The organism is Marinobacter sp. DSM 26671 (genome assembly GCF_900112835.1).
GTDB lineage: Bacteria > Pseudomonadota > Gammaproteobacteria > Pseudomonadales > Oleiphilaceae > Marinobacter > Marinobacter flavimaris.
This window is the reverse complement of the sequence record NZ_FONF01000018.1, coordinates 1-57,671: the sequence shown is the minus strand read 5'-3', so window position 1 is coordinate 57,671 and position 57,671 is coordinate 1. Positions and strand designations below refer to the sequence as shown.

Genomic DNA, 57,671 nt, shown 5'->3' with positions numbered 1-57,671 from the left:
CCATGGCCCGGTGGCGCTGAACCCGGGCAAGGCCATGGCGGGCAATCAGCGCGTCCATGTTATGCCGCCGGAATTCCGGATACAGCCGCCGGGAAAGCTTTACCGTACACAACACCTTCGCTGAGAACAGGCGCCCCAGTCTGCGGAATTCGGATTTGATAAAACCGTAATCAAAGCGGGCATTGTGAGCGACAAACACCTTGCCCTTGAGTTGCTCCTCCAGCTCATCCGCCACCTCTTCAAACAACGGGGCATCGGCGACCATTTCATTGGAAATGCCGGTAAAGTTCTCGATAAACGGGGATATCCGCGTTTCCGGATTCAGCAGCGTCTGCCACTCACCCACCACCTCGCCGGCCTGCCAGAACCGGATACCAATCTCGGTAATCCGGTCCCGGGCTGAATTACCGCCGGTGGTTTCAATATCAAGAAACGCGAACGTGGCTGACTCAATAACTGTACTTTCGGACGTCATGGAACAACTTTACGCCTCATTGGCAACTGCAGATGTCTGTATATGAACGAAAAGCTGTTATAGACATTCGTCTAATTTCTGCATGAATTTATTTAAATTGTCACGAATTCGTAACTACCTTGTTTTTGGGTCCAACAACAAAAATGTGTAGAGACAACAACGATGCAAAGCAACAAACTGAGATTGACAAATCGACGAAGAAATTTCTAACGGCGGTCGCGCCGGTAACTTTGCCAAAATCACAAAAGGCGACGCTGACACAGCCGACGGCCATTTTGGCATGGACGCAAATACCAGCCGTGTCGGTCTTTCTGTGGTTAATCCGGAAGGGGTCAAAGTTGTTGTCGAATTCGACTTCAGCAATAGCGCCAGCCTTGATCCGCGCCTGCGCCACGCTTATGGCGAATACAACAATGTCAGAATTGGTCGGTACTGGTCCAACTGTAACTCCTGGGTCGGCAACACTGCTAACGTGGACTTCGATGGCGTTCCGGGTACTGCTGGTGCACAAGACCGTACCGAGCAAATCACCTACATGAACGGCCCGCTCTCCGTTTCACTGGAGAATGCTATCGACTACGGCGGAGTAGTAGGCGTAGCTCCGGTTCTTACACTTCAACCCGACGGAACGCAACAGCTAGAGCCAACACCGGGCCAAGATAGAGGCACCGTCGCCAGCTCTCCTGCACTGACTGCAAAGTTTGAAGATTCACAGGGTGGATTTTCTTACGCAGCAGCCGTCATGGCCAAGCAAACAGCTTACGACACAGGTTCGGCCGATGATTCAGCCATCGGTTTTGCCGGTTTCCTGGCTGGTAAAATTGCCATTACCGATATGATCTCAATCCAGGGTGCGATCAACTATGCAGATGGCGCCAATGCGTATGTATATCGCGCGGGTAGCAACTTTGCCGGAGCAGACGCAGCAACCACGACTGAGCAGAACACGTCCATGTATATCAACTATATGTGGAGCCCGGTTGATAAGGTTAGCATGGGCGTACAGTTCGAGAATCTGGAAACTGAAAGCCAAGGCGGAGCCGACGGCGACGCAAATCGTCTCATGTACGTAGCACAATACAGCTTCTAATCCTTCCGTTAGAAGTTAGTTAACTCAGCAGAAACCCCGGCTCCGGCCGGGGTTTTTGTTTGTGCGAAAAAGCGATCAGGAAAGAGCCAGAACGACAAAGGCCGGTGCGGCTTTTCAGAACTGTAGAGGGCCAGGGATGGCCCGAAACAAGCGCACAGGGATGTGCTTGTAGCGTGTTCTGAAAAGCCGCACCGGCCTTTGTCGCGCCACCCAACCCTCAGGCTGGGTGACAACTAGCTTGATATCACAACAGAAGGGTACGAATGTCCCCAAGAAGCTGACTGAGCACCGTGGTAAACCGGGCTGCATCGGCCCCATTCACCGCGCGGTGATCATAAGACAGAGACAACGGCAGCATCAGGCGGGGCTGGAACTCCTTGCCATCCCAAACCGGCTTCATCGCCGCCTTGGACACCCCAAGAATCGCCACCTCAGGCGTATTCACAATCGGCGTAAACGCGGTACCGCCAATACCACCCAGACTGGTGATGGTAAAACAGGCACCCTGCATCTCTGCCGGCTTCAACTGCTTGTCCCGGGCTTTCTGGGCAAGCTCGGCGCTCTCGGCAGCAAGCTCCCACAAGCCCTTCTTGTCCACATCCTTGATAACCGGCACCATCAGCCCGTTGGGCGTATCCACCGCAATCCCGATGTGAATGTACTTCTTGCGAACCACCTCCTTGCGCTCCATGTCCAGAGACACGTTGAACTGGGGCAGTTCTGCCAGCGCCGTGGCACAGGCCTTCAGCAGGAACGGAAGCGGCGTCATCTTAACGCCCTTCTTCTCGCCGGCTGCCTTCTGGGCCTTGCGGAAATCCTCCATATCGGTGATGTCCGCATCCTCGAACTGGGTGACGTGAGGCACGTTAAGCCAGCTGCGCTGCATGTTGTTGGCCGTGGCGAACATCATCCGCGACATGGCCTCACGCTTCACTTCACCAAACTGGCTGAAGTCTGGCAGCTTGACCCCGGGGATACCGGAGCCGGTGGCAACACCGCTACCCTGCTGAGCCTGCTTTAACTGGCTCTTCACATAGGCGTGGACATCGTCCTTGATAATCCGGCTCTTCGGGCCAGAGCCCTTGATGCGGGCCAGATCGGCACCCAGCTCACGGGCCAGCTTGCGAACAGCAGGGCCAGCATGGACCTTCGCGCCAGGCGTGGGCGGCTCATAGGTTGCACCCTGAGGTTCAGGGGCAGACTCTACTTGCTGCTTTGGCTTCTCTTCGGACTCGGGCTCCGACTTCGCTTCCTTCGCCGGTTCTTCAGACGCCGGCTCGGAGTCGTCTTCCGATTCGCCGCCCTCTTCCTGAACGGTCATCTCCAGCAGCTCATGGCCCTCGGAGAGCTTGTCACCCTCGGACACCAGGATCTTGCCCACCTTGCCCGAGTACGGCGAGGGAATCTCCATGGTGGCCTTGTCTGATTCCACGGTAACCAGCGGATCGTCAGCCTCGATGGTATCGCCTTCGGCAACATTGATTTCGATCACCGGAACATTATCGAAGCCATCCAGCGCAGGAACCTTCACGGTCTCCTTGCGTGAGCCCCCGGAAGCCTTCTTCGGCGCCGGCTTGCTCTCTTCGGATTTCTCCTGCTTCTCGGCTTCGCTCTTTTCCTCGGCTTTTCCTTCCGGCTCTTCCTCGGAATCGTCAGAGCCACCACCATCGGCACTGGCTTCCATCATCCCCACGACGTCGCCTTCCTTGACCTTGTCGCCCACCTTAACGGTGATCTTGGTGATCTTGCCGGCACCGGGCGACGGCAGCTCCACCGAGGCTTTGTCTGACTCTACGGTCAGAATCGGATCTTCTGCTTCAACCGAATCCCCTGCGCTGACGGTGATTTCGATAACCTCGACCTCATCCGCACCGCCGAGATCCGGAACCTTGATTTCCTGTTCACTCATGGCGGTCTCCTTAGCTCAGCACCGGGTTCGTTTTGTTGCGATCGATTCCGTACTTGCGCATGGCTTCGAGAACCACATCGTTCTTCACCTCACCGTCCTTGGCCAGAGCTGACAGCGCCGTGACTGTTACGTAGTAACGGTCGACTTCAAAGAAGCTGCGCAGCTTTTCCCGGGTGTCGCTGCGGCCAAAGCCGTCTGTGCCCAGGGTCAGGTAGGTTTTCGGGATGAACGCCCGGAGCTGCTCGGAGTGCAGCTTGATGTAATCGGTGGAAGAAACCACTGGCCCGGTCTGCTTCTCCAGGCACTGGGTAACATACGCCTTTTTCGGCTTGTCATCCGGGTGCAGGCGGTTCCAGCGCTCTACGTGCAAGCCTTCACGGGCGAGCTCGTTGAAGCTGGTAACACTCCACACATCGGAGGCAACACCCCAGTCGTCTTTCAGCATCTGGGCGGCAGCACGCACCTCGTTGAGGATAGCGCCCGCACCAAGCAACTGAACCCGAGGCGTCTTCTTGTTGCCCTTGGTTTCAACAGACTCGAACTTGTACATGCCCTTGATAATGCCGTCTTCGCAATCCTTGGGCATGGCAGGCTGTTCGTAGTTCTCGTTTTCGATGGTCAGGTAGTAGAAGACGTTCTGGTTATCCTCGAACATCTCCTTCATACCCTTGCGGAGCACGACCGCCATTTCATAACCATAAGCCGGATCGTAGGCTTTACAGTTCGGAATGGTGTTGGCCAGCACGTGGCTGTGGCCGTCCTGGTGCTGCAGGCCTTCGCCGTTCAGGGTGGTCCGGCCGGCGGTACCGCCGATCAGGAAACCACGGGCCTGGATGTCACCGGATGCCCACGCCAGATCGCCAACTCGCTGGAAACCGAACATGGAATAGAAGATGTAGAACGGAATCAACGGGAAGTTGTTGGTGCTGTAGGAGGTCGCTGCCGCCATCCACGCTGCCATCGAGCCGTCTTCGTTGATGCCTTCCTCGAGAATCTGGCCCTTCTTGTCTTCCCGGTAGTACATGATCTGATCACGGTCTTCCGGAACGTACTTCTGCCCCTCGGCGGTGTAGATACCGAGCTGACGGAACATACCTTCCATACCAAAGGTACGGGCTTCGTCGGGCACAATGGGTACCACGCGCTTGCCGATACGCTTGTCCTTGGTCAGGGCTGTCAGGATACGGACGAAGGCCATCGTGGTGGAGATCTTCCGGTCGCCGGAGCCTTCCAGTACCGCTTTGAAGATATCCAGATCAGGGATCTGCAGCGGCTGGCAATCCTTGCGGCGCTTGGGATAGAAACCACCCAATTCCTGCCGGCGCTTCTTCATGTAGACGATTTCCGGGCTATCCGGCGCTGGCCGGTAGTAGGGAACGTCCTTGAGCTCCTCATCCTTCAGCGGCACTGCAAAGCGGTCGCGGAACGATTTGAGCTGCTCGATATCGAGCTTCTTCAGAGAGTGGGCGGTATTCTGCGCCTCGCCGGCCTCACCAAAGCCATAGCCTTTGATGGTATGAGCCAGTATGACGGTCGGACGCCCACCGTTCTTATTGATGGCATGATGGAAGGCTGCATAGATCTTGTAAGGATCATGGCCACCCCGGTTGAGCTTGTTGATCTCCTCATCCGACAGGTCCTCAACGAGCTTGGCTGTTTCGGGGTACTTGCCGAAGAAATTCTTACGGGTATAGGCCGGGCCATTACTCTTGAAGTTCTGAAGGTCGCCGTCACAGACCTCGTCCATGACGCGCTGCATCTTCCCTTCTTTGTCCCTCTCGAACAGGGGATCCCAGTGGCGACCCCAAACGACCTTCAACACGTTCCAGCCGGCACCGCGGAAGACACCCTCAAGTTCCTGGATAATCTTGCCATTACCACGGACTGGGCCGTCCAGACGCTGAAGGTTGCAGTTAACCACAAAGATCAGGTTGCTGAGGTTTTCCCGGCCGGCCATGGAGATAGACCCCAGGGTTTCCGGCTCGTCACACTCGCCGTCACCGACAAAGCACCAGACCTTGCGATCGCCCATCTCGATGAGCTCCCGGCTGTCCAGGTACTTCATTACGTGGGCCTGATAAATGGCCTGAATCGGGCCCAGACCCATGGAAACCGTGGGGAACTGCCAGTAATCCGGCATCAACCAGGGGTGCGGGTAAGACGAAAGGCCGGTGCCATCTACCTCTTCGCGGTACTTGTCGAGATCTTTTTCATCGAACCGGCCTTCAAGATAGGAACGTGCATAGATGCCCGGAGATGAGTGCCCCTGGAAATAAACCAGATCGGATTCGCGCTTTTCGTCGCCACCATGGAAGAAGTAGTTAAAGCCAACATCGTAGAGGGTCGCAGCCGACGAGAACGAGGAGACATGGCCGCCAAGATCTCCGGGACGCTGGTTGGCGCGCATAACCATGGCCATGGCATTCCAGCGGATCAGGGAGCGAATACGGCGCTCCATGAAGAGGTCGCCGGGCATCGGCGCCTGCTGGGACACAGGAATACTGTTCCGGAATGGCGTGGTAATGGAATATGGCAGTTCGGTTCCGTCACGGCTCGCCCGTTCAGAGAGCCTCTCAAGAATGTATTTGGCCCGGTCTACGCCTTCGTTCTCGATCAGAGATTCCAGCGCGTCCAGCCATTCACTGGTTTCAATGGGATCATCGTCCTGGTACATCAAACCCTCCCCTTGGCATCAAAAAGTGCAGCGCCGCCACGATCAGCAGCCGGGCGCGTTGCGGTGTCGATAAGCTGCGATGAAATGCAGTGTTTTGTTGTGGGTATGTCAGCCTGACAGGTGTACCGGCTCCCAGTACACAGAACCTGTACAAAGCATAGAACAGCTTTCACACTTTTCCTGCCCGATCGCACCCGATTTACGGGCTTTTGGCCCCACGAATGATCGGTATGCCGATGAAGCGCGCGGATCAGCCAACCCATTTTGTCGTCTTTTTACTACATTTTTAACGCTAAATTCAATTTACACCCTATCCAAATCCATTTCAGGGGCGCTCTTTGCGGTTACTTACGGAAGAATGACCGTTTTTGGACCATCAGACAACCAGACTGCGACCAATGTCGTAGCATTCTTATCAACCGGAAAATTGATTACCACGCTAAACGATATCCTCGCCGCAATTCGCTACACATTCGCCGCCGTTAGCGATTTTTGTTGAATATTCTGAGCCTTCAACTCTTCTACCCATCTAATTTACCGGAACTTTTTAATTAGACCTGAAAATAATCCCCCGTTTATGTATACTCGCCTGCCTGATTTTTAACCACCGAAAAGTGGTCGGACCACTTTTTCCGTCATTGGCACCAACAGAGGGCGATCTATGAACTCCATCGTCACCTTTCCGAACCGGATTCCCACTACCGAGTTCGAGGAACGGCGTTTCAAGGTCTACACAGACCGCCAGCTCGACAAGATTGAAGTTATTCAGAATCTCCCTGAGGAGACGCTGTTTGAAATGAAGGTGGTAGCCAGCGTGCTACCGTTCCGGGTCAACGAATATGTGATCAATGAACTGATCAACTGGGACAAGGTTCCCAACGACCCGATCTATCAGCTTGTCTTCCCCCAGAAAGGCATGTTGAAAGAAGAGCATTACGAGCGCATGGCAACAATGCACCGGGAAGGTGCCGACAAAAAAGAGATCCAGGCGGTTGCCAAGGAAATCCGGGATGAACTGAACCCGCACCCGGCAGGCCAGATGGAAATGAACATGCCGGAGCTCGACGGTGAGGTGCTGGACGGCGTTCAGCACAAGTACCGCGAAACAGTGCTGTTTTTCCCGGCCCAGGGTCAGACCTGCCACTCTTACTGCACCTTCTGTTTCCGCTGGGCACAGTTTGTCGGTGACAAGGACCTGAAAATGGCCAGCACCGAAGCCGAGAAGCTCCACGGCTACCTGCAGGAGCACACCGAGGTAACCGACCTGTTGGTGACCGGTGGTGATCCAATGGTCATGAAAACCAAGAACCTGGTGCAGTATCTCGAGCCACTGCTGCAGCCCGAGTTCGACCACATCCAGACCATCCGCATCGGCACCAAGGCCCTCACCTTCTGGCCCTACCGCTTTGTGACCGACAAGGATGCGGATGAGCTGATCGATCTGTTCGCTCGTCTCGTGGACGCCGGCAAGCACGTGGCCATCATGGCCCACTACAACCACTGGCAGGAAATCACCACCGAGATCGCCGAAGAGGCCATCCGACGTATCCGCGCCACCGGCGCCGAGATCCGAGCCCAGGGCCCGCTGATCAAGCACGTCAACGACGATGCCGACGCCTGGGCAAAACTGTGGAAGAAGGAAGTGCAGCTGGGCATCATCCCCTACTACATGTTTGTAGAGCGGGACACCGGTGCCAAAAACTACTTTGAAGTACCTCTCGCCGAAGCCTTCCACATCTATCGGGAAGCCATGAAAAAGGTCAGCGGCCTGGCCCGGACCGCCCGCGGCCCCTCCATGAGCGCCGGCCCCGGCAAGGTGGAGATTCAGGGTATAACTGAAATCAACGGCGAGAAGGTGTTCGTCCTGCGCTTCCTGCAGGGTCGTAATCCGGACTGGGTTCAGCGCCCGTTCTTCGCCAAGTACAGCGAGACGGCCACCTGGCTACACGAGCTGGAACCGGCCTTTGGCGAAGAGAAGTTCTTCTTTGAAGATGAGTATGAAGCCATGAAGAGGGGCAACGGCTAAAGGCCGGCCCTGGCGTGATAAAAAGCGGCCCCAGTGACGGGGCCGCTTTGCTTTTCAGCGATTGGAACGACGCGCTTTCCAGTTGGGAATAACCCAAAAGACCAGGGCTCCGAACACAGCCCCGATAATGCCAATCAACGCTACCTGCAGACCACCATTACCCAGAACCCCATCCTGGACGTTCTCCATCGCCAGCAAGCCGGCAATGAGGATCCATGGAGTGAGAAGAATAAGGGCGCTCAAAGCCAGAAATCGCTGAATTCGACGATCATCTTTTCGACTACGCATAATGACCTCTCCCAATAAATGAGCCTATGAATACTGCATCTATTAGTCATTGGATCAGGTTCGTTATTTTTGCCTCACAAACTTGGGCACAAACCCCTCTGGCTTGTCCCTGAGCCACTCAACAAACGTCCGCAACTCCTCCAGCTGCAGCAGCTTTTCCCGGGTGTTGAAGTACAGACCCAGTTCGTATTCCGAGCGAGCTTTATGAATGGCGTTATGACACGGCCTGCACACCCACAGGGTTCGGGTGATCAGATCTTCTTTGGTGAACAGTTTCTGGAAGCGCTTCTTCCGATGCAGGTGCTTGGGGATAAGGTGGTGCCGGGTGAGCCTGGCAACCGGGCGTTCGCAGAGTTCGCAATTGTCTGGCTGGGGTGGGAGCTTGAGCATTGTGTTTGCTTGAACGAGGGCCGGATGAAGACATTCACCCGGCCCCGGATTCAACCTCGGGTTCTGATCTCCCCGAGCAACCTAATCAGTGCATCAGGGTATAGAGCTTTCGCCGATAGGTCCGCACATCCGGGTTATTGTTACCCAGCTTGTCGAACAGCTCGATCAGCGTTGTCTTGGCCACTTCGTCCTTGTATTTACTGTCCACCTGCATCAAACGGATCAGAAGATCCATGGCCTCGGCGTTGTTCTCCTGTAATACGTGGTGGAGCGCCAACTGATGCAGAGCGTTCGGGTCTTTGGGATCCTGCTCCAGCGCCATTTCGAGATCCTTGATCGGTGGCAGCTCGGCAGACTGCCGGAGAAACTTCAGGCGGGCCGCCAACTGCTTTGCCTGGTGCTGCATCTTCTCCTCCGGCGGAAGGCTTTCCAGTACCTGTTCAGCCGTCTCAAGATCACCCATCTCCGCTTTCAGCTGGGCAAGATCAATCAGTACCTTCAGGTTCTCGGGATCCTCCTGGTTCATCTGCGACAGGATGGCCAGCGCTCCCTCAACATCGCCCTCTTCCCAGATCCGATGGGCCTTGTCATACGGATCCTCCTTTGGCGCTTCAACATGCTTGTCCAGAACCTTGCGGATTTCGTTTTCCGGCAGCGCACCGTTAAATCCATCCACCGCCTGGCCATTCTTGACCAGAATGACCGTTGGCAGACTGCGCACACCAAGGCTGGAGGTAAGCTGCTCTTGCTCGTCCGCGTTCACCTTGGCGAGCATGAACGCGCCCTGGTAATCCTCAGCGAGCTTTTCCAGCAAGGGCATCAACTGCTTGCACGGAGCGCACCACTCAGCCCAGACATCGACCAGAACGGGTGTGCTGGCAGAGGCTTCCATCACCTTCTGCTGAAAGTTTTCCATGGTAGCGTCAAAAATATACGGAGAGTTGCTCATGCAAGGCACCTGAAAAGTCGTATGAATCATCGGAAACTGCCAGAGACATGGGGCCAACTCCCGGAAATTCAAGCGCCAACAGCGCCAACCCAACTCCTTGAAATCACCGTATCTGCCGTTACATAGCTAATAAGCAACGCCCCGGGGCAACGACGCAGCAGCCCGTCCCGGGCAGATTCACAACCTTTCCGGATGGATACTCGCGGCATGAATGATGAGACGCAAAACGATTCACTAGAGGAATTCGAAGAGGACGTGACCGAATATATCGGCAAGGACGAGCACAGCAAGAGCCTTGCCCTGCCCCAGCAGATGATGCCCCGGCGCATGTACGTGCTGCCGGTTTCGAACCGTCCGTTTTTCCCGGCCCAGGTGCAGCCTGTGGTGGTCAACCAGAATCCGTGGCAGGAAACCCTGAAGCGGGTCGGCGAAACCGACCACAAGGTCATGGGTATCTGTTTTGTGGAAGAAGAGGATGCGGAGGCAGGCGTTCCTGCCAGCGAACAGCTGGAGACCGTCGGCTGCGCCGTGCGCGTACATCATGCCCAGAATGAAAGCGGCAAGGTTCAATTCATCGCCCAGGGGCTTCAACGCTTTCGGATTGTCCAGTGGTTGCGCCGCAAACCGCCTTACCTGGTTGAAGTGGAATATCCGGCAGAACCGGAAGAAGAGGCAGACGAACTCAAGGCCTACACCCTGGCCATTATCAGCGCGATCAAGGAGCTGCTGCGCACCAATCCGCTGTACGGCGAGGAGGTAAAACAGTACCTGTCCCGGTTCGGGCCGGATGACAGTTCTCCGCTTGCCGACTTTGGCGCCTCGATGACCAGCGCTCCGGGTAACGAATTGCAGGATGTGCTGGACACCGTTCCCCTGCTCCGCCGCATGGAAAAGGTCCTGCTCCTGATGCGCAAGGAACATGAAGTCGCTCGGCTGCAGTCGGAAATCAGCGAGGAGGTTAACGCCAAGGTGCAGAAGCACCAGCGCGAGTTCTTCCTGAAGGAACAACTCAAGGTCATCCAGCGTGAGCTGGGCATGGCCAAGGACGACAAGACCGCAGACGTGGAGCGTTTCGAGCAGCGCATGGCAGAGCTGCAACCGCCCGAGGCTGTGCAGGAGCGTTTCCGGGATGAACTCGAAAAACTGCAGGTGCTGGAACAGGGCTCCCCGGAATATGGCGTTACCCGTAACTATCTGGACTGGCTGACCCAGGTTCCCTGGGGCGTTCACTCGGAAGATCACTTCGATCTGGCCGAAGCAAGGCGAATACTCGACCGCGATCACGACGGCCTCGACGATGTGAAAGACCGAATCATCGAATTTCTGGCGGAAGGAACGATCAAGGGCGAGGTCAGCGGTTCGATCCTCTTGCTGGTAGGCCCACCGGGCGTTGGCAAGACATCGATCGGCCATTCCGTGGCGGATGCACTGGGGCGGAAGTTCTATCGCTTCAGCGTTGGCGGCATGCGGGACGAAGCTGAAATCAAAGGCCATCGCCGCACTTATATCGGCGCCATGCCAGGCAAGTTTGTCCAGGCACTGAAAGATTCAAAAGTGGCGAACCCGGTCATCATGTTGGATGAAATCGACAAGATCGGTGCGTCCTTCCAGGGCGACCCGGCCTCTGCCCTGCTGGAGACACTGGACCCTGAACAGAACCGCGACTTCCTGGACCACTATCTGGATGTCCGCATGGACCTCTCAAAGGTTCTGTTCATCTGCACCGCGAACCAGCTGGACACGATTCCGCGGCCGCTGCTGGACCGCATGGATGTCATTCGTCTGTCCGGCTATATCGCGGAAGAGAAACTGGCCATCGCCAAGCACTTCCTGCTTCCCAGACTGCTGAAGCGGGCTGGGCTGCTGAAAAAGCAGCTCAACATCACGGACGCAGCGATCAAGCAGGTTATTGAGGGCTATGCGCGAGAGGCCGGCGTGCGGAGCCTGGAAAAACTCCTGCACAAGATACTCCGCAAGGGGATCGTGAAGCTGCTGGAAAACCCGGACCAGCCGGTCAAGGTGGGCGTGTCGGATCTGCAGAGTTATCTGGGGCGGCCTTCGTTCAAGAAAGAGAAATCCCTGAAAGGCACCGGCGTTGTCACTGGCCTGGCCTGGACCGCCATGGGCGGAGCCACCCTGAGCATCGAGGCCTCCAGGATTCACAGCGCACAACGCGGCTTTAAACTGACGGGCCAGCTGGGTGATGTCATGAAAGAGTCCGCAGAAATCGCCTACAGCTATGTGTCCTCAAACCTCAAGCGCTTCAAAGGCGACCCGACGTTCTTCGACAAGTCCTTCGTGCACTTGCACGTGCCCGAAGGCGCCACGCCGAAGGATGGCCCCAGCGCCGGTGTCACGATGGCCACCGCCCTGCTGTCGATCGCACGCGGAGAGGCGCCACAACAAAACATCGCCATGACCGGAGAGCTCACCCTGACCGGACAGGTGCTGCCGGTAGGCGGCATTCGAGAGAAGGTCATTGCGGCGCGTCGGCAGAAAATCAGTAACCTGATCCTGCCGGAAGCCAATCGGGGGGATTATGAGGAGCTGCCGCAGTACCTGAAGGAAGGCCTGGCGGTGAACTTTGCCAAGCATTACAGCGATGTTTTCCAGGTGTGCTTCGCCAATAAGCCGAGGAAAGGGTCTTCGGTGCACTAATGGCAGGAGAAAGCCTGGCTCATTGAGGTCAGGCTTTCTCCTTCCACCCGTCATCCTTCAGAACCGACCCAACGGTTAGCACCGGTGATGCATCAATATCATCGGCATCCATCATGTTGGCCACCCGCTGAAGCGAGGCCAGAATCATGGTTTGCTCCCACTCCGCCAGGCTCTGGAATTTCTGAATGAAATCCTCTTGCAACGGATTGGGCGCCCGGGCCAGAAGATCTGCACCTTCCTCGGTCAGGTGCGCGTGAACCTTACGTTTGTCCTGGGTGCTGCGTACCCGATAAACCAGTTTCCGATGCTCGAGGCGATCCAGGATGGTGGTTACCGTCGCCTGGCTGAGACTGACCTTTTCCGCAATGGTGCCGATAGTCACCTCGCCCAGATCCCGAATCGTTCTCATGATCAGCAGCTGGGGCCCCGTGAGCCCGGCATGCTTGCTGAGACGCTTCGAATGAAGGTCCGTCGCCCGGATAACCCGCCTGAGAGCTACCAGTACATCTTCATAACTGTTCACAGCAATACTCCGATTCGGTCATGGGAATTTCTTTATACCCCTAACTATTAGAGGTCTTTGCACCCATGATTGCAAGTCAGGGAGATTCCCGGCATTTCTTCGGCCTTCCACTATGCTAAGGTTTCCCACTTGTTCCACTTACGACAGACGGACGGAATGCGCCCGATGATCAAGTATTTCCTGCCTTTTCTTTTGATGACGACGTTCGCCGGTACCCTCTTCGCCCAGGATAAACTGGGGCCAGAGGGAGAACTCACCTCAGAAGACCTGAGAGAGAGCATCAAGACGCTGGAAAAGCCGATGTATACCCCTTTCATCGAGCTTTACCTGTTAGAAGAGAGCAAAGCGTTGCGCAAAGAAATGCAGAACACCCGCGCAGAACTGATCGAAAAGGTGGTAGACAAGGAACTGTCCGTTGCCGACAAAACCATGTCCTATGCCACCGATACCGTTACCTACTTCTTTTACTTGATCGCCGGCGCCACCTCCATTCTCGTGGTGATCGGCTGGAACTCCATCCGGGACATGCGCAATCAGCTGACCAGTCTGGCCGAAAAACGGGTCAACGAGCTGGTGATCGAGTATGAGCAACGGCTCGAGTTCATCGAGGACCAGCTCAAGCAGAAATCCGACATCATTCACCAGAACCAGGCCGAGATCGAGCGCACCAACGAAGTGCATTCCCTGTGGCTGAAAGCCAGCCAGGAAACCTCACAGCAGAACAAGATTTCCGCCTACGACCAGATTCTGGATCTTCGCCCGGATGATGTGGAAGCTCTGAGTTACAAGGCCGACGCTGTCCTGGAAATGCAGGAACCGTTGTGGGCCATCAGTCTCTGCCAACGCGCGCTGAAGCTTGCACCGGATAATGGCCACGCGCACTATCAGCTGGCATGCGCCTATGCGGAAATCGGCCGCTGGGAGGACGCAGTAAGCACCTTGAAGAAAGCTATTGAAATTTCCGAGGCATACCGCGACGATGCTTCCGTAGACGTTAGTTTTGATCAGCTGCGCGAACATGAGAGCTTCCGCGAGCTGGTCTACCAGGATGAAGAAAACAGCACGGATGCGTGACACCGCTCAGAGCGGCACGGGATTTGCCTCTGCAGACAGGCCCGTGTTCCGGACCAAACCCCAGACTCATCCAGTTGACAAGCAGCGGGGTGTGGTGCTTGTTTAACTCTCTGAGAACACAAGAATAACCCTGAAATAAAACAGGACAGACTCAATGAGAACTTCAGTAAAAAAACTCGTAACTGCTGTTAGCACTTCCGTAGCCCTGATGGGCGCCGGCCATGCCGCTGCTGAAATCCAGATCGGTATCGCCGGACCCATGACTGGCCCCGTTGCCCAGTATGGTGACATGCAATTCTCCGGTGCCCGCATGGCGATCGAACAGATCAACGCCAATGGCGGTGTCATGGGTGAAGAACTTGTTGCCGTCGAGTACGACGACGTGTGTGACCCGAAGCAGGCGGTAACCGTTGCCAACAGCCTGGTCAACGATGGCGTACGCTTCGTTATCGGTCACCTGTGTTCCAGCTCCACCCAGCCCGCTTCTGACATCTACGAAGACGAAGGCATCCTGATGGTGACCCCGGCTTCTACCAGCCCGGAAATCACCGAGCGTGGCTATGAACTGGTGTTCCGTACCATCGGCCTCGACAGCATGCAGGGCCCGGTTGCAGCCAACTACATTGCTTCCCAGAATCCCGAGCGCGTCGCTATTGTTCACGACAAGCAGCAGTACGGTGAAGGCATTGCGACTGCGGTTCGTGACACCCTGAAAGACGCCGGCGTTGAAATTGCCATGTTTGAAGGCATCACGGCCGGCGACAAGGACTTCTCATCGCTGGTAACCAAACTCAAACAGGCTGATGTGGACTACGTCTACTACGGCGGTTACCACCCGGAACTGGGTCTGATCCTGCGCCAGGCTGACTCCGCTGGCCTGGACGCCCGCTTCATGGGCCCCGAGGGCGTGGGTAACAAGGACATCAACACCATCGCCGGCGAAGCCGCTGAAGGCCTGCTGGTAACCCTGCCACCGGCATTCGACCAGAAAGCCGAAAACCAGGCGCTGGTTGAAGCGTTCGAAGAGAAAGGTGAGGATCCCTCCGGTCCGTTCGTTCTGACCTCCTACACCGCTGTCCAGCTGGTTGCCGAAGGCATTGAAGCCGCCGGCTCCACCGATCCGTTCGACGTTGCTGCCGCCCTGCGCGAAGGCACCTTCCAGACTCCGATCGGCACCGTTGAGTACGACAAGTCCGGCGACATGAAGTCGTTCGAGTTTGTTGTGTACGAATGGCATTCAGATGGAAGCAAAACTCCGGTAAACTGAGCCAAAATCGTTAACAAACGGTAATCATGAGAGCACCTTCTCACCGCGATCCGGGAGAAGGTGTTTTTCTAGGCTCCTGTTGATCCTCCCCACCTCCTGCCCGGATATCCCGGGCACGGGGTGTGGTCGTGGAGGGGGCAGGCTTTCGGAGTCCCATAACAATGCAAGACCTCCTGTATTTTTCTCAGCAGCTCATTAACGGGCTGACGATCGGGAGCACCTATGCCCTGATCGCCATCGGCTACACGATGGTTTACGGCATCATTGGCATGATCAACTTTGCCCATGGTGAAATCTACATGATCGGTGCCTACACGGCGCTGATTGCCATTACCGGCCTCACCGCCCTCGGCCTTGCCTGGCTGCCGCTGATACTGATCGTCGCCCTGCTGTGTGCCATGATCGTTTCCAGCTCCATGGGCTGGGCAGTGGAACGGGTGGCTTACCGGCCAGTGCGGGGGCGTCACCGCCTGATCCCGCTGATCTCCGCCATCGGCATGTCCATCTTCCTGCAGAACTACGTTCACCTGGCACAGGGATCCCGCAACATTGGTTTCCCGGCCCTGATTGACGGTGGTTTCAACTTCGGTTCCGGTGACGGTTTCCAGATGTCCCTGTCCTATATGCAGATCACCATCTTCATCACCACACTGATCTGTATGACAGCCCTGTCCCTGTTTATTTCCCGTTCACGGACTGGCCGCGCCTGCCGGGCCGTGTCACAGGACCTGGGTATGGCCAACCTGCTGGGCATCGACACCAACCGGATCATCTCGGCAACCTTTGTGATCGGTGCGGCACTGGCAGCCGTTGCCGGCCTGCTTCTGGGCATGTACTACGGTTCGGTTGATCCTCTGTTCGGCTTCATTGCCGGCTTGAAAGCCTTTACCGCAGCGGTACTTGGCGGCATTGGCAGCATACCCGGCGCGATGCTGGGAGGACTGATATTGGGCGTGGCAGAGAGCATGACCTCCGGCTACCTCAGCGGTGAGTACAAGGATGTGATCTCATTCAGCCTGCTGATTCTGATTCTGCTGTTCAAACCCACCGGCCTGCTCGGCAAACCGGAGGTTGAGAAGATCTGATGGCTGCTAACAATTTCAGACACGCACTTTTCTGCGCGTTCATTACACTGATCATTTCCTACCCGATCATTGGGTTCAATCTTGAGGCCCAGGGCATCAACGTGACCCTGACCGGCGCCGATGCCACCACCATCGTGATGGTATTGCTCGCGGCAGTGATCGTATTCCTGTTCCAGATGTTCCGGGAACAGATCATGGGAGGCCTGAAGAGCATTCCCCATCCTCTGCCCCAATCCAACAAAGAGCCGATGGCGGAAAACCGTCGGGCAAAGATTGAGTCCTGGGTACTGACCGGCATCGTGGTTCTTGCACTATTCTGGCCCTTCTTCGTGTCCCGCGGTTCCGTGGATCTGGCCACACTGGTGCTGATCTATGTGATGCTGGCCCTTGGCCTGAACGTCGTGGTCGGTCTGGCCGGACTTCTGGATCTTGGCTACGTGGCATTCTACGCCGTGGGCGCCTACACCTTTGCCCTGCTCTCCCAGTACACCGGCATTTCGTTCTGGCTGGCACTGCCTATCGGTGCTCTGCTTGCCGCCCTGTTCGGTCTGGTGCTGGGCTTTCCGGTACTCCGGTTGCGGGGGGATTATCTGGCCATCGTAACCCTCGGGTTTGGCGAGATCATCCGGATACTCCTGAACAACTGGACGACGCTGACTGGCGGCCCCAACGGCATTGGTGGCATCCCCGATCCAACCCTGTTCGGCATGGAATTCGGGCGCCGGGTGAAGGAAGAGGGCAACACCTCGTTCCACGAAACCTTCGGCATCGCCTACAGCGGTGAGCACAAGGTTATCTTCCTGTACCTCATTGCCCTGGTTCTGGCGGTATTCACCGCGCTCGTAATCCGTCGATTCATGCGGATGCCCGTGGGCCGGGCCTGGGAAGCACTGCGGGAAGACGAGATCGCTGCCCGCTCCCTGGGTCTCAGCCGCACCGCAGTGAAGCTGTCCGCCTTTACCATTGGCGCCTTCTTTGCCGGTTTTGCCGGCACTGTGTTCGCCTCCAAGCAGGGCTTCATCAGCCCGGAATCGTTTGTTTTCCTGGAGTCTGCCATCATCCTGGCGATCGTGGTTCTCGGCGGCATGGGTTCCCAGATCGGTGTGGTACTGGCGGCAATCGCTGTCACCATCCTGCCGGAACTGGCCCGTGAGTTCTCCGAATACCGCATGCTGATCTTCGGTGCCGCTATGGTGCTGATGATGGTCTGGCGTCCGCAGGGCCTGATGCCCATGCGCCGCATTCATATTGAACTCAAAAGGCAGGAGTGACAGACGATGCTTGAAGTACAGAATCTGTCCATGCGCTTTGGCGGCCTGCTGGCGGTAGACGAAGTGTCTCTGGACGTTCAGGAACACGAGATTGTGTCCATCATCGGCCCCAACGGGGCTGGAAAAACCACTGTATTCAACTGCATGAGCGGTTTTTACAAGCCCACGGGCGGCAAGATCCTGTTCGAGGGCAAGGAAGTACAGGGTAAACCCGACTACAAGATCTCCCGACTGGGTATGGTGCGCACTTTCCAGCATGTGCGGCTGTTCAGCCAGATGACGGTGGTGGAAAACCTGCTGGTGGCTCAACACCGCCACCTGAACACCAACCTGATTTCGGGCCTGATCAAAACCCCCAGTTACCGGACCAAAGAGCAGAAATCCCTGGATCGGGCCGCCTACTGGCTGGATCGGGTTGGCCTGCTGGATCTGGCCAACCGGGAAGCCGGCAACCTCGCCTACGGTCAGCAACGGCGTCTGGAGATTGCCCGCTGCATGGTCACCGAGCCCAAGCTGTTAATGCTCGACGAGCCGGCAGCCGGCCTCAACCCGGCGGAAACCAAGGAACTCAACCAGCTGATCATCAGCCTGAAAGAGGACTACAACGTTTCCGTAGTGCTGATTGAGCACGACATGAGCCTGGTAATGGATATTTCCGACCGCATCAACGTCATCAACCAGGGCCGCCCCCTGGCCAGTGGCACACCGGAAGAAATCCGCCAGAACGACGACGTGATCAAAGCCTATCTGGGCGAGGCCTGAGGTAAACACATGTTAGTACTAGAAGATGTCCATACCCACTACGGCAAGATCGAGGCCTTGCACGGGGTGTCTGTCGAAGTCAAAAAGGGTGAGATCGTCTCGCTGATCGGCGCCAACGGCGCCGGCAAGACCACGCTGCTGATGACCGTCTGCGGTAACCCCCGGGCCAGTTCAGGACGCATTTTCCTGGAGGGCCGGGAAATCACCAACGAATCCACGGCGCAGATCATGCGCTCCGGCATCGCCATTGTTCCGGAGGGGCGTCGGGTGTTCTCGGGCCTGACCGTGGAGGAAAACCTCCACATGGGTGGTTTCTTCAACACCAAGGCCGAAATCCGCAAGAGCCAGGAGCACGTCTACGAGCTCTTCCCGCGCCTCAAGGAACGTGAACATCAGCGTGCCGGCACCATGTCCGGCGGCGAGCAGCAAATGCTGGCTATCGGGCGGGCCCTGATGAGCAGGCCAGAGATGATCATCCTTGATGAACCATCACTGGGCCTGGCACCGCTGATTATCAAGCAGATCTTCGAGATCATCGGCCAGCTTCGCGAGGAAGGCATTACGGTTTTCCTCGTCGAGCAGAACGCCCACCAGGCCCTCAACCTGGCAGACCGGGGTTACGTGCTGGAAACCGGAAAGATTCGCCTGCACGACACGGGCAAGAATCTGCTCAACAACCCGGATGTCCAGAACGCCTATCTGGGCGGCTGATCCTGGATCCTTGCCTCGAAGCATAAAACCGGAGCATGCACGCTGCTCCGGTTTTTTTTTGGGCTAAATCAAATACTCACCAATCTTTAAACTTGCGTTGGCTGGATTTCAACTATACTCAGATCAACGGTCAACCTGTCTCCACAAGACCAGTCAGGGCCGTTTTCGCAATGCTGCTCCACGTCAGGAGCAGCATTGTGTATTGCGACGACAGCTTTAAACCACAGGAAGGAGTGGATAATGAAAAAACTGATCGCAGGTGCAATTCTTCTTGGTGCCTCTTCCATGGCCTTTGCCCAACCGGGCTGTGGCGTCGGTGCCATGATCTGGAAAGGACAATCCGGCATTGCCCCCCACGTACTCGCTGCAACCACCAACGGTACCTTTGGTAACCAGACGTTTGGTATGACCACAGGTACCCTTGGCTGCCAGACCAACCAGTCTGTTCAGTCCATGGCCATGTACATGGACAGCAACATCGACAAGGTGGCCCGGGACATGTCCCGCGGTTCCGGCGAGAACCTGGACACCCTGGCAGTACTTCTGGGTGTTGACGAAGCGGATCGCGATGCGTTCCGCAAGGTGCTGCAGGACAACTTTGCCACCATTTTCCCGGACTCTGACACCACCTCCGGCGAAGCCGTGGACGCCATCGTCGCGCTCCTGGAGCAAAACGAGTCACTCAGCAAATACGTAGCAGCCTGATCCAGGCTCCTTGAAGGGACTCTCATGCGCCAGGGACGGCGCATCGTTCCATTCTCTACCCTGTTCAACCCCGGATGCAGCACCAACCCATGGGCAACATGCTTCGCATTGGGCCAGCCCTGATCTGGCTTGCAGTCAGCCTGCCGACCCAGGCCAATTCGCCTGAACACGCAACCGAGCTCCATCTCGACCCTGCCTGGCTCACACTCATTCATTATCAACCCGACAGGTTTGGTAGCGGATATACCAGCCAGGCCGATGATCCGGCCTTTTTCCTGAGCGAAAATGGCAAGCACTCCCCCCGGGCAGAGCTCAAAGCCACCCTGGATGCTATCCAGATAGACGGGGAAGGCGACGACCACGCCCTCTGCCGCTTCCCGGCACGGGCGACCTGGCTCAGTCAGCAACTCGATCTGTCGCTACCGGAAATCGAGTGTCCCGGCTTCCAGGAATGGTCGGAAACATTGAACACCGAGACGGTGACCCTGGTGTTTGCCGCCTCTTACCTCAACAGCCCGTCTTCCATGTTCGGCCACACGTTTCTGCGCCTGGACCCACCCCAGGATGACGACGAAACCAACCTGCTGCTGGCCAACACAATCTCCTATGCCGCTGATGCCGCCGCCCACGACAGTGAACTGCTGTTCGCGTACAAGGGCATTTTCGGCGGCTATCCCGGCATCACTACGGTCCAGCCGTACTACGAGAAAATTCGGCTTTACTCCGACATCGAACATCGTGACCTGTGGGAGTACAAACTGAACCTTACCCAGGATGAAGTGGACCTGATGATTGCCCACGCCTGGGAAATACGGGATCGGAATTTTGATTATTACTTCTTCGATGAAAACTGCGCCTATCGCCTGTTGGCGCTGATAGACATTGCCCGCCCGGGCACGGACCTTTTGGGGGAAGTAAGCACTCACGCCATTCCGTCGGACACGGTTCGCTGGGTGGTCGACAAGGATCTGGTCAGCGAAGTCTACTACCGCCCCTCGGCTGCCACGTCGGTGGCCTACAGTCTCTCTAGCCTGCCCGACGATCAACAGACCCTTGCGGCAGCCGTCGCCAACGGATATGTAGCCGCTGATGGTAGCGAAGTGAAGTCACTGCCAGCCGAGCAAAGAGCACATGTTCTGGACGCCACCTACGATTATGTTCGATACAAGAGCGAGGCCGACGGCTGGCCCCGTGAAATCGCCGCACCACTCTCCCATGACCTGTTGAGAGAGCGCAGCCAGATCAGCGACGTCGCACCGCCCGAGGAACCACCCGAACCGGTAGTTCGGGATGATCAGGGCCACGACACCTTCCGACTGAGCCTCGGAGCAGGCCAGCAGGCACACAGGGAATTCACCCAGTTGACCCTGCGCCCGGCCTACCACGATGTGCTGGACCCGCCGGCCGGCTACCGTACCGGTGCCCAGCTGCAGTTCCTCCGACTCGACGCGCGCCTGTATACCGACAACGACGAACTTCAACTGGAACAGCTTACCGGCGTGGAAATCCGCTCCCTGAGCCCGCGGAACGCCTTTTTCTCGCCACTGTCCTGGCAGGTAGGTTTTGGTGGCCGCCGCACGGATACTGGCAACGATCGGGTCCTGACGCCCTATCTCGAGGGCGGAGCTGGCGGCAGCTGGCGCCTTGGCAACCAGACCCAGGCCTTTGCCATCGCCACCGCCGACCTTGAAATCGACGACGACCTGCGCCGAGGCTACGATGCTGCCCCCGGCGCCGACATCGGCCTGCTCCATCAGAACAACCAGTTCAGCCTGCTCGCCGGTGCCAAAACCAAGGCCTGGATCGTTAGCAGCCAACACCGCCAGGATCAGCTTTACGCCAAAGCCAACTGGCACATCGGCCGCGAGTTCAGTCTGTTTGCCGAGTTCACCCGGGAAGACCACTACGACAGGTATCAAAGCCTATGGCACGCCGGAATCCACGCGTATTTCTGACTGCCACCACGGCCCGGTTAAGCGGGCTTCTGGTTGCGCTTCTGCTGCTATCCGGTTGCAGCAGCGTTTTCTTTTACCCGGATCGGGTGACTTACATCACCCCGGACCGACTGAACCTCGAATACGAAGACATCTACCTCGACACGGCCGACGGCGAAACCCTCCATGGCTGGTGGCTGCCCGCAGAAGCCCCTGAGAACAACGCCAGGGGCACAGTCTATTTCCTGCATGGCAACGCCCAGAACGTCAGCAGCCACATCCTCAACGTAGCGTGGCTGCCCGAGAGAGGCTACAACGTCTTTACCATCGACTACCGGGGCTACGGCAAATCCACCGGTGACCCGGACATCGAAGGCGCGCTGCACGACGTGGAAACCGGCCTGCGCTGGCTGGCCAAAAAACCTGACGTGACCGACCGCCCCCTATACATCCTCGGCCAGAGCCTCGGCGGCGGTCTCGGAATCGCCCTGGCCAGTGAATGGACTCAGAGGGAGGAACAGCCCCGGCTGGACGGTGTAATCCTGGATGGTACCTTCTCCGGCTTTCGCAAGATCGCCCGGGAGAAATTAGGTGGGTTCTGGCTTACCTGGCCGTTGCAGATCCCGCTAAGCTGGACCATACCCGACGACTACGAAGGTGTGGATCATATTCCTAGGATCAGTCCGGTGCAGGTGATGGTAATCCACAGCGTTCGAGACGGGATTATTCCCTTTCATCATGGAGAGGCGCTGTTTGAGGCAGCACAGGAGCCCAAAGAGTTCTTGCAGACGGATACGCCTCACGGGGCGACGTTTGTTATTCCCGGGTACCGGAGAGAGGTGCTTCGCTTCATGAATGCTGGGCGATAGAGTGTGGGCGGCTGTTGGGTTTCCCTTTTCAAAAGTGTTGAGGGCCAAGGACGGCCCGAAACAAGCGCACATGGATGTGCTCGTAGCGTCTTTTGAAAAGGGAAACCCAACAGCCGCTTGCAACCAAGCCAAGCGCAAGAAAAAACCCGCCAATCCAGAGGAAAGGCGGGTTTTTATCAAGCCCGAAAACGATCAGGCAGAGAAATCGGTCGGCTGATCGCCTTCCTTGATTTCCTTCATGGACAGCTTCACGCGACCACGGTTGTCCACATCCAGCACCTTCACCAGAACTTCCTGACCTTCGCTCAGCTCGTCAGTCACGTTCTCGATGCGGCGATCAGAGATCTGGGAGATATGCACCAGACCATCCTTACCAGGCAGGATGTTAACGAAGGCACCGAAGTCTACAATGCGCTCTACGCGGCCCTTGTAGATGGCACCCACTTCAATCTCGGCCGTGATTTCCTTGACCCGGTTCACCGCCGCCTGGGCAGCTTCCTGGTTGTCGGCGTAGATCTTCACGTTTCCATCATCATCCAGATCGATGGAGGCGCCGGTCTCGTCACAGATCGCGCGGATAACAGAACCGCCCTTACCGATAACGTCGCGGATTTTCTCCGGATTGATCTTGATGGTGGTGATGCTCGGCGCACGGGCAGACAGCTCGGCACGAGGCTCGGAGATCACCTTGTTCATCTCGCCCAGGATATGCAGACGCGCAGCGTGTGCCTGCTCGAGCGCAAGCTCCATGATCTCGTCGGTGATGCCGTTGATCTTGATATCCATCTGCAGGGCAGTTACGCCCTCCTGGGTACCGGCCACCTTGAAGTCCATGTCGCCCAGGTGATCTTCGTCACCCAGGATGTCAGTCAGAACCGCGAACTTGTCGCCTTCCTTGACCAGACCCATGGCGATACCGGCAACCGGTGCCTTGATGGGTACACCCGCGTCCATCAGTGCCAGGCTGGAGCCACAGACAGAAGCCATGGAGCTGGAACCGTTGGATTCAGTGATCTCGGAAACCGCACGGATGGCGTACGGGAATTCTTCCAGGGTCGGCATAACCGCCAGAACACCACGCTTGGCCAGACGACCGTGACCGACTTCGCGGCGGCCCGGGGTGCCCACACGACCAGCTTCACCTACGGAGTACGGAGGGAAGTTGTAGTGGAACAGGAACGGGTCCTTGCGCTCGCCTTCCAAGGCATCAATGATCTGCACATCGCGGGAGGTACCCAGCGTGGTGGTCACGATGGCCTGGGTCTCGCCACGGGTAAACAGGGCAGAACCGTGAACGCTGGGCAGAACGCCCACTTCGATTTCGATCGGACGGACGGTTTTGTTGTCACGACCGTCGATCCGGGGCTTGCCATCGATAACCTGCTGGCGAACCACGCTCTTCTCGATCTTGCCGAAGTACTTTTTAACTTCGTCTTCGGAAGGCTGGCCTTCCTCTTCACCGGCCAGTTTTTCAACGGCAGCGGCTTTCACCTCACCCAGGCGCTCGTAACGGGCCATCTTGTCGCGGATGCCGTAGGCTTCCTCGATAGCACCGGCAAAGTCGGCCTTGATGGCGTTCAGCAGCTCTGTGTTCTCGGTCGCCGGCTGCCAGTCCCAGCGGGGCTTGCCAACTTCAGCAGCGAACTCCTTGATGGCGGCAACCGCTGTCTGCATTTCCTGGTGGCCGTAAAGAACACCGCCCAGCATCTGGTCTTCGGTCAGGCCCTTGGCTTCGGACTCAACCATCAGAACCGCGTCTTCGGTGCCGGCAACAACCATGTCCAGCAGGGAGGTTTGCAGCTCTTCGAAGGTAGGGTTCAGGAAGTAACCGCGCTCGTTGGTGTAACCCACACGGGACGCACCAATGGGGCCATCGAACGGGATACCGGAGATGGACAGCGCGGCAGAAGCCGCCAGCATCGCGGCGATATCCGGATCCTGGTTCTTGCTGGAGGACATAACCGTGGTGATGACCTGAACTTCGTTCATGAAGCCGTTCGGGAACAGCGGACGAATCGGACGGTCGATCAGGCGGGAGGTCAGGGTTTCCTTCTCGGAAGGACGACCTTCGCGCTTGAAGAAGCCACCGGGGATTTTGCCCACGGCGTAGGTCTTCTCGAAGTAGTTCACGGTCAGCGGGAAGAACGGCTGGCCGGGCTTGGCTTCTTTGGCGCCAACAACGGTGCCGAGAACGGAAATATCATCCACGGTTACCAGTACGGAACCGGTTGCCTGACGGGCAATACGGCCGGTCTCCAGAGTGACGGTTTTGCCGCCAAGCTCAAATGATTTCTTGAAAGGTTTCAGATCCACAAAAAACTCCTGGTCTATCTGTTCCAGATTGATTCGTTCCGGGCGCCCCTGCGCTCGAAACCATAGTTCTGCAGATGATGTACTGTGGTCTGAAGAGCAACCCGTCTGAAAGCTAACAGGCTGTTGCAAAACCCCGGTCTGGGAGGCGGCAGTTCCGGAGGCCGCCAGGCCCGGGCTTTTCAACAACCTGCTATCAATTTCGGCTTTCCATTACGACAGGGAATCCTTCGAACACACAGACAATCCAACTGCAGTGGGAAAAAACACAACCAGCAGTCCCCGCGAGGAGGACTGCTGGTTGACGACTGCCGCCGGACGTACCGGCACAGCCCTCAGGTCGTAAAGACCCGGATTAGCGACGCAGACCCAGACGCTGGATGAGCTCCAGGTAACGATCGGCGTTCTTGCGCTTGAGGTAATCCAGCAGCTTACGACGCTGGTTTACCATCCGGATCAGGCCGCGGCGGGAATGGTGATCCTGCTTGTTGGCCTTGAAGTGATCCTGCAGCTTGTTGATGTTCGCGCTCAGCAGTGCCACCTGAACTTCAGGGGAACCGGTATCGCCATCACCTTGCTGAAAATCCTTAACGATCTGTGCTTTCTCGTTGGCAGAAAGTGCCATAACTCACCTCATTGTTTGCGATGCTTTCGAATACGGCCGAACCGCGCATCTCTACAGCCCGGCTAGACAGCGACGCGCCTAACGCTTTCCGCTGCTTTTCACCAGTCGGCGTGGGACCAGATTGGTCTGCTCGCCTTCCGGGAATGCTTCTGCAAGCCCGACGAAGCTTTCGTTAGCGCTCTCATTCGCATAGAGACGCACGAACCCGTCGTAAGCCTGACCCGGTATTCTAACCGGTTGTCCGTTCAAGATCGATACCAGCGCCTGCCCCGCCAGACGGTGCTCGGGGAACATGGACAGCGCGGCATCCGGTGCCACGAGGAGACCATCAAGGCTTTCACCCCGTTCACGCATCGCCTCCAGATCACTCACGGCATGGGCATCGGCCAGGGTGAACCCGGACGCCATGGTACGGCGCAGCGCCGTCACATGGGCTCCGCAGCCCAGGGCTTCACCGATATCCTCAACCAGTGAGCGAATGTACGTACCCTTGGTGCAGCTGACCGCGATATCCAGTTCATTCTCGCGAATATCCAGGAGCGTCAGTTCGTAAATGGTCACCGGTCTTGCCGGACGTTCCACCTCGATACCTTCGCGAGCATATTCGTAGAGCGGACGCCCTTTGTGCTTGAGCGCCGAGTACATGGAGGGAACCTGTTGGATATCACCCCGGAAACCGTCAAGTAACGGCTCCAACACCTCCGCGGTGAGACCGGCCGGTACCGGTTTCTCGGCAACGACGGCGCCCTCACTGTCACCGGTTTCGGTTTGGACTCCGAGCCGGGCGGTGGCAATGTAGGCCTTGTCGCTGTCGAGCATCATCTGGGAGAACTTGGTGGCCTCACCGAAGCACAGCGGCAGCACGCCCGTGGCCAGGGGATCAAGAGCACCGGTGTGGCCCGCCTTGGCGGCCCCGAACAGGCGCTTCACCTGCTGCAGGATGCCGTTGGAGGTAACACCTGCCGGCTTGTCGATAACGAGGATACCGTTAACGTCACGGCCTTTGCGTCTGCGGCTCAAGCGTTACGCTCCGGGTCATCCTGATCATCGTCGGTGCGGTCAACGGCCGGCTTGTCGCCGACCGCTTCCCGAATGAGGCTATCCATTTTGCGGCTGTATCCCTGCAGCGTATCGAAGTGGAAACGCAGCTGTGGCACAACCCGCAGCTTCATTGCGCGACCTACCTGGCCCCGCAGAAAGCCCGAGGCTTTGTTGAGCACCGCAATCGATTCCCGGACCTCCGGAGACTCTTCCGTCAGTTCTTCGGTGGAAAGCAGGGAAACATAGATATCGGCGTAGCCAAGATCACGACTGACCTTGACTGCGTTGACCGTGACCATACCCACCCGCGGGTCTTTGACTTCCCGCTGGATGAGCTGGGCCAGTTCCCGTTGCATCTGATCGCCGATGCGATCAATACGACTGAACTCTCTTGGCATTAGGCTTCCTTCAAAATCGGGCGCATCACGCGCCGGTGGACTCAAGCTTGCGCTCGACCCGGACGCGATCGAAAACCTCGATCTGGTCGCCGACTTTCACGTCGTAACCCTTAACGCCAATACCGCATTCCATACCGTTACGGACTTCAGGTACGTCGTCCTTGAAGCGACGCAGGGATTCCAGCTCGCCTTCAAAGATAACCACATTGTCCCGCAGAACCCGGATCGGCTTGTTACGGTAAACCGTGCCTTCAGTAACCATGCAACCGGCCACCTGACCAAACTTCGGCGAACGGAACACATCACGCACGTCGGCGATGCCAACAATATCTTCGCGGAATTCCGGTGCCAGCATGCCAGTCAGGGCTGCTTTCACATCATCAATCAGGTTATAGATGATGCTGTAGTAGCGCAGATCCAGACCTTCCTGCTCAACCAGGCGCTTGGACGCTGTGTCGGCACGGACGTTGAAACCGAAGATAACCGCATTGGTTGCCATGGCCAGACTGACGTCGGTCTCGGCAATACCGCCAACACCGGACGACACGATCTTGACCTGAACCTCATCGTTACCCAGGTCCTGCAAGGCCTTGGTGATGGCTTCCAGCGAACCCCGAACGTCGGTCTTGAGCACAACATTGAGGGTTTTGACCTCGTCCTTGCCCATGTTCTCGAACAGGTTCTCAAGCTTGGCGGCCTGCTGACGCTGGAGACGCTGCTCCCGCTCGCGGCTCTGACGGAACTCGGCCAGCTCTTTGGCCTTCTTCTCGTCAGCAACGGCGAAGAACTCGTCACCGGCATCCGGTGTTCCGTTCAGACCGAGGATCTCGACCGGAATAGACGGGCCTGCTTCCTTGACCTGCTTACCGGCTTCATCGGTCATCGCACGGACCTTACCGAAGTAGGAACCGGCCACAACCATGTCGCCCTGACGCAGGGTACCGTTCTGTACCAGGACAGTCGCAACGGAACCGCGGCCACGCTCAAGGCTGGATTCTACGACCACGCCCTTGGCAGGCGCATCGGTTGCCGCCTCAAGCTCGAGCACTTCTGCCTGAAGCAACAACGCCTCCAGCAGATCTTCAATGCCCTCACCGGTGTGTGCTGAAACAGGCACGAACTGAACGTCACCGCCCCAGTCTTCCGGAATGACTTCCATGCCCGCCAACTCGGTCTTGACGCGATCGGGATCGGCCTCTTCCTTGTCCATCTTGTTGATGGCAACAACGATCGGCACCCCGGCGGAGCGCGCGTGCTGGACGGCTTCCTTGGTCTGTGGCATCACGCCGTCATCGGCGGCAACAACCAGGACAACGATATCCGTGCACTGGGCACCGCGGGCACGCATGGCGGTAAAGGCCGCGTGGCCCGGGGTATCCAGGAAGGACACCATGCCGTGATCCGTTTCTACGTGATAAGCACCAATGTGCTGGGTAATACCACCAGACTCACCGGAGGCCACCTTGGTACGGCGGATGTAGTCCAGCAGGGAGGTCTTACCGTGGTCAACATGACCCATCACGCTCACAACCGGAGCCCGCTTGGTCTTTTCGCCGCCCTCGAAGGAGAATTCGCTCAGAACCTCTTCCTCGAACGCATCGTCGCTGACGGTCTTGGCTTTATGACCCAATTCCTCGGTCACCAGAACGGCAGTTTCCTGGTCCAGTGCCTGGTTGATGGTGGCCATGACGCCCATGCCCATCAGGGTCTTGATAACATCAGCCGATTTGACTGCCATACGCTGGGCAAGGTCACCGACAGATATCGTTTCCGGAATCTCTACTTCTCTGACCATTGGTTTGGTCGGCCTCTCGAAAGCATGACGCTTCTCTTTGGGTTTCTTTTTCGCACGCAGCGGCTTGCGCAGCGTGGTCTCTTCCTCATCCTCGGAGATAACCAGCGGCTCTTCCACCGGACGACTGCGAGGACCACGATGGCCTGCCTGCTTCTTCTTCGGCTTGCCCTCTTCGATCTCGTCGCCGCGCTCACGAACTTTTTCTTTCTTTTTCTTCGGCTTGCGGTCCTTGCCATCGCCCTCGGGCGGAGGCATCGGCATATCTTCCGGAGCGGGAACCGGCTCGGGCTCAGGCTCCGGCTCTTTCTTCGGCTCGGCCTTCTCTGCCTGCTCCGGCTGCTCTGCAGTCGCTGCCTCTGCGGGCTTCTCTGCTTCCGGCTGCTGGGCCTGCTCGGCCGCTACCTTTGGCGCCTCTTCCACCGGTGCCTGCTCCGGCTGCTGCTCAGCTACCGGCTCTTCCGGTTTCGGCGCTTCAGCCTCAGGCTGCAATTCCGCCCGTTTGATGTAAGTACGGCGCTTGCGAACCTCAACATTGACGGTCTTTGCCTTGCCGGCCTTGAGCGTGGTGGTGGTCTTACGCTTCAGGGTAATCTTGCGCGGCTCGGCGTCAGCCTCACCGTGGGTCTTTCTCAAATAGGCCAGCAACTGCTGCTTCTCATCGCTGGAGACAGAGTCATTCTCGGAGCGGGCTTTCAGGCCAGCCTCCACAATCTGCTTCAGCAAACGATCCACGGGAGCGCCTACATCTTCGGCCAGTTGTTTTACCGTTACTTCAGCCATACTGGTCCTCCTCCCGAATTAAGCCTGGTCTTCAAACCAGGGGGCACGTGCGGTCATGATAAGCTGACCAGCACGCTCTTCATCCATACCTTCAATCTCAAGCAGGTCGCCAACCGACTGCTCTGCCAGATCTTCCATGGTGCGCACACCCATGCCGGCCAGTTTGAAGGCCAGGCTGCGGTCCATGCCGGCCATTCCCAGAAGATCGTCTGCCGGCTCGGCGCCCTCGAGCGCTTCCTCGCTTGCCAGGGCCTGATTCAACAGGACATCCTTGGCACGGCGGCGCAGCTCGGTGACGGTCTCTTCGTCAAAGCCCTCGATCGCCAACATCTCTTCCATCGGCACATAGGCCACCTCTTCAATAGAGGTAAAGCCTTCCTCGATCAGCACACCGGCAAATTCTTCATCAACATCCAGATTGCCAATGAAATGCTCGACAAGCCGGCTGTATTCCTGTTCCTGACGCTCACCGGCTTCTTCCTCGGTCATCACGTTCAGGGTCCAACCTGTCAGGTCGGTGGCCAGGCGGACATTCTGGCCGTTACGGCCGATTGCCTGTGCCAGGTTGTCTTCCGCCACTGCCACTTCCATGGTGTGCCCGTCTTCGTCCATCACGATGGACGCCACTTCTGCGGGGGCCATGGCGTTGATCACCAGCTGTGCCGGGTTGTCGTCCCACAACACGATATCAACGCGCTCACCGCCCAGCTCATTGGACACGGCCTGAACCCGGGAGCCACGCATACCAACACAGGCGCCAACGGGATCAATACGGCGATCGTTGGTCTTCACCGCAATCTTGGCCCGGGAACCGGGATCACGGGCAGCGCCGCGGATCTCGATCAGATCTTCAGCAATCTCGGGCACTTCGATGCGGAACAGCTCGATCAGCATCTGCGGAGAGGTGCGGCTGAGAATCAACTGGGGACCGCGGTGATCCGTACGGATCTCCAGCAGCAGCGAACGCACCCTGTCACCCATCCGGAACGTCTCGCGGGGGATCAGGAATTCGCGGGGCAGCAGCGCCTCGGCATTGGCGCCCAGATCGACAATCACGTTGTCGCGAGTAACCTTCTTGACGGTACCCGACACCAGCTCACCAACGCGGTCGCGGTAGCTGTCCACAATCTTGGTGCGTTCAGCTTCACGAACCTTCTGGAAGATAATCTGCTTGGCAGCCTGGGCGCCAATGCGGCCAAAGGCTTCGGATTCGATTTTCTCCTCGTGGATATCGCCAGGCTTCAGGGCCGGGTCGATTTCCTCGGCTTCCTGCAGGGTGAGCTCAGTGCCCAGCGCAGGAACGGCATCGTTATCCACCACCAGCCAGCGGCGGAAGGTTTCGTATTCGCCGGTTTTCCGGTCGATTGATACGCGGATATCCGCCTCTTCGTCTTCAAAGCGTTTTTTGGCAGCGGTGGCCAGTGCCAGCTCGATCGCTTCAAAAATCACATCCTTCTCGACACCTTTCTCGTTCGAGACGGATTCAACCACCAGCAAGATCTCTTTACTCATTGGATTGCCCTGCCCTTAAAATCAACTGTGCGTCCACGGACTTTATTCAAATCGTTCACTCAAATACCGGCACGATGTGGGCTTTTTCAATGCTGTCGAATGGCAGCAGATACTCGTGATCATCAACGACCACAACCACATCATCACCTTCCACGCCTTTGATCAGCCCCTGAAACTTCCGGCGACCTTCAAATGCCATCCGGAGACGAATCTGAACCTGATGACCAACAAAGGCCTCGTATTGCTCTAGACGAAACAGCGGGCGATCCATCCCCGGGGATGAGACCTCCAGTGTGTATTCGGTCTGGATGGGATCTTCCACATCCATCACACCGCTGATCTGGCGACTGACTTTCTCACAGTCGTCGACTCCGATGCCGTTTTCGGCATCGTCAATAAACACCCGTAACAGGGAATGATGGCCCTGCGAGCGGAATTCAATGCCCCAGAACTCATACCCCAGACCTTCCACCACGGGCTGAAGAATGTCTTCCAGTTGCTTAAGCTTGGCTGACAAGTTGTGCCTTCTCCGTTATCAATTTACCGGCCCCAAAAACAAAAAAAGGGCTGTTTTATCAGCCCTTTTTATGCACCAGGGCCCTTTGCGCCAGGCCCCTTAATCAAAAAGCCCCTGACAATGGGGCCTTTTGTTGCAAGAACTCGCAGGAAGCAAACCGGTGTACCGCTTCCTGCTGACAGACACCTGGCCTGCCAGAAACCCGCCAGCACCAAGCGGCAGGTCCCAATATCCGCCGGAGTATAGAGACGCCGGACAGACTGGTCAAGGACTAACCAAAAAAAACGGCCTGGAAACTCCAAGCCGTTTTTCTTCTAATATGGTGCCCGGGGCCGGACTCGAACCGGCACGGCTTTCGCCACTACCCCCTCAAGATAGCGTGTCTACCAGTTTCACCACCCGGGCAACATTCTTACTCGAGTTCAGGGAGATCAGACTCCCCACCCTCGGCTTCGCTGGCTGCGGCTTCGCCATTGTCAGCAGCGGTATCAGCAGGGGCTGCGCTGCTGGATTCCTGAACAACAGGAATACCGGCTTCGCCTGCCACTTCGGCACGCTGCTTGGCAAAAATCGCCAGCGAGAAACTTGTTACAAAAAATACCACTGCGAGCAGAGTCGTGAAGCGGGTGAGAAAGCTACCGCTACCCTGACTACCAAACACAGTCTGCGATGCACCACCACCAAAGGCAGCGCCGGCATCTGCGCCTTTGCCCTGCTGGATCAGCACCAGACCCACCAGCGCCACCGCGATCACCACGTGCACAACGACTACCAGCGTTTCTACCCAATCCATAACGACTCTCGCGAACCTTTAAATTCAGGTACCCGCCGGAACACTCCGGCAAATACTTACAAAATCTTCTGCTTTGAGCGACGCTCCGCCGATCAAACCGCCGTCAATATCCGGCTCGGCAAAAAGAGCGGCTGCATTATCCGCTTTTACACTGCCCCCGTAAAGGAGGGAAATCTCATTGGCCGGCGCGCCCATCTCTGAAAGCACCTGCCGAATCGACGCATGCATTGCCTGCGCGTCCTGTGCCGTAGCGGTTTTACCTGTTCCGATCGCCCAGACAGGCTCATAGGCAACCACTACACGCTGCCACTGCTCGCTTGTGACCGTCGCAAGGCCGGCCTTTACCTGGGCGGCAACAACGGTCTCGGCCTTACCAGCCTCACGCTCTTCCAGGGTTTCACCAACACAAACCATGGCCTGGAGCCCGGAAGCGAGAATGCGACCGACTTTTTCGGCCACTGCAGCGTCTGTCTCAGCGAAGAGCTGGCGACGTTCGGAATGACCGACCAAGACGTATTGACAGCCCTGATCCAACGCCATGTCCGCGGAAATCTCACCGGTGTAGGCTCCGGACGCCCATTGCGCCACGTTCTGAACACCGACCGACAGTACATCGCCTGCGCTGGCAACTACGTCCGGGACGTAAATAGCGGGAGGAATGATAACAACCTCAACGCCATTATCAAGAGAGGCCGCCTGGGATCGCACATCGCTTACCAGCGTTTGTGCCAGGTCTTTTGACCCGTTCATTTTCCAGTTTCCGGCTACAATCTTCCGACGCATAACAGTTCCCGAACGTTAGGGAGGGCGAACTATACAGCACTCCCTCCCGGCAGACAACCGCCTGAAAACACAAAATTAAGCGGTGGATTTCTCCACAACTTTTGCCAGTTCCTCGACTACCCGAAGAATCTCGCTGGCGTCCTGCCCCTCCGCCATCACACGGATCAGCGGCTCTGTGCCAGAAGCCCTCAACAGAATCCTGCCGGAACTGCCCAGCTCGGTTTCGGCCTTGCGCACCGCAGCTACGATATCATCACGACTGAACGGATCGAAACGCTGCGCCACCCGAACGTTGATCATTTTCTGGGGGAGCTTGCTCATCCCCTTCCGCAGATCCGCAAGGGTTTTCCCGGACTTCCACACCGAAAGAAGGACCTGCAGCGCCGAAACAATACCATCACCGGTACTGGTGCAGTCGCGGATAACCATGTGGCCAGAGCCTTCGCCACCGAGCACCCAGTTGTTGGCGAGCAGCCGCTCCATCACGTAACGGTCGCCGACTTTTGCACGCTCGAACTCGATTCCGATTTCATTCAAAGCAAGCTCGACACCCAGATTGGTCATCAGCGTACCGACCACACCGCCTTTCAGGCGATCCTCGGCAAAGCGTTGGGACGCGATGACGTAGAGCAGCTCATCGCCGTCGACCTCGGATCCGTCCCGATCCACCATCAGAACCCGATCGCCATCCCCATCGAATGCGATCCCCAGATCAGCGTTTTTTTCGATCACTGCTGCCTTGAGCGCCTGCAGATGAGTGGAGCCAACGTTAAGGTTGATATTGAGCCCATCGGGATCGCCACCGATAACCGAAACCTTGGCCCCAAGCTCCCGAAATACCTTGGGGGCCACGTGATAGGTGGCGCCATGGGCACAGTCCAATACGATATTCATGCCGTCGAGCGTAAACTCATTGGGCACAGTGCTCTTGCAGAATTCCACATACCGGCCCGGCGCGTCGTCAACGCGGGAGGCCTTGCCCAGCTCAGTCGGGCCACAAACCTCAATGGGCTTGTCCAGCCAGCGCTCGATCTCGGCTTCAAGAGCATCGTCCAGCTTGGTGCCGGCCGCTGAGAAGAACTTGATGCCGTTGTCGTGGTGGGGATTGTGGGAGGCGCTGATCACAATGCCGGCCGAAGCGCGGAAAGTGCGAGTCAGGTAAGCGATTGCCGGCGTTGGCATCGGACCAAGCAGCTTTACATCCACACCCGCCGCCGCAAGGCCAGCCTCAAGGGCCGACTCAAACATGTAACCGGACAGGCGAGTATCCTTGCCGATCAGTACGCTGTTGCGCTGACCATCGCGCTTGAAGGCCTGGCCCGCAGCCCAGCCAAGTTTCAGCATGAATTCCGGCGTTATCGGAAACTCACCCACGTGCCCGCGAATACCGTCCGTACCAAAGTACTTTCTCTCGGACATTAACCTGCCTCCTTCACTGCCGCCACCACACGGATAGCGTCCACTGTTTCCCTGACATCGTGCACACGAATAATACTGGCACCCTTCATGGCCGCTATTGTCGCGGCCGCAAGGCTCGCAGGCAACCTTTCATTCACCTCACGGCCAGTGATATGGCCCAACATGGACTTCCTGGAAACGCCAACCAGCAGGGGATGCCCGAGGATGTGCATCTGCTCAAGGGAGGCCAGCAACTGCAGGTTGTGCTCAAGGCTTTTCCCAAAACCGAAGCCGGGATCCAGCAGGATGTTTTCAGGGCGAATTCCGGCCTGCTCCGCAACGCGGATGCGCTCGGTCAGAAAAGCACTGACTTCCCGACGCACATTCCGGTACTCGGGACGATCCTGCATGGTATCCGGCTCCCCCTGGATGTGCATGATGCAAACCGGTATGCCCGCTTTTGCAGCCACTTCCGGAGCACCGTCACGCTGCAGGGCCCGCACATCATTGATCAGGCCGGCCCCGAGTTTTGCCGTTTCAGCCATCACTTCCGGCGCACTGGTGTCTACCGAGATAACCGCGTCGAGCTCCCGGGCTGCTGCCTCAACCACCGGGCAGACCCGGTCCAGCTCTTCCTGCAACGACACGGGCGTGGCACCCGGGCGCGTGGATTCACCACCGATGTCGATAAACGTGGCGCCATCGGCAACCATTTGCCTGGCCCGGACGAGAGCCGCATCCGGCCGGTTATATTGGCCACCATCGGAAAACGAATCCGGTGTTACATTCAGAACGCCCATCACGTGGCAGCGGGACATATCCAGTTCCCGCCCGGCAAAATTCATTTTCATGGCAAACCTTTTTCACAATGACAAAAACAAACGCCGCCCGGAATCCGGGCGGCGCAGGGAACTACACTCTTTTTATAACCAAAAGCTGCTAGCCGTCAGTGCTCTCCGGCCGGCCGGCCAACGCCGGGATGACGACCGTCATCGGAAGCCTTTGGCTCCGGCGCCGTCTCAGGCTCGTCGGCCTTGACACCACCAGCGGGACCACTGTCTCCCCAACCTTTCGGCGGGCGAGGTGTGCGGCCTTCCATGATGTCATCAATCTGGTGACGGTCGATGGTTTCGTACTTCATCAACGCGTCGGCCATCATGTCGAGCTTGTCCCGGTTATCGACCAGAATCTGCTTGGCTTTTTCGTAGCAGCTGTCGATGATGTTGCGAACTTCCTCATCAATGCGCTGGGCCGTTTCCGGTGAGTACACCGTCTGGGACTGACCCGCAGACCGGCCGAGGAACGGCTCTTCGCTGTCGGTATCATACTGCAACGGACCCAGCTTCTCGGACAGACCCCAACGGGTCACCATGTTGCGGGCCAGACTAGTCGCCCGCTCGATGTCGTTCGAAGCGCCGGTCGTCACACCATCAAAGCCCAGCGTCAGTTCTTCCGCGATGCGGCCACCGAACAGACTGCAAATCGAGCTGATCAGGAAGCGCTTGCTATGGCTGTACTTGTCTTCCTCGGGGAGGAACATGGTGACACCCAGAGCGCGGCCGCGCGGAATGATGCTCACCTTGTACACCGGATCATGCTCCGGCATCAGACGACCCACAATAGCGTGGCCAGACTCGTGATAAGCCGTATTCCGCTTTTCTTTCTCGCTCATCACCATGGACTTGCGCTCGGCGCCCATCATGATCTTGTCTTTGGCAAGCTCGAACTCTTCCATGGACACGAGACGCTGGTTGCGACGGGCCGCGAAGAGCGCCGCCTCGTTGACCAGGTTTGCGAGGTCCGCACCGGAGAATCCGGGCGTGCCACGAGCGATCAGAACCGGCTCGACGCCGTCCGCCAGGGGCACTTTCTTCATGTGCACCTTGAGGATCTGCTCACGACCAATGATGTCTGGCAGGCCAACAACAACCTGACGGTCGAAACGGCCCGGGCGCAACAGTGCCGGGTCGAGAACGTCGGGACGGTTGGTAGCGGCAATTACGATAACGCCTTCATTACCCTCAAAACCGTCCATCTCAACGAGCAGCTGGTTGAGCGTCTGTTCACGCTCGTCATGACCGCCACCCATGCCGGCGCCACGGTGGCGACCAACAGCATCGATCTCGTCGATGAAGATAATGCAGGGGCTTTGCTTCTTGGCCTGTTCGAACATGTCACGAACCCGGGAAGCACCCACGCCCACGAACATTTCGACAAAGTCAGAACCGGAGATGGAGAAGAAGGGCACCTTGGCTTCGCCGGCAATAGCCTTGGCGAGCAGGGTTTTACCCGTACCCGGCTGACCAACCATCAGGACACCTTTGGGGATGCTGCCGCCAAGACGCTGGAATTTGCTGGGATCTCGCAGGAAATCCACCAGTTCCTTAACATCTTCCTTGGCTTCATCAACACCGGCCACGTCCGCGAAGGTGGTCTTGATCTGGTCTTCGCTCATCAGACGCGCTTTACTCTTGCCGAACGACATGGGGCCTTTGCCGCCACCGCCGCCCTGCATCTGGCGCATGAAGAACACAAACAGTGCGATGATGATCAGTATCGGAAACGCGGCTACCAGAAGCTGTGTCCACAGGCTCTGGCGCTCAGGCTCCTTACCGATAACCTCAACGTTGTTCGCGAGCAGATCGTCCATCAGCTTGTTGTCAGACACTTGAGGACGGATTGTCTGGAACTGGGAGCCGTCACCACGGGTACCCTGAACCTGCAACCCATCGATTGTGACCTGACGGACCTGGCCTTCCTGGACCATCTCCACAAACTGGGAATAGTTGACTTGTTGGCCGGTGGTGGTGGGAGAAAAGTTCTGAAACACCATCAGCAGCACGGCGGCTATAATTAGCCAGAGAACCAGATTTTTTGCCATATCGTTCAAGGATCATCACCTGTGAATTGTAGGGTTAACCTTTCTCAAAGCACCCTTTTCTGACACCTTACACCAATTGTACGCCCGTCCACCAGAAACGGCCCATCCGTATCGGCCACACGCAGCACACAGTTTTTTAATGAAAAGTCGCCTTAACCTTCATATTGGGCGCCATATCTGAAATTACAACAGCAACCCTCAATACGCCCCCAATTCCGCGAACCTTTTGACCCTTGCCACCCGGATTGGTTCCTTCTGCTTGCTGCCCCCACGTCGATACGTGTTAACGGCCATTCTTACAGCGGAACGATCTGTTACAATTCGTCGATTATACGTTCAAGTCAGCCTTTCCGCCGCTGACCTTTTGTTAATTGCACCAATAAAGAGATTACATCATGAGTCTTTCACCGGAACAGCGCCGGGAATACCGGGCGATTGCCCACAACCTCAAGCCCGTCATCATTGTTGGCGACAAAGGCCTTTCCGAGGGACTGCAGGAAGAACTCGAGCGCGCACTGAATGATCATGAGCTGATCAAGATCAAGGTGGCGAGCCAAGACCGGGAAACCCGGCACGAGGCGATCACCGCGCTGTGCGAATCCTCTGGCGCCGAGCTCGTCCAGACCATCGGCAAGATCGCCGTAATACTGCGCCGGGCCAAAAAGCCGAATCCCAAGCTCTCCAACCTGTTGCGCCACAAACACTGATCCGCCCGGAACACAGAAACAAAAAAGCCGGCTCGGGAAAACCCCAGCCGGCTTTTTTCGTTCAGCACAGACGAGATCAGATGTACTCGACCTGCTCAATCTCGTATTCCACGGTACCGGAAGGCACGCGAATGGCGACCACATCGCCCTCGCTCTTGCCTACCAGCGCCCGCGCAATCGGTGAGGAAATCGACAGCTTGCCTGCCTTGATATCCGCCTCATCCTCACCAACGATCTTGTAGATCACCTGTTCGTCCGTATCCATGTTAAGCAGGTGTACCGTGGTGCCGAAGATCACCTTGCCGGTATTCTCGATGGTGGTCACATCGATTACCTGAGCGGCTGAAAGCTTGCCCTCGATTTCCTGGATACGGCCTTCAATAAAGCTCTGCTGCTCGCGGGCAGCATGATATTCAGCGTTCTCTTTCAGGTCGCCGTGCTCCCGGGCATCGGCAATCGCCGCAATAACCCGGGGACGATCCTCGGACTTCAGCTTCTGAAGCTCCTCGCGGAGGCGGGTCTCGCCCGCCTTTGTCATCGGTACTCTGTCAGCCATAGTCTCACTTTCCTGCGTGAAGATCCTGGAGGCGGCGTACAGTGCGCTCCGGGCCGAACTTGATGGCCCGGCAGAAGGCTTCGCCGCCCGCCAGTGTTGTTGTGTAGGTTACCTTGGTCTGCAACGCCGACTGGCGGATCTGGGCCGAGTCGGAAATGGCCTTGCGACCTTCAGTGGTATTGATGATCAGCTGAACCTGTCCGTTCTTGATGGCGTCCACAATATGCGGACGGCCTTCACGGACCTTGTTCACCCGATCAACCTTGATTCCGGCCTCTTTCAGGGCCTTGGCGGTGCCGGTGGTAGCCACAAGCTTGAAGCCGGCTTCGACCAGATCCCGGGCCACTTTTGCGGCGCCGGGCTTGTCAACATCCCGCACAGACATGAACGCAGTGCCCTTGGCCGGCAGACGCTCACCAACAGCCAACGCGGCTTTGGCGAAGGCTTCGTCGAAGCTGTCACCCAGGCCCATGACCTCACCGGTCGATTTCATTTCCGGCCCAAGGATCGGATCCACCGCCGGGAACTTGTTGAACGGGAACACCGACTCTTTCACCGCATAATAGCTGGGGATGATTTCCTGGGTGAACTCCAGCTCTTTGAGGGTCTTGCCAGCCATCACCCGGGCCGCCACCTTGGCCAGGGACACACCGATGGCCTTGGACACGAACGGCACGGTACGCGAGGCCCGCGGGTTTACCTCGATCACGTAGATCTCGCCGTCCTGCCAGGCCAGCTGCACGTTCATCAGACCGACCACATCCAGCTCGATGGCCATCTTCTTGACGGCATCGCGCATTTCGTCCTGAACCTGCTGGGACAGGGTGTACGGCGGCAGCGAGCAGGCGGAGTCACCGGAGTGAACGCCGGCCTGCTCGATATGCTGCATGATGCCACCAATGACCACGTCTTTACCGTCGGAGATGGCGTCGATGTCCACCTCAATGGCGGCGTTCAGGAAGTGGTCGAGCAGCACCGGGCTGTCGTTCGAGACCAGCACTGCGTTGCGCATGTAGCGAACCAGTTCTTCCTCGTCGTAGACGATTTCCATGGCACGACCGCCCAGCACGTAAGACGGACGCACAACCAGCGGGTAGCCGATCTCTCTGGCTGCCAGGATGCCTTCCTCGTGGCTGCGCACGGTAGCGTTTTCCGGCTGCTTCAGGCCCAGGCGGGTGATCATCTGCTGGAACCGTTCCCGGTCCTCGGCACGGTCAATGGCGTCCGGGCTGGTGCCGATGATCGGCACACCGGCCGCTTCCAGGCCACGGGCCAGTTTCAGCGGGGTCTGGCCGCCGTACTGCACAATCACGCCCTTGGGCTTCTCGACGTGAATGATTTCCAGCACGTCTTCCAGGGTGATCGGCTCGAAGTACAACCGGTCGGAGGTGTCGTAGTCGGTGGACACGGTCTCCGGGTTGCAGTTGATCATGATGGTTTCGTAGCCGTCTTCACGCATGGCCAGGGCCGCATGCACACAGCAGTAATCGAACTCAATGCCCTGGCCGATCCGGTTGGGGCCACCACCGATCACCACGATCTTCTCGCGGTCGCTGGCGTCCGACTCGCACTCTTCCTCATAGGTGGAGTACATGTACGCGGTGTCGGAGGCAAACTCGGCGGCGCAGGTATCCACGCGCTTGTACACCGGGCGGATATCCAGATCGTGGCGCAGCTTGCGCAGGCTTACCTCGGAGATGCCCAGCAGTTTCGCCAGGCGGGCATCGGAGAAGCCCTTGCGCTTGAGACGGAACAGGGTGGCCTGGTCAATGTCGGCCTTGCCGGCACTCTTCAGCGCCTGCTCTTCCCTGATCAGGTCCTCGATCTGCACCAGGTACCAGGGATCCACGTGGGTATGCTCGTGCAGGTCCTCCACCGTCATGCCAGCCCGGAAAGCGTCGCCGATGTACCAGATGCGGTCGGCACCGGGCACGTTCAGTTCGCGGGTCAGGGTTTCCCGGGAATTCTCGGAATCCAGGTCTTCGAGTTTCTCGTCAAAGCCTTCGGAGCCCACTTCCAGGCCGCGCAGGGCTTTCTGCAGGGATTCCTGGAAGGTGCGGCCAATGGCCATGACCTCACCCACGGATTTCATCTGGGTGGTCAGGCGGGCATCGGCCTGGGGGAATTTCTCGAAGGTAAACCGGGGGATCTTGGTGACCACGTAGTCGATGGACGGCTCGAACGAGGCCGGGGTGACGCCACCGGTGATTTCGTTGCGCAGCTCATCCAGGGTGTAGCCTACCGCCAGCTTGGCCGCGACCTTGGCGATCGGGAAGCCGGTGGCCTTGGAGGCCAGCGCCGAGGAGCGGGACACACGGGGGTTCATCTCGATGACGACCATGCGGCCGGTGTCCGGATTCATCCCGAACTGCACGTTGGAGCCGCCGGTTTCCACACCGATTTCACGCAGGACTGCCAACGAGGCGTTCCGCATGATCTGGTATTCCTTGTCGGTGAGGGTCTGGGCCGGGGCCACGGTGATGGAGTCACCGGTGTGCACACCCATGGCATCGAAGTTCTCGATGGCGCAGACAATGATGCAGTTGTCGTTCTTGTCGCGGACAACTTCCATCTCGTACTCTTTCCAGCCGATCAGGGATTCGTCGATCAGCAGTTCGTTGGTCGGGGACAGATCCAGACCACGGGTACAGATTTCCTCGAATTCGTCGCGGTTGTAGGCGATACCGCCGCCGGAGCCGCCCATGGTGAAAGACGGGCGGATGATGCACGGGAAGCCGATGTCGTCAGCCACTTTCCAGGCTTCTTCCATGGAGTGGGCGATGGTGGCCCGCGGACACTCGAGGCCGATCTTCTTCATGGCCTTGTCGAAGCGGTCCCGGTCTTCGGCTTTATCAATGGTGTCGGCGTTGGCGCCGATCATTTCCACGCCGTGCTTTTCCAGAATGCCGTGGCGCTCGAGGTCCAGGGCGCAGTTCAGCGCGGTCTGGCCGCCCATGGTGGGCAACAGCGCATCCGGCTGCTCTTTCTCGATGATCTTCTCGACGGTCTTCCAGGTGATCGGCTCGATGTAGGTGGCATCGGCCATGACCGGGTCGGTCATGATGGTTGCCGGGTTGGAGTTAACCAGAATAACCCGGTAACCCTCTTCGCGCAGCGCCTTGCAGGCCTGGGCTCCGGAGTAATCAAACTCGCACGCCTGCCCGATCACGATGGGGCCGGCGCCCAGGATCAGGATGCTTTGGATGTCGGTACGTTTTGGCATGTCTTGGTAAACCTGTCAGCAACTTTTGAATTCTGGCAGCGCAACACGCGGCGCCCGTGAGCTTTCCGTAGCGATCGGTCTCAGGCCGATCGCGCCTCCATCAGGCGGATAAACTCGTCAAACAGCGGGGCCACATCATGGGGGCCGGGGCTGGCTTCCGGGTGGCCCTGGAAGCTGTAGGCCGGCTTGTCGGTCCGGCGAATGCCCTGCAGGGTGCCGTCAAACAGGGACTTGTGAGTCGCCTCGACATTGGCCGGCAGAGTTGCCTCATCCACGGCAAACCCGTGGTTCTGGCTGGTGATCATCACGGTGCCGGTGGCGATATCCTGAACCGGATGGTTGGCTCCGTGGTGGCCATGCCCCATCTTCATGGTCTTGGCACCGCTGGCCAGGGCCAGCAACTGGTGCCCCAGACAGATACCAAACACCGGAATCTCGGTTTCCAGCACTTCCTTGATGGCGGTGATGGCGTAATCACAGGGCTCGGGGTCCCCGGGACCATTGGACAGGAACACACCGTCCGGGTTCATCGCCAGAACCTCGGAGGCCGGAGTCTGCGCCGGCACCACGGTGATGTCGCAGCCCCGGGAGGCGAGCATGCGCAGGATGTTCAGCTTGACGCCGTAATCCCAGGCAACCACCTTGAACCGTGATTCCTCACGCTCACCGTAACCCTCGCCCAGGGTCCACTCCGTCTCTTTCCAGGACCAGATCTTGTCGGAGGTAACCTCTTTTGCCAGATCCATACCCTTGAGGCCCGGGAAGGCTTTTGCCAGTTCCAGAGCCCGCTCGGCAGTGGCGTTTTCACCGGCAACGATGGCACCGTTCTGGGAGCCCTTGTCCCGGAGGATGCGGGTCAGACGGCGGGTATCGATGTCGGCGATCCCAACAATGTTGTTGCTTCGCAGGTAATCGTCCAGAGTTCCCTTGCTACGCCAGCTGCTGGCCAGCAGAGGCAGATCGCGGATAATCAGGCCGGCGGCCTGGATGCGGTCTGACTCAATGTCTTCTTCGTTCACACCGGTGTTACCGATATGCGGGTAGGTCAGGGTCACGATCTGGCGGGAGTAGGACGGGTCGGTCAGGATTTCCTGGTAGCCGGTCATGGCGGTGTTGAACACCACTTCGCCGCTGGTTTCTCCGTCAGCGCCGATGGCTGTGCCGTAGAACAGGCTTCCGTCTGCGAGTGCAAGGATTGCTGGTGTGCTCAAGGCTTGTATCCTCATCGAGTGGCGTATCGGTTCGTCACGAACAGGAACGCAAGCGCAAATTCAGGTTGCAAAAAAGCGAGACGGAGTCTTAACTCGGTCCCGCTTTTTCAGAATCTTTGTGCAAAGGTACGCTTGGTGCAGTCAAACCGCCTTATTGTAAAAAATATGGCGCTTTGTGTCCACGAGAAATGGCCTCACTTGAGGTCCAGCACGTCCTGCATATCATAAAGCCCGGCCGGCTTATCCTTCAGCCATAAAGCGGCCCGCATGGCACCCTTGGCAAAGGTCATCCGGCTGCTGGCCTTGTGGGTCACCTCGATACGCTCACCCTCGGTGGCGAACAAGACGGTGTGATCACCCACCACATCCCCCGCCCGAATCGTTTCGAAACCGATTTCCTTGCGGGTTCGCTCGCCGGTGAAGCCCTCACGACCATAGACGGCACACTCTTTCAGGTCACGACCGAGGGCATCGGCGACGACTTCACCCATGCGCAGGGCCGTTCCCGAGGGCGCGTCTTTCTTGTGGCGGTGATGGGCTTCGATAATCTCCACGTCGTAGTCGTCACCCAGGGTTGCGGCGGCGGTGCGCAGCAGGTTGAGGACGACGTTAACGCCCACGCTCATGTTGGGCGCAAACACTACGGGCGTGGACTCGGCGGCCAGAGCCAGTTGCTGCTTTTCGGCGTCGGACATGCCGGTAGTGCCGATCACGAGCATCTTGCCGTTGGCCTTGCAGAACTCGGCGTTTTCCAGAGTCAGGTCCGGGAAGGTGAAGTCGATAAGCACATCGAAATCATCCTTCACATCGGCCAGGCTGCCGGCCATTTTGACGCCGGTTTTGCCGATCCCGGTCATTTCGCCGGCATCGGCGCCGATCAGGCTACTGCCGGGCTCGACCACGGCGGCACCCAGCTCGAGACCCTCGGTGCCGTCAACGGCTTCAATCAGGACTTTTCCCATGCGCCCGGCGGCGCCGATGATTGCTACCCTCATGCTCGCGTTCCTTCTTGTCGCGCCGATCAGAATTTCATTTCGTCGAAGAAGCTTTTCACGCCTTCAAACCAGGAGGTCTTCTTCGGGCCGTGCTCTGTGCCGTTACTGGCGTCCAGAGTTTTCTGGAACTCTTCCAGCAGCTCTCTCTGGCGCTTGGTCAGATTCACCGGCGTTTCCACGATCACACGGCACAGCAAGTCACCAGCAGGACCACCACGAACCGGGCTGACACCCTTGTTACGAAGGCGGAACAGCTTGCCGGTCTGGGTCTCCGGTGGAATCTTCAGTTTCACCCGGCCATCCAGTGTCGGCACCTCGAGCTCTCCACCCAGAGAGGCATCAACGATGCTGATGGGAACTTCGCAATAGAGGTTGCGGCCATCGCGGGTAAAGATGGAATGTTCCCGCACGGCTATCTGCACATACAGATCTCCGGGAGGACCACCATCGACGCCCATCTCGCCTTCACCGGAAAGGCGAATGCGGTCGCCGGTGTCAACGCCGGGCGGCACCTTGACCGACAGTGTTTTCTCTTCCTGAACCCTGCCCTGACCGTGACAGGCCTTACAGGGGTTCTTGATGATCTGGCCGGAGCCCCGACAGGTCGGACAGGCCTGCTGTACGGTAAAGAAGCCCTGCTGCATGCGCACCTGCCCCATACCCTTACAGGTACTGCAGGTTTCCGGGCGGGAGCCTTTCTCGGCGCCGCTGCCGTCGCATACTTCACATTCGCGATGCCCCGGGATCTTGATCTGGACCGTCTTGCCTTTCACGGCCTCTTCCAGATCCAGCTCCAGGGTGTAGCGCAGGTCCGCACCCCGGGTGTTGCGGCCACGACCGCCGCCACCAAAGATGTCGCCGAATACATCGCCGAAGATATCCGAGAAGCTGGCACCGCCGCCTCCGAATCCGCCGCCTCCGGCCTGGCCGTCAACGCCCGCGTGGCCGAACTGGTCGTAGGCAGCCCGCTTGGACGGCTCTGCCAGTACTTCGTAGGCTTCGCTGGCCTCCTTGAACTTGTTCTCGGCTTCGGTGTCGTCCGGGTTACGGTCGGGGTGGTACTTCATGGCGAGCTTTCGGTAGGCTCGCTTGATTTCCTTCTCGTCCGCGTCCCGGGAAATCCCGAGAATCTCGTAATAATCGCGCTTGGCCATGCTTTTAAAACCCTGTTTTTAAACGCGGAAAACGCGGGGATCTCCCCGCGTTTTCCAACTACCTGATGTACGTCAGATTTATCGCTTGTCGTCGTCTTTGACTTCTTCGAACTCAGCGTCGACAGCATCGTCAGACTTCTGGCCCTGGGCTTCTTCCTGCCCACCGGCTTGCTGGGTCTGATCCGCCTGATCTGCATACATCTTCTGGGCCAGCTCGGAAGAGACCTCGGTCAGCTTCTGAGTCTTGGCTTCGATGTCTTCCTTGTCGGAACCTTCCAGAGCGGTTTCGAGCTCCTTGATGGACGCTTCGATGGACTCTTTCTCGCTGTCGCTGACCTTGTCACCGGCTTCGTTCAATGTCTTGCGAACGGCGTGAACCATCGCGTCGCCCTGGTTGCGAACCTGGACAAGCTCTTCGAACTTGCGATCTTCCTCGGCGTTGGCCTCGGCGTCCTGCACCATCTTCTCGATTTCGTCATCGTTCAGACCGGAAGAGGCCTTGATCACGATTGACTGCTCTTTACCGGTCGCCTTGTCTTTGGCGGACACGTTCAGGATACCGTTGGCGTCGATATCGAAGGTAACTTCAATCTGCGGCACACCACGCGCTGCCGGCGGAATATCAGCCAGATCGAAACGGCCCAGCGATTTGTTCTGGGCAGCCTGCTTACGCTCACCCTGAACCACGTGAATGGTTACCGCGGTCTGGTTGTCGTCCGCTGTGGAGAACGTCTGCGACTTCTTGGTCGGAATCGTGGTGTTCTTGTCGATCAGCGGAGTTGCCACACCGCCCATGGTTTCAATACCCAGGGTCAGCGGGGTTACGTCCAGCAGCAGAACGTCCTTCACATCACCGGAGAGAACGGCCGCCTGGATGGCAGCACCCATCGCCACAGCTTCGTCCGGGTTAACGTCCTTGCGAGCTTCTTTGCCGAAGAACTCTTTCACTTTTTCCTGCACCAGCGGCATGCGGGTCTGACCGCCGACCAGGATAACCTCGTCGACTTCGCCTGCCTTCATGCCTGCGTCCTGCAGCGCTACTTTACACGGCTCGAGGCTGCGCTGAACCAGGTCTTCTACCAGAGATTCCAGCTTGGCACGGGTCAGTTTCACGTTCATGTGCTTGGGACCAGACGCGTCTGCGGTGATGTACGGCAGGTTAACGTCGGTCTGCTGGCTGCTGGAAAGCTCGATCTTGGCTTTCTCGCCCGCTTCTTTCAGACGCTGCATCGCCAGGGAATCGCCGCGCAGGTCGATACCGCTGTCTTTCTTGAACTGGTCTGCCAGGTACTCGATGATCTTGAGGTCGAAGTCTTCACCACCGAGGAAGGTGTCACCGTTGGTGGCCAGAACCTCGAACTGGTGCTCACCGTCAACATCGGCAATTTCGATGATGGACAGGTCAAAGGTACCACCCCCCAGGTCATATACCGCCACGGTACGATCGCCGCTCTTCTTGTCCAGGCCATAAGCCAGGGCTGCTGCGGTCGGCTCGTTGATGATGCGCTTCACTTCCAGCCCGGCGATCTTGCCTGCGTCCTTGGTGGCCTGACGCTGGCTGTCGTTGAAGTAGGCCGGAACAGTGATGACGGCTTCGGTCACTTTTTCGCCCAGGTAGTCTTCTGCAGTCTTCTTCATCTTCTTGAGAACTTCTGCAGACACCTGCGGCGGCGCCATTTTCTCGCCCTTCACTTCAACCCAGGCATCACCGTTGTCTGCCTTGGCAATCTTGTAGGGCACCATCTTGATGTCTTTCTGGACTACATCGTCTTCAAAACGACGACCGATCAGACGCTTGATGGCGTACAGGGTGTTGTTCGGGTTGGTAACCGCCTGGCGCTTGGCTGACTGGCCAACCAGGGTCTCACCATCGTCGGTGTAGGCGATGATGGACGGGGTGGTGCGATCACCCTCGGCGTTCTCGATTACCTTCACCTTGTCGCCATCCATGATGGCTACACAAGAGTTGGTCGTTCCCAGGTCGATACCGATAATCTTGCTCATTGAGTCACTCCAATTCTTCTGAATGCTTTCCAGGAGGCCATTTGCCTCCGCTTTCGCTATTTACTGGCTATATTGGCGCTTTAATCGGCTTTTCAAGCCTGCTCATCAATTTTTGGTGCATCTTCCGCTTTCGCGACCACCACCATGGCCGGCCGCACAACACGACCATTCAGCAGATACCCTTTCTGCACCACGGCTACCACGCTGTTCGGCTCGGCATCCGGCGCAGGCACCATGGACATGGCCTCGTGATGCTGGGGATCGAAGGGTGCGCCCACCGGGTTGATCTGCTCAACGTTGAATTTCTTCAGGCTGGACATGAAAAGACTCAGGGTCATTTCCACGCCTTCGCGAATTGAGGCAACCAGTTCGCCGGACTCATCGTGACCCTCGGTGCTCTCGACCGCCTTCTCAAGGCTGTCAGCTACCGGCAACAGCTCCTTGACGAACTTTTCCAGGGCAAACTTGTGCGCCTTCTCAACGTCGATCTCGGCCCGACGGCGCACGTTCTGCATTTCCGCCTGGGAGCGCAGCATCTGCTCCTGGAATTCCTGAACCTGAGCCTGGAGCGCTTCCACTTCGGAGGTTTCGTTGTCGCCGGCTTCGCCTTCAGCGGCCTGGGCCTCCTCTTTCGCAGCCTCGAGGGCTTCGTTCAGTTCCTCGTGCTCGTTGCGGTTCTCGTCAGTGCTCATGGCTACTCCTGCTTCATCTAAAGCGGCCCGCTGTCAGTGGCCGGTTAAACATGGGCTCCGGCCGCCTCGAGCCGGAAAATGTCGTTGCGAACGGATATGGGGCCCGCTCTCCAGGTTTCAACCACCAAAGCCTGCAATCCTGAAGAAAATACCTGCCTCAGGTTTGCAAACCACAAAAACCCTGTATATATTCACAGTCACTGTATACATCCACAGTGTTTTGCCGGTTTCAGGAACAACGCGGAGGTTATCTGCATGCTGACTCAACTTACGGTTTCCAATTACGCCATCGCTGAACGAGTGGAACTCCAGTTCAGCAAAGGCATGACCGCATTGACCGGCGAGACCGGCGCCGGAAAATCCATCGTTCTGGACGCCCTCGGCCTGGCCATGGGTGGCAGAGCCGATGCCGGCGCCGTCCGGCATGGTGCCAAACGCGCCGACATCACAGCGACCTTCGACGTATCCGGAATTCCTGAGGCAACCGAATGGTTGGCAGAACACGAGCTGGATGACGACAACGATTGCATCCTGCGCCGGGTCATCAGCAAGGATGGCCGCTCCCGCGCCTACATCAATGGCCAACCCTGCCCCCTGAACCACCTCAAGGAACTGGGCGGTGTGTTAATGGATATTCACAGCCAGCATCAGCACCAATCTCTTTTGCGCAAGGAAACCCACCGCAAGCTGGTGGACGAGTTCGCCGGCGTTGAGACCCTGGCCGCTGAAACACGGGAAGCCTGGAAATCCTGGAACCAGATCCGCCAGCGGCTGACCGAACGCCAGCAGAATGCCGATGAAGCAGAGGCCAAACTCCAGCTTTTGCGATATCAAGTGGAAGAACTGGATCGTCTTGCACTGGAAGCGGGCGAGCAGGAAAACCTGGAACAGGAACAGGCGCAGCTCAGCCAGGCGGATACGGTTCTGCACAACAGCCATCAGGCCGCCCTGCTTTGCACCGAAGATGAAACCAGCGCAGTGGATCTGGTGCGCCAGGCGTTACAGCAGCTGGAGCAGCTTCCGGTGGACGTTCCTGCACTGGCGGACACGATCCAGATGCTGAACGAAGCCCAGATCCAGATCAGTGAGGCCGGCGACAACCTTCGCCATTTCGTCGAGGACTACGAGGCCGACCCAGCTCGACTGGCGGAAGTGGAAGAACGGCTGAGCGCCATCTACCAGATGGCCCGCAAACACCGGATCACACCGGAAGAATTACCGGAACTGCATCAGCGCCTGAGTGCCGAGCTGGCCGAGCTGGACGGTGGCGAGGGCAGCCTGGAGCAGCTGGCCGCAGAGCTGGACAGCCAGCGCGGACGCTTCGATGAGCTGGCCGCGGAGCTGTCAGAGGCCCGTGCCAGGGCCGCCGCCGAACTGGATCAGCGGGTCGCAGCGGAGCTCACCCAGTTAAGCATGCCCAACATGCAGTTCATTACACACCTGAACCGCAGCAACGGTGGGGAGCCAGCGCCCCACGGACTGGAAGAGATTGAATTCCTGGTCAGCGCCAACCCGGGGCAACCTGCGCGGCCACTGGCCAAAGTAGCCTCCGGCGGCGAACTGTCGCGAATCAGCCTTGCCATCCAGGTGGTGGTTGCCCAGACATCAACCACACCCACACTGGTCTTCGATGAAGTGGATGTCGGCATTGGCGGCGGCACGGCCGAGGTGGTTGGCCGACTGTTACGGACTCTTGGCGGCAACGGACAGGTGCTCTGCGTCACCCACCTGCCGCAAGTGGCGGCCCAGTGTCATCAGCACCTGTTTGTCAGCAAGTTTACCGAGCAGGATGCCACCTTCTCGAAAATCGAGACGCTGGACGATCAGGGCAGAATCAGTGAAGTGGCGAGAATGCTGGGAGGCGTGGACATGACCGAACATACGATCGCTCATGCCAGGGAAATGTTTTCAAAGGGGCAGGCAACCCATCACTGAGCCGCGAGCAACTATCCACTACCCCTCTCGATCCTGAGAGCTGTTGGGGCGGGCCATAAACCCGCCCCTTTTTTCGTTCCTTGAGCCAACGGCCCGAGCCAGGCTCAGGACTTGATCGGCTTTACGTACAGAATCAGGCTGTGATCGACGATTTCGTAACCGTGCTCTTCGGCAATCTTCTTTTGTCGCTCTTCAATGACCTCGTCGACAAACTCGACTACCTCACCCGTCTGGGTGCACACCATATGGTCGTGGTGGTCGTCGCCAGCCATCTCGAACACGGCATGGCCGCCCTCAAAATTATGGCGCAGTACCAGCCCTGCTGCTTCAAACTGCGTCAGTACCCGGTAGACTGTTGCCAGCCCCACGTCATCGCCTTGCTCCAGAAGCTTCTTGTATACATCTTCGGCACTGAGGTGATGCTCCTCCGCGGTCTCCAGAATATTGAAGATTTTGACCCGCGGCAGAGTCACTTTCAGACCGACTTTTCGTAATTCGGCGTTTTCGGATGACATGTTACTATTCACTCTTTGGTGTGCCTCACGGCTTCCGGTATGATGAAGCCGCCATTGAACGGTTAACCCGTGTCACACCTGCCTCTGGCAGGCGATTTCAAGATAGAGGATTTCCCCCGGCGATGCAAAAGCTCACAGCTCTCATTCTCACTTTCGTTCTATCCGGTTGCGTTTTCCCGGGCGTCTACAAAATCAACGTCCAGCAGGGAAACATCGTTACCGATGAGGAGCTGACGCAACTGACCGAGGGCATGCCACGCAGCCAGGTGCACGCAGTGATGGGAACACCGCTCATGCTCAACCCGGTTGACCCCTCCCGCGAATACTACGTGTACACCTTCCAGAGAGAAGGCGGGGACATCCAGGAACAGCGAATCATCGTGTACTACGAAGAAGACCAGTACGCCTATTACGAGGCACAACTGCTGGAAGAAACGCCGGCCTACTGAGCCTGATCTTTCTTTTTCGCCCGATTCAGTCGCGCCTGCTTCGGATCGATCTTCAGCGGGCGATACAGTTCCACCCGGTCACCTTCACGCAGTTCGTGGGCGGCCGGGTCCTTGATCACCTTCCCGAACACGCCCATATCAATCGTATCCGGATCGATCTCCGGAAAAATATCGCTGATCCCGGACAGCTTGGCCGCTTCCAGCGCGGTCGTGCCCTCGGGCACATTTACCGGCACAATTTCCTGCCGGTCAGGCCGGGCATAGGCCACTTCCACCTGAATCATGCACCCTCCTTCCGGTAAAGCTCATCAGCGCGCCGGCAAAAGGCATCCACCATCGTATTGGCCGCCTGACTGAATACCGGCCCGAAGGTCATCCTTGAAAGCGATCCGGAGAACTCGAACTCCAGGGTCAGGATCACCTTGCAGGCGTTCTCATCCAGGGATTTGAAATGCCAGCGACCGGTCAGGTTGCGAAAAGGGCCATCCACCAGGTTCATCTCGATCGCCTCCGGCATCAGCAACTGATTCCGGGTCGTAAGCGTATGCCGCACCCCACCCTTGGCAATTTCAAGCGACGCTGTCACCTGCTCGGGCTGGCGCTCATGAATCTCCGCGCCAGCGCACCAGGGGAGAAACTCCGGGTAACGGGCGATGTCATTCACCAGGTGAAACATGCGCTCGGCGGAGTGCATAACCAAAGCTGTTTTATCAATCTGATGGGGCATTGGAACCGGTTGTCCTGCTTGCAAACACGCTGTGAAAAGGTTGCAGACTTCTGGAAAGGAAGAGAGCCTCAATCACACGCTATCATAAAGGATATCGTCCTGTTTTGGGGCTTTTTCGCCTGACTTACCACCATTTTCCTTCACCTCCGGCGACTTCTGATCTGACGCGGGCGCTGTCTTCTCGGCCTCGGCGGCTTTCTCCTCCGGCTCGGCCGGCGTAGCGGCAAAAGGCCGATCTCTCGCTGCCACTTCCCCGTCTTCCGAGACCATGGCAGCAGGCTGATCGCACCAGGCTGCAACATTGCCGTTGCTGCACAGGTTAGCCAGTGAAAAGGCCGTGTACTGGATCCCTATCCAGGCAACCACGAGGGGCAGCACCAGGCGCATCACCCAGAACCAGATGCCGGCGAACAATCTTGGCGTTGCGCCGAGCATGGTACCCGAAAGGTGCCGGGTCAGGCACCAGCCGGTAAACAGCGCAATCAAGATGGCCACGAGCGGGATCAGCAATCCACCGGTGATCAGCTCCAGCCAGCGGAACATGGTGGCGCCGCCCATCCGCTCCTCGGCCCAGACATTAAACGACAGCAGAGACGCGAGCCCCGCCAGCCACACCGACAGACCAATCAGCAGCACCGAAAGCGCCCTGGGCGCCCCGGTCCACTCACGGAACCAGCCCACGATGGGCTCCAGCAGATTCAGGGATGTGGTCCAGACAATCAGCACCACCAGCAGAAAAACAGCGGCGATCACGAACTGGCTCGCGGGCAACTGGGCCAGCGTGACCGGCATGGAAACAAAGAGCAGGCTGAAGCCCCGTTCACCATCAAAGCTGTTGCCGTCTGTTGCGATCGCGAAGATCATCAGGCCAGCCAGAATCGCCACCAGGGTATCCATCAGCACCACGGCCAGAATCGAACGCTTCAGACGGGTTTGAGGCGTGGTGTACGAGCCCAGTATCGCCCAGACACCCATACCGAGCCCGAGCGTAAAAAAGGCATGAAACAATGCGGCTTTCAGGCTTTCCCAGGAAAGGTCCTCGGGATGCATGGCCAGAATGTGGCTGATGGCCCCGTCGATCCGACCATGCCAGGCAGCCAGGGCGAACAGCACGAGCATCAGCACCAGGGCGCCCGGCACAACCACCCTCAGGGCCCTTTCCAGCCCCCTCACTACGCCCTGCGCTGAGACCCAGAGCACCAGTAGCAGAAAGAAGATATGCCAGCCCATGAATACCCGGTACTGCCTGGGGTCGGACACCAGCCCCGCCAGAATCCCGGTTGCCTCTGCCTCACCGGCGCCGGAGAAACGGCCAAGTGCGCCGAAGAACACGTAAGCCAGAGCAATGGATCCGAAGACTGCCGTAAACGAGAGCACCAGAAAGGCGGCCAGTATGCTGAGCCGGCCAACCGCCATCCAGGCCCGGGACTGCCTGGCACTGCGAATGAGCCCGTCCATAGCCAGCACAATGCCGTGGCGGGAATACCGACCAACAGCCGCTTCAGTAACCATCAGAGGCAGAGTCACCAGCAGCAGGCAGGCGAGGTAAAGCAGGATGAACAAGCCACCACCATGCAGACTGGCCAGATAAGGGAACTGCCACAGGTTGGCAAGACCCACGGTAGCGCCCACCGCGGCCCAGAAGAAGGTTGATTTTCGGGTAAAGGACCCGATATGTGTCTGATACGGCGTAGGCATTCGCTTCCCTGAGGCCACTCAACAGGTCGGGGAGAAAGTCTGGGCCAGTATTGTAGCTGAAGGATCCCGTCGCGCACGAACCGGACACCGCCACAACGCCGAATTCGTGACCGGTCCGCCACTGTTGGGCTACAATGCGCCTTTTTCCGGCTGCAGCAACGCCGGCCCGTTCATTCGTCCGACCCCGGATTCATTGATTCATGAGCAAGAAAAAACCCGGAACGCCGAGCAATACCATTGCGCTGAACAAAAAGGCGAAGCACGAGTATCACATTGAGGAACGCTTTGAAGCGGGTCTCTCCCTGCTGGGCTGGGAAGTGAAGTCCCTGCGTGCGGGCAAGGCCCAGCTGGTGGACGCCTATGTGCTGCTCAAGGACGGCGAAGCCTGGTTGCTCGGCTCTCACATTACCCCGTTGATTGCGGCGTCCACCCACGTGATCGCAGACCCCACGCGCACCCGCAAGCTGCTGCTGCACGCCAAGGAAATTGCCAAGATCGTGGGCAAGGTCAACCAGGCCGGCTACACCTGCATTCCGCTGGCGTTGTACTGGAAAAACAACAAGGTCAAATGCGAAATCGCCCTGGTAAAAGGCAAGAAGCTGTTCGACAAGCGCGCCACCGAGAAAGAACGCGACTGGAACCGCCAGAAGCAACGCATCCTGCGCGAAACCAACGTTTGATCCTGCCCGCCACCAATTAACAAATACCTGACGCCGGTCATGGCCGGCGTGAACGGGTATGTCGCATACTCACTCTCTTTGTTCAGAATTCCATCGGGCCTATACTCGGGAACTCTGGTGCATGGCAAAGGGAGCCGCTTATGTCACCCAAACAGACACCCATGTCCGCCGTAGACCGCGCGTGGCTACGCATGGACACCCCCCAGAACCCCATGATGATCTGCGGGGTTTGGACACTGGAACGGCCGGTTTCCATGAGCCGCCTCAGGCACACGCTTGAAGAGCGATTCCTGTGCTTCAACCGATTCCGGCAACGGGTCATAGACACCGGAGACCGGGCTTACTGGCAGGACGACCCGCTGTTCTACCTGGACAACCACCTGCACCGCATCGCCCTACCCGGCAAGGCAGACAAAGCCGAACTCCAGAAACTGGTCAGTGACATGAACAGCACCTCGCTGGATTTCCGGCAACCGCTCTGGCAAATGCACTACATCGACAATTACGGCGACGGCGGTGCGCTGCTGATCCGCATTCACCACTGCATCGCCGATGGCATCTCGCTGGTTCGTGTGATGCTGTCACTGACCGACAAAACGCCGGAACCCCGGCTGGGCAAAGTGGCCCGCAAGCGTCGCTCCAAACCCGGCAGGAAATCGGCCATCCAGAACTTTCTGCACCGTGCCGTGGATAGCGCGCAGACAGCCACCAACCAAGCCAGACTGTTTATCCAGTCCGTCCGTGAGGAGCCCAACTACCCGTTAAAACTGGCCACCACCGCCAGCGGTGTCGCCCTTGACCTCCTGAAACTGGGCCTGGCGCCCGGCGAACCCAAAACCGGACTGAAAGAGCCGTTATCCGGGCGCAAGCAAGTGGCCTGGGCCGATCCCCTCGACCTTGCCGAGGTAAAGGCCTGTGCCAAGGCTCTGGGGGGCACCATCAACGATGCCCTCCTTTGCACCGTTACAGGCGCCTTGCAGAGACATTTTGCCGCCCACAAAGAAACCATCCCCGAGTGCGGCATTCGGGTCGCCGTACCGTTCAATCTGCGGCCTCTTGATCAGCCCATCGAAACCCTCGGCAACAAGTTCGGGCTCGTACTGGTTACCCTGCCGGTGGAAGTGAGGGACCCGCTCATGTGCTTCCGCCAGGTGCAGGAGAACATGAACCGGCTCAAACAGTCCTATCAGGCCCAGGTTACCTACAGCCTGCTTGATATCTTCGGGCGCGGCCCCGATGTTATCGAACGAAGGGCCTTGGATCTGCTCAGCAACAAGGCCTCGGCGGTACTGACCAACGTGCCCGGCCCGAAAGAGCCCCTGTATCTGGCGGGCAGCAAGCTGACCCAGCCCATGTTCTGGGTTCCCCAGAGCGGCAGCATCGGTATCGGCATGAGTATTCTCAGTTATGCCGGCACCGTGCAATTCGGCATCACCGTGGACAAGGCGATTCACGCGGATCCGGACGCCGTGATGGGCTACTTCCGGGAAAGCTTCGAGGCCCTGAGCCACGAGGCCCTGGCAGGCCGACATGACGCCATTGAGCGCAAGGCCAGCTAGGGTTCTAGGTACATCTACAGCCCCGAAAGCACAAAACTGCAACAAAGAAACCTTGAAGTCCGGCAAACCGGACACATATACTGAAGGTAAGGGGACGACATGGCTTCGACGCCGGTGGCGAACCCTTGAGTGCATGTCGAGATGGCAGCCAATCTCGTTAATCCAAAGCTGCAACGCAATAGTCGCAAACGACGAAAACTACGCACTAGCAGCGTAAGCTGCTAGTCGTCCTGACCGGGTCGCCCGTAGCCCGGAAGCAACATCTCAGGACGTCATCGCTTACGGGATGCTCCGTTACCCAGAGTTCACTGGTTAACGGCTAAGATTTAAAGAACTCGGTTCTTGCACCCTGACTCTCGGGTCGCTTGAACTTAAATCAATAGAGAGACGCTAAACATGTAGACCTCAAGGCTGAGTACTGGCGGACGCGGGTTCAATTCCCGCCGTCTCCACCAAACAAAGATACAAATCAAGCACCTAAGGGTGCTTTTTTTGTTTTACCATCCAAAACCCCATCCAAAAGAATTTGGTAGCTTTCAGCTCCGATGTGATCTGACGACAGTCCCTTCAGACCTGCAACACTCCGTCGATCTCCAACTCTTCCAGGCCAGGTTTATACTTGTGACAAAATCATCACTTTATCCAAAGCGGCAGGCAATACCGTCTTGAGCGCGGTGGTTTGAAAAGAGGAGTTATGGTGATTTCTGGTGTATGGAAGCAGGTTGAAGGGGTGGCGTATCCTGTTGGTTGATCACCGCGACGATCACAACCAACAGAGGAATGATACGCCATGTCCAAGTCTAACCTGCATGCTCTTTCACAACCAGAGGTAGCCGGCAACGATCCCTTGCACGAGTTAATCCGTCAGGGTGCCCGTGATCTGATTGCACAGGCTGTCGAGACGGAGCTGGAGAGCCTGTTGAAGCAGTGCGCAGACGTCAAGACACCGGATGGCCGCCGTGCTGTGGTGCGCAATGGGCACCTTCCCAAACGCACTGTTCAGACCGGCGTCGGCGACGTAGAAGTCCAGGTTCCCAAAGTCCGGGACCGCAGTGGCTCTGGCATTCGCTTCAACAGCCACCTGCTGCCACCCTACCTGAAGCGTGCCCGGAGTCTGGAGGAACTGATTCCCTGGCTCTACCTGCGGGGCGTCTCCTCCGGTGACTTCCAGGAGGCCCTGAGCGCGCTGGTCGGCGAGCAGGCCAACGGGTTGTCGGCGAACACGGTCTCCCGGCTCAAGGCGAAGTGGCTGGATGAGCACAAGGACTGGCAGCGCCGGGACTTGAGCCAGAAACGCTATGTGTACTGGTGGGCCGACGGCGTGTACAGCAACGTCCGGCTGGACGATCGACTCTGTCTGCTGGTAATCATCGGCGTGACTGAGCATGGCCACAAGGAATTGGTGGCTGTCGAGGATGGCCACCGGGAGTCCGAGGCCAGTTGGCGAGAGCTGCTCACGGACTTGCGGGAACGTGGTCTGGAGCCGTCGCCCAGGCTGGCTGTGGGTGACGGCGCACTGGGCTTCTGGAAGGCTCTGAGCAAAGTGTTTCCGGACACCCGGCACCAGCGGTGCTGGGTGCACAAGACGGCCAATGTGCTGGACAAGCTGCCCAAGTCGGTGCAACCGAAGGTGAAGTCAGCCTTGCATGAGATCTACCTGGCAGAGACTCGTGACAGCGCCCACAAGGCGTTTGACAGCGCTTTGCGGCGGTTCCGGGACAAGTACCCGAAGGCCATGGAAAACCTGGAGAAGGACCGGGATGAGCTGCTGGCCTTCTACGATTTCCCGGCGATTCACTGGATTCACTTACGGACCACCAATCCGATTGAATCCACCTTCGCCACAGTACGGCTGAGAACCAAGCGGAGCCGGTCTTGTGGCAATCGCGACACCACGTTATCGATGGTGTTCAAGTTGCTCCAATCCGCCCAGAAACGCTGGAAGCGGATCAAGGGGTTCAACCAACTGAAGCTGGTCGTGGACAACGTGCAGTTTCAGGATGGAATACCGGTGGAGGATCAATCTGACAGGAGCGCTGCCTGATGGTCATACACCAGATTTGACAATAACTC

49 protein-coding genes, 1 tRNA gene and 1 other RNA gene (1 of these 51 running past the window's edge) are annotated in these 57,671 nt (G+C 57.8%); 20 read left to right on the top strand and 31 right to left on the bottom strand.

Annotated elements, in window-relative coordinates; translation table 11 throughout:
* Window positions 1-475, bottom strand: the beginning of a protein-coding gene (locus BM035_RS17090; RefSeq protein WP_092033290.1) for an exonuclease domain-containing protein. It extends 986 nt beyond the left edge of the window; only the first 475 of its 1,461 coding nucleotides appear in the window; its start codon is at window positions 473-475; its stop codon lies beyond the left edge, outside the window.
* Window positions 476-755: 280 nt separating this feature from the next.
* On the opposite strand from BM035_RS17090, the gene BM035_RS17085 reads away from it, so the two are divergent.
* Complete coding sequence (locus BM035_RS17085; protein WP_092033288.1) at window positions 756-1,565, top strand: porin; 810 nt, start codon at window positions 756-758, stop codon at window positions 1,563-1,565.
* A gap of 244 nt (window positions 1,566-1,809) precedes the next feature.
* On the opposite strand, the gene aceF is transcribed toward BM035_RS17085, so the two are convergent.
* Both aceF and aceE read right to left on the bottom strand, forming a co-directional pair.
* Window positions 1,810-3,474: a dihydrolipoyllysine-residue acetyltransferase gene (gene aceF, locus BM035_RS17080; RefSeq protein ID WP_092033284.1), complete on the bottom strand. Its 1,665-nt coding sequence runs from the start codon at window positions 3,472-3,474 to the stop codon at window positions 1,810-1,812.
* A gap of 10 nt (window positions 3,475-3,484) precedes the next feature.
* A complete protein-coding gene (gene aceE, locus BM035_RS17075) occupies window positions 3,485-6,148 on the bottom strand; it encodes a pyruvate dehydrogenase (acetyl-transferring), homodimeric type (protein ID WP_014578275.1) in 2,664 nt (887 codons plus the stop codon).
* 661 nt (window positions 6,149-6,809) lie between these two features.
* Here aceE and BM035_RS17070 point away from each other — a divergent pair.
* Window positions 6,810-8,174 (top strand): KamA family radical SAM protein, encoded by a 1,365-nt coding sequence (locus tag BM035_RS17070; RefSeq protein WP_053113029.1) that lies wholly within the window; start codon window positions 6,810-6,812, stop codon window positions 8,172-8,174.
* A gap of 54 nt (window positions 8,175-8,228) precedes the next feature.
* On the opposite strand, the gene BM035_RS17065 is transcribed toward BM035_RS17070, so the two are convergent.
* The 3 genes from BM035_RS17065 to trxA form a co-directional block, all read right to left on the bottom strand.
* Entirely contained in the window at window positions 8,229-8,462 is a 234-nt protein-coding gene (locus tag BM035_RS17065; RefSeq protein WP_014578277.1) for a hypothetical protein, read from the bottom strand.
* 63 nt (window positions 8,463-8,525) lie between these two features.
* The gene (locus tag BM035_RS17060; protein WP_014578278.1) at window positions 8,526-8,852 is read right to left on the bottom strand and encodes a hypothetical protein; all 327 of its coding nucleotides are present in this window, start codon (window positions 8,850-8,852) and stop codon (window positions 8,526-8,528) included.
* A gap of 85 nt (window positions 8,853-8,937) precedes the next feature.
* A complete protein-coding gene (gene trxA / locus BM035_RS17055; RefSeq protein WP_014578279.1) occupies window positions 8,938-9,801 on the bottom strand; it encodes a thioredoxin in 864 nt (287 codons plus the stop codon).
* A gap of 207 nt (window positions 9,802-10,008) precedes the next feature.
* Between trxA and lon the strand changes: the two genes are divergently transcribed.
* Window positions 10,009-12,459: an endopeptidase La gene (gene lon, locus BM035_RS17050; RefSeq protein ID WP_092033282.1), complete on the top strand. Its 2,451-nt coding sequence runs from the start codon at window positions 10,009-10,011 to the stop codon at window positions 12,457-12,459.
* A 28-nt stretch (window positions 12,460-12,487) separates the two neighbouring features.
* Here the strand turns inward: lon and BM035_RS17045 are convergent, their stop codons facing one another.
* On the bottom strand, window positions 12,488-12,982 hold the full coding sequence (locus BM035_RS17045) for a MarR family winged helix-turn-helix transcriptional regulator (protein WP_008171562.1): 495 nt from the start codon (window positions 12,980-12,982) through the stop codon (window positions 12,488-12,490).
* A gap of 165 nt (window positions 12,983-13,147) precedes the next feature.
* On the opposite strand from BM035_RS17045, the gene BM035_RS17040 reads away from it, so the two are divergent.
* The 10 genes from BM035_RS17040 (at window position 13,148) to BM035_RS16995 (ending at window position 22,877) form a co-directional block, all read left to right on the top strand.
* Entirely contained in the window at window positions 13,148-14,056 is a 909-nt protein-coding gene (locus BM035_RS17040; RefSeq protein WP_008171560.1) for a TPR end-of-group domain-containing protein, read from the top strand.
* Between the two features lie 154 nt (window positions 14,057-14,210).
* Window positions 14,211-15,323, top strand: a complete 1,113-nt coding sequence (locus tag BM035_RS17035; protein ID WP_008171558.1) for a branched-chain amino acid ABC transporter substrate-binding protein — start codon at window positions 14,211-14,213, stop codon at window positions 15,321-15,323.
* 161 nt (window positions 15,324-15,484) lie between these two features.
* On the top strand, window positions 15,485-16,408 hold the full coding sequence (gene livH / locus BM035_RS17030; protein ID WP_008171556.1) for a high-affinity branched-chain amino acid ABC transporter permease LivH: 924 nt from the start codon (window positions 15,485-15,487) through the stop codon (window positions 16,406-16,408).
* Complete coding sequence (locus tag BM035_RS17025; RefSeq protein ID WP_008171555.1) at window positions 16,408-17,679, top strand: high-affinity branched-chain amino acid ABC transporter permease LivM; 1,272 nt, start codon at window positions 16,408-16,410, stop codon at window positions 17,677-17,679. The genes livH and BM035_RS17025 overlap by 1 nt, the downstream gene beginning before the upstream one ends.
* A gap of 6 nt (window positions 17,680-17,685) precedes the next feature.
* Entirely contained in the window at window positions 17,686-18,441 is a 756-nt protein-coding gene (livG, locus tag BM035_RS17020) for a high-affinity branched-chain amino acid ABC transporter ATP-binding protein LivG (RefSeq protein WP_008171552.1), read from the top strand.
* Window positions 18,442-18,450: 9 nt separating this feature from the next.
* Complete coding sequence (locus BM035_RS17015) at window positions 18,451-19,152, top strand: ABC transporter ATP-binding protein (RefSeq protein WP_008171549.1); 702 nt, start codon at window positions 18,451-18,453, stop codon at window positions 19,150-19,152.
* A 240-nt stretch (window positions 19,153-19,392) separates the two neighbouring features.
* On the top strand, window positions 19,393-19,857 hold the full coding sequence (locus tag BM035_RS17010) for a DUF3015 domain-containing protein (RefSeq protein ID WP_008171548.1): 465 nt from the start codon (window positions 19,393-19,395) through the stop codon (window positions 19,855-19,857).
* A gap of 89 nt (window positions 19,858-19,946) precedes the next feature.
* Window positions 19,947-21,812: an Lnb N-terminal periplasmic domain-containing protein gene (locus tag BM035_RS17005; protein WP_008171546.1), complete on the top strand. Its 1,866-nt coding sequence runs from the start codon at window positions 19,947-19,949 to the stop codon at window positions 21,810-21,812.
* Window positions 21,782-22,660, top strand: a complete 879-nt coding sequence (locus tag BM035_RS17000; RefSeq protein WP_008171545.1) for an alpha/beta hydrolase — start codon at window positions 21,782-21,784, stop codon at window positions 22,658-22,660. The genes BM035_RS17005 and BM035_RS17000 overlap by 31 nt, the downstream gene beginning before the upstream one ends.
* Window positions 22,647-22,877, top strand: a complete 231-nt coding sequence (locus BM035_RS16995) for a hypothetical protein (RefSeq protein ID WP_008171543.1) — start codon at window positions 22,647-22,649, stop codon at window positions 22,875-22,877. Before BM035_RS17000 ends, BM035_RS16995 begins: the two co-directional genes overlap by 14 nt.
* On the opposite strand, the gene pnp is transcribed toward BM035_RS16995, so the two are convergent.
* The 13 genes from pnp to ftsH form a co-directional block, all read right to left on the bottom strand.
* Entirely contained in the window at window positions 22,853-24,967 is a 2,115-nt protein-coding gene (gene pnp / locus BM035_RS16990; RefSeq protein ID WP_441295082.1) for a polyribonucleotide nucleotidyltransferase, read from the bottom strand. The two genes, BM035_RS16995 and pnp, sit on opposite strands and share 25 nt — an antisense overlap.
* 358 nt (window positions 24,968-25,325) lie before the next feature.
* On the bottom strand, window positions 25,326-25,595 hold the full coding sequence (gene rpsO, locus BM035_RS16985; RefSeq protein WP_008171539.1) for a 30S ribosomal protein S15: 270 nt from the start codon (window positions 25,593-25,595) through the stop codon (window positions 25,326-25,328).
* 78 nt (window positions 25,596-25,673) lie between these two features.
* Window positions 25,674-26,615, bottom strand: a complete 942-nt coding sequence (gene truB, locus BM035_RS16980) for a tRNA pseudouridine(55) synthase TruB (protein ID WP_053113039.1) — start codon at window positions 26,613-26,615, stop codon at window positions 25,674-25,676.
* Window positions 26,612-27,034, bottom strand: coding sequence for a 30S ribosome-binding factor RbfA (rbfA, locus tag BM035_RS16975; protein ID WP_008171536.1), 423 nt, complete (start codon window positions 27,032-27,034; stop codon window positions 26,612-26,614). The genes truB and rbfA overlap by 4 nt, the downstream gene beginning before the upstream one ends.
* 25 nt (window positions 27,035-27,059) lie before the next feature.
* The gene (gene infB / locus BM035_RS16970) at window positions 27,060-29,609 is read right to left on the bottom strand and encodes a translation initiation factor IF-2 (RefSeq protein ID WP_092033276.1); all 2,550 of its coding nucleotides are present in this window, start codon (window positions 29,607-29,609) and stop codon (window positions 27,060-27,062) included.
* Between the two features lie 18 nt (window positions 29,610-29,627).
* Complete coding sequence (gene nusA / locus BM035_RS16965) at window positions 29,628-31,121, bottom strand: transcription termination factor NusA (protein ID WP_092033274.1); 1,494 nt, start codon at window positions 31,119-31,121, stop codon at window positions 29,628-29,630.
* Window positions 31,122-31,176: 55 nt separating this feature from the next.
* Window positions 31,177-31,638 (bottom strand): ribosome maturation factor RimP, encoded by a 462-nt coding sequence (gene rimP, locus BM035_RS16960; RefSeq protein ID WP_008171533.1) that lies wholly within the window; start codon window positions 31,636-31,638, stop codon window positions 31,177-31,179.
* Between the two features lie 320 nt (window positions 31,639-31,958).
* Window positions 31,959-32,043, bottom strand: a tRNA-Leu gene (locus BM035_RS16955).
* A gap of 7 nt (window positions 32,044-32,050) precedes the next feature.
* Entirely contained in the window at window positions 32,051-32,431 is a 381-nt protein-coding gene (secG, locus tag BM035_RS16950) for a preprotein translocase subunit SecG (RefSeq protein ID WP_008171532.1), read from the bottom strand.
* A 24-nt stretch (window positions 32,432-32,455) separates the two neighbouring features.
* Complete coding sequence (tpiA, locus tag BM035_RS16945; protein ID WP_081467510.1) at window positions 32,456-33,214, bottom strand: triose-phosphate isomerase; 759 nt, start codon at window positions 33,212-33,214, stop codon at window positions 32,456-32,458.
* 75 nt (window positions 33,215-33,289) lie between these two features.
* Entirely contained in the window at window positions 33,290-34,633 is a 1,344-nt protein-coding gene (glmM, locus tag BM035_RS16940) for a phosphoglucosamine mutase (RefSeq protein WP_008171529.1), read from the bottom strand.
* Entirely contained in the window at window positions 34,633-35,463 is an 831-nt protein-coding gene (gene folP / locus BM035_RS16935; protein ID WP_008171527.1) for a dihydropteroate synthase, read from the bottom strand. The genes glmM and folP overlap by 1 nt, the downstream gene beginning before the upstream one ends.
* Before the next feature lie 95 nt (window positions 35,464-35,558).
* Window positions 35,559-37,502 carry an ATP-dependent zinc metalloprotease FtsH gene (gene ftsH, locus BM035_RS16930; protein WP_169702170.1) on the bottom strand — a complete coding sequence of 648 codons (1,944 nt, stop codon included), beginning with the start codon at window positions 37,500-37,502 and terminating at the stop codon, window positions 35,559-35,561.
* Window positions 37,503-37,888: 386 nt separating this feature from the next.
* Between ftsH and yhbY the strand changes: the two genes are divergently transcribed.
* Complete coding sequence (gene yhbY / locus BM035_RS16925) at window positions 37,889-38,200, top strand: ribosome assembly RNA-binding protein YhbY (RefSeq protein WP_008171523.1); 312 nt, start codon at window positions 37,889-37,891, stop codon at window positions 38,198-38,200.
* Between the two features lie 76 nt (window positions 38,201-38,276).
* Here yhbY and greA read toward each other — a convergent pair whose 3' ends face one another.
* From greA to grpE, 7 genes are all read right to left on the bottom strand, one after another.
* Complete coding sequence (gene greA, locus BM035_RS16920; RefSeq protein WP_075267597.1) at window positions 38,277-38,756, bottom strand: transcription elongation factor GreA; 480 nt, start codon at window positions 38,754-38,756, stop codon at window positions 38,277-38,279.
* 4 nt (window positions 38,757-38,760) lie between these two features.
* On the bottom strand, window positions 38,761-41,979 hold the full coding sequence (gene carB / locus BM035_RS16915; protein ID WP_008171521.1) for a carbamoyl-phosphate synthase large subunit: 3,219 nt from the start codon (window positions 41,977-41,979) through the stop codon (window positions 38,761-38,763).
* Between the two features lie 80 nt (window positions 41,980-42,059).
* Window positions 42,060-43,190: a glutamine-hydrolyzing carbamoyl-phosphate synthase small subunit gene (gene carA / locus BM035_RS16910; protein ID WP_008171520.1), complete on the bottom strand. Its 1,131-nt coding sequence runs from the start codon at window positions 43,188-43,190 to the stop codon at window positions 42,060-42,062.
* Window positions 43,191-43,384: 194 nt separating this feature from the next.
* Window positions 43,385-44,185, bottom strand: coding sequence for a 4-hydroxy-tetrahydrodipicolinate reductase (gene dapB, locus BM035_RS16905; protein WP_008171519.1), 801 nt, complete (start codon window positions 44,183-44,185; stop codon window positions 43,385-43,387).
* Window positions 44,186-44,211: 26 nt separating this feature from the next.
* Window positions 44,212-45,339 (bottom strand): molecular chaperone DnaJ, encoded by a 1,128-nt coding sequence (gene dnaJ / locus BM035_RS16900; protein WP_008171518.1) that lies wholly within the window; start codon window positions 45,337-45,339, stop codon window positions 44,212-44,214.
* A 78-nt stretch (window positions 45,340-45,417) separates the two neighbouring features.
* Window positions 45,418-47,343 carry a molecular chaperone DnaK gene (gene dnaK, locus BM035_RS16895; protein WP_014578301.1) on the bottom strand — a complete coding sequence of 642 codons (1,926 nt, stop codon included), beginning with the start codon at window positions 47,341-47,343 and terminating at the stop codon, window positions 45,418-45,420.
* A gap of 92 nt (window positions 47,344-47,435) precedes the next feature.
* Window positions 47,436-48,035 carry a nucleotide exchange factor GrpE gene (gene grpE / locus BM035_RS16890; RefSeq protein WP_008171515.1) on the bottom strand — a complete coding sequence of 200 codons (600 nt, stop codon included), beginning with the start codon at window positions 48,033-48,035 and terminating at the stop codon, window positions 47,436-47,438.
* 255 nt (window positions 48,036-48,290) lie between these two features.
* Between grpE and recN the strand changes: the two genes are divergently transcribed.
* Complete coding sequence (gene recN / locus BM035_RS16885; protein WP_014578304.1) at window positions 48,291-49,970, top strand: DNA repair protein RecN; 1,680 nt, start codon at window positions 48,291-48,293, stop codon at window positions 49,968-49,970.
* 104 nt (window positions 49,971-50,074) lie between these two features.
* Here recN and fur read toward each other — a convergent pair whose 3' ends face one another.
* Complete coding sequence (gene fur, locus BM035_RS16880) at window positions 50,075-50,485, bottom strand: ferric iron uptake transcriptional regulator (RefSeq protein ID WP_008171512.1); 411 nt, start codon at window positions 50,483-50,485, stop codon at window positions 50,075-50,077.
* Window positions 50,486-50,607: 122 nt separating this feature from the next.
* Here fur and BM035_RS16875 point away from each other — a divergent pair, with 122 nt between their 5' ends.
* Window positions 50,608-50,934 carry an outer membrane protein assembly factor BamE gene (locus BM035_RS16875; RefSeq protein WP_008171511.1) on the top strand — a complete coding sequence of 109 codons (327 nt, stop codon included), beginning with the start codon at window positions 50,608-50,610 and terminating at the stop codon, window positions 50,932-50,934.
* Here BM035_RS16875 and BM035_RS16870 read toward each other — a convergent pair.
* The 3 genes from BM035_RS16870 to BM035_RS16860 form a co-directional block, all read right to left on the bottom strand.
* Complete coding sequence (locus BM035_RS16870) at window positions 50,928-51,218, bottom strand: RnfH family protein (protein ID WP_008171510.1); 291 nt, start codon at window positions 51,216-51,218, stop codon at window positions 50,928-50,930. The two genes, BM035_RS16875 and BM035_RS16870, sit on opposite strands and share 7 nt — an antisense overlap.
* A complete protein-coding gene (locus BM035_RS16865) occupies window positions 51,215-51,661 on the bottom strand; it encodes a type II toxin-antitoxin system RatA family toxin (protein ID WP_008171509.1) in 447 nt (148 codons plus the stop codon). Before BM035_RS16865 ends, BM035_RS16870 begins: the two co-directional genes overlap by 4 nt.
* Window positions 51,662-51,733: 72 nt before the next feature.
* On the bottom strand, window positions 51,734-53,359 hold the full coding sequence (locus tag BM035_RS16860; protein WP_008171508.1) for a sodium-dependent transporter: 1,626 nt from the start codon (window positions 53,357-53,359) through the stop codon (window positions 51,734-51,736).
* A 200-nt stretch (window positions 53,360-53,559) separates the two neighbouring features.
* On the opposite strand from BM035_RS16860, the gene smpB reads away from it, so the two are divergent.
* The 4 genes from smpB to BM035_RS16840 all read left to right on the top strand — a co-directional run bounded on the left by smpB (window position 53,560) and on the right by BM035_RS16840 (window position 57,642).
* Window positions 53,560-54,039: an SsrA-binding protein SmpB gene (gene smpB / locus BM035_RS16855; RefSeq protein WP_008171507.1), complete on the top strand. Its 480-nt coding sequence runs from the start codon at window positions 53,560-53,562 to the stop codon at window positions 54,037-54,039.
* A 140-nt stretch (window positions 54,040-54,179) separates the two neighbouring features.
* Entirely contained in the window at window positions 54,180-55,598 is a 1,419-nt protein-coding gene (locus tag BM035_RS16850) for a wax ester/triacylglycerol synthase family O-acyltransferase (protein ID WP_008171504.1), read from the top strand.
* A 90-nt stretch (window positions 55,599-55,688) separates the two neighbouring features.
* Window positions 55,689-56,053: a transfer-messenger RNA gene (gene ssrA / locus BM035_RS16845) on the top strand.
* A 335-nt stretch (window positions 56,054-56,388) separates the two neighbouring features.
* A complete protein-coding gene (locus BM035_RS16840) occupies window positions 56,389-57,642 on the top strand; it encodes an IS256 family transposase (RefSeq protein WP_008172221.1) in 1,254 nt (417 codons plus the stop codon).
* The last annotated feature ends 29 nt before the right edge of the window (window positions 57,643-57,671 follow it).

Coding starts and splice junctions, on each gene's coding strand:
- nusA (WP_092033274.1), bottom strand. CDS start 31,121: ATGAGTAAAGAGATCTTGCTGGTGGTTGAATCCGTCTCGAACGAGAAA.
- grpE (WP_008171515.1), bottom strand. CDS start 48,035: ATGAGCACTGACGAGAACCGCAACGAGCACGAGGAACTGAACGAAGCC.
- lon (WP_092033282.1), top strand. CDS start 10,009: ATGAATGATGAGACGCAAAACGATTCACTAGAGGAATTCGAAGAGGAC.
- BM035_RS17015 (WP_008171549.1), top strand. CDS start 18,451: ATGTTAGTACTAGAAGATGTCCATACCCACTACGGCAAGATCGAGGCC.
- recN (WP_014578304.1), top strand. CDS start 48,291: ATGCTGACTCAACTTACGGTTTCCAATTACGCCATCGCTGAACGAGTG.
- BM035_RS17070 (WP_053113029.1), top strand. CDS start 6,810: ATGAACTCCATCGTCACCTTTCCGAACCGGATTCCCACTACCGAGTTC.
- BM035_RS17040 (WP_008171560.1), top strand. CDS start 13,148: ATGATCAAGTATTTCCTGCCTTTTCTTTTGATGACGACGTTCGCCGGT.
- trxA (WP_014578279.1), bottom strand. CDS start 9,801: ATGAGCAACTCTCCGTATATTTTTGACGCTACCATGGAAAACTTTCAG.
- livG (WP_008171552.1), top strand. CDS start 17,686: ATGCTTGAAGTACAGAATCTGTCCATGCGCTTTGGCGGCCTGCTGGCG.
- secG (WP_008171532.1), bottom strand. CDS start 32,431: ATGGATTGGGTAGAAACGCTGGTAGTCGTTGTGCACGTGGTGATCGCG.
- rbfA (WP_008171536.1), bottom strand. CDS start 27,034: ATGCCAAGAGAGTTCAGTCGTATTGATCGCATCGGCGATCAGATGCAA.
- carB (WP_008171521.1), bottom strand. CDS start 41,979: ATGCCAAAACGTACCGACATCCAAAGCATCCTGATCCTGGGCGCCGGC.
- BM035_RS17035 (WP_008171558.1), top strand. CDS start 14,211: ATGAGAACTTCAGTAAAAAAACTCGTAACTGCTGTTAGCACTTCCGTA.
- infB (WP_092033276.1), bottom strand. CDS start 29,609: ATGGCTGAAGTAACGGTAAAACAACTGGCCGAAGATGTAGGCGCTCCC.
- greA (WP_075267597.1), bottom strand. CDS start 38,756: ATGGCTGACAGAGTACCGATGACAAAGGCGGGCGAGACCCGCCTCCGC.
- BM035_RS17065 (WP_014578277.1), bottom strand. CDS start 8,462: ATGCGTAGTCGAAAAGATGATCGTCGAATTCAGCGATTTCTGGCTTTG.
- smpB (WP_008171507.1), top strand. CDS start 53,560: ATGAGCAAGAAAAAACCCGGAACGCCGAGCAATACCATTGCGCTGAAC.
- aceE (WP_014578275.1), bottom strand. CDS start 6,148: ATGTACCAGGACGATGATCCCATTGAAACCAGTGAATGGCTGGACGCG.
- tpiA (WP_081467510.1), bottom strand. CDS start 33,214: ATGCGTCGGAAGATTGTAGCCGGAAACTGGAAAATGAACGGGTCAAAA.
- BM035_RS17000 (WP_008171545.1), top strand. CDS start 21,782: ATGGCACGCCGGAATCCACGCGTATTTCTGACTGCCACCACGGCCCGG.
- aceF (WP_092033284.1), bottom strand. CDS start 3,474: ATGAGTGAACAGGAAATCAAGGTTCCGGATCTCGGCGGTGCGGATGAG.
- BM035_RS17025 (WP_008171555.1), top strand. CDS start 16,408: ATGGCTGCTAACAATTTCAGACACGCACTTTTCTGCGCGTTCATTACA.
- BM035_RS16875 (WP_008171511.1), top strand. CDS start 50,608: ATGCAAAAGCTCACAGCTCTCATTCTCACTTTCGTTCTATCCGGTTGC.
- dnaK (WP_014578301.1), bottom strand. CDS start 47,343: ATGAGCAAGATTATCGGTATCGACCTGGGAACGACCAACTCTTGTGTA.
- dnaJ (WP_008171518.1), bottom strand. CDS start 45,339: ATGGCCAAGCGCGATTATTACGAGATTCTCGGGATTTCCCGGGACGCG.
- folP (WP_008171527.1), bottom strand. CDS start 35,463: ATGAAAATGAATTTTGCCGGGCGGGAACTGGATATGTCCCGCTGCCAC.
- BM035_RS16995 (WP_008171543.1), top strand. CDS start 22,647: ATGCTGGGCGATAGAGTGTGGGCGGCTGTTGGGTTTCCCTTTTCAAAA.
- BM035_RS17005 (WP_008171546.1), top strand. CDS start 19,947: ATGGGCAACATGCTTCGCATTGGGCCAGCCCTGATCTGGCTTGCAGTC.
- BM035_RS17060 (WP_014578278.1), bottom strand. CDS start 8,852: ATGCTCAAGCTCCCACCCCAGCCAGACAATTGCGAACTCTGCGAACGC.
- BM035_RS17085 (WP_092033288.1), top strand. CDS start 756: ATGGACGCAAATACCAGCCGTGTCGGTCTTTCTGTGGTTAATCCGGAA.
- fur (WP_008171512.1), bottom strand. CDS start 50,485: ATGTCATCCGAAAACGCCGAATTACGAAAAGTCGGTCTGAAAGTGACT.
- BM035_RS16865 (WP_008171509.1), bottom strand. CDS start 51,661: ATGCCCCATCAGATTGATAAAACAGCTTTGGTTATGCACTCCGCCGAG.
- livH (WP_008171556.1), top strand. CDS start 15,485: ATGCAAGACCTCCTGTATTTTTCTCAGCAGCTCATTAACGGGCTGACG.
- BM035_RS16860 (WP_008171508.1), bottom strand. CDS start 53,359: ATGCCTACGCCGTATCAGACACATATCGGGTCCTTTACCCGAAAATCA.
- rpsO (WP_008171539.1), bottom strand. CDS start 25,595: ATGGCACTTTCTGCCAACGAGAAAGCACAGATCGTTAAGGATTTTCAG.
- dapB (WP_008171519.1), bottom strand. CDS start 44,185: ATGAGGGTAGCAATCATCGGCGCCGCCGGGCGCATGGGAAAAGTCCTG.
- BM035_RS16840 (WP_008172221.1), top strand. CDS start 56,389: ATGTCCAAGTCTAACCTGCATGCTCTTTCACAACCAGAGGTAGCCGGC.
- BM035_RS16850 (WP_008171504.1), top strand. CDS start 54,180: ATGTCACCCAAACAGACACCCATGTCCGCCGTAGACCGCGCGTGGCTA.
- glmM (WP_008171529.1), bottom strand. CDS start 34,633: ATGTCCGAGAGAAAGTACTTTGGTACGGACGGTATTCGCGGGCACGTG.
- BM035_RS16870 (WP_008171510.1), bottom strand. CDS start 51,218: ATGATTCAGGTGGAAGTGGCCTATGCCCGGCCTGACCGGCAGGAAATT.
- yhbY (WP_008171523.1), top strand. CDS start 37,889: ATGAGTCTTTCACCGGAACAGCGCCGGGAATACCGGGCGATTGCCCAC.
- BM035_RS17010 (WP_008171548.1), top strand. CDS start 19,393: ATGAAAAAACTGATCGCAGGTGCAATTCTTCTTGGTGCCTCTTCCATG.